Origin of the sequence: Heyndrickxia acidicola, assembly GCF_001636425.1 — a bacterium.
In the GTDB taxonomy this organism is placed as follows: Bacteria; Bacillota; Bacilli; order Bacillales; family Bacillaceae_C; genus Bacillus_AE; species Bacillus_AE acidicola.
Genome location: NZ_KV440953.1, coordinates 1,241,263 through 1,298,609, shown reverse-complemented (window position 1 = coordinate 1,298,609; position 57,347 = coordinate 1,241,263). Strand labels below are relative to the sequence as shown.

The 57,347-nt window shown below is 38.9% G+C and carries 59 protein-coding genes, 2 pseudogenes and 1 riboswitch; of the genes and pseudogenes, 49 read left to right on the top strand and 12 right to left on the bottom strand.

Features of this window, described 5'->3' with window-relative positions:
- Positions 1–19: 19 nt before the first annotated feature.
- Complete coding sequence (locus A5N88_RS06065) at positions 20–547, bottom strand: cysteine hydrolase family protein (RefSeq protein ID WP_066264133.1); 528 nt, start codon at positions 545–547, stop codon at positions 20–22.
- Positions 548–787: 240 nt separating this feature from the next.
- Positions 788–1,201 carry a cupredoxin domain-containing protein gene (locus A5N88_RS06060; protein ID WP_066264132.1) on the bottom strand — a complete coding sequence of 138 codons (414 nt, stop codon included), beginning with the start codon at positions 1,199–1,201 and terminating at the stop codon, positions 788–790.
- A 325-nt stretch (positions 1,202–1,526) separates the two neighbouring features.
- On the opposite strand from A5N88_RS06060, the gene A5N88_RS06055 reads away from it, so the two are divergent.
- The 4 genes from A5N88_RS06055 (at position 1,527) to A5N88_RS06040 (ending at position 5,530) form a co-directional block, all read left to right on the top strand.
- The gene (locus tag A5N88_RS06055; protein WP_066264131.1) at positions 1,527–2,411 is read left to right on the top strand and encodes an SDR family oxidoreductase; all 885 of its coding nucleotides are present in this window, start codon (positions 1,527–1,529) and stop codon (positions 2,409–2,411) included.
- A gap of 421 nt (positions 2,412–2,832) precedes the next feature.
- Entirely contained in the window at positions 2,833–3,597 is a 765-nt protein-coding gene (locus A5N88_RS06050; RefSeq protein ID WP_066270299.1) for a putative protein N(5)-glutamine methyltransferase, read from the top strand.
- A gap of 165 nt (positions 3,598–3,762) precedes the next feature.
- Positions 3,763–4,635: an aldo/keto reductase gene (locus A5N88_RS06045; RefSeq protein WP_066264129.1), complete on the top strand. Its 873-nt coding sequence runs from the start codon at positions 3,763–3,765 to the stop codon at positions 4,633–4,635.
- Between the two features lie 457 nt (positions 4,636–5,092).
- Positions 5,093–5,530 carry a S1 domain-containing RNA-binding protein gene (locus A5N88_RS06040; RefSeq protein WP_066264128.1) on the top strand — a complete coding sequence of 146 codons (438 nt, stop codon included), beginning with the start codon at positions 5,093–5,095 and terminating at the stop codon, positions 5,528–5,530.
- Positions 5,531–5,703: 173 nt separating this feature from the next.
- On the opposite strand, the gene A5N88_RS06035 is transcribed toward A5N88_RS06040, so the two are convergent.
- Positions 5,704–6,156 (bottom strand): Rrf2 family transcriptional regulator, encoded by a 453-nt coding sequence (locus A5N88_RS06035; RefSeq protein ID WP_066264126.1) that lies wholly within the window; start codon positions 6,154–6,156, stop codon positions 5,704–5,706.
- Between the two features lie 241 nt (positions 6,157–6,397).
- Between A5N88_RS06035 and A5N88_RS06030 the strand changes: the two genes are divergently transcribed.
- A complete protein-coding gene (locus tag A5N88_RS06030; RefSeq protein ID WP_066264125.1) occupies positions 6,398–7,039 on the top strand; it encodes an NAD(P)-dependent oxidoreductase in 642 nt (213 codons plus the stop codon).
- Between the two features lie 189 nt (positions 7,040–7,228).
- On the opposite strand, the gene A5N88_RS06025 is transcribed toward A5N88_RS06030, so the two are convergent.
- Positions 7,229–7,687: a hypothetical protein gene (locus A5N88_RS06025; RefSeq protein WP_066264123.1), complete on the bottom strand. Its 459-nt coding sequence runs from the start codon at positions 7,685–7,687 to the stop codon at positions 7,229–7,231.
- Between the two features lie 688 nt (positions 7,688–8,375).
- Between A5N88_RS06025 and A5N88_RS06020 the strand changes: the two genes are divergently transcribed.
- Positions 8,376–9,212: a GNAT family N-acetyltransferase gene (locus A5N88_RS06020; RefSeq protein ID WP_066270298.1), complete on the top strand. Its 837-nt coding sequence runs from the start codon at positions 8,376–8,378 to the stop codon at positions 9,210–9,212.
- Positions 9,213–9,242: 30 nt separating this feature from the next.
- Here A5N88_RS06020 and A5N88_RS06015 read toward each other — a convergent pair whose 3' ends face one another.
- Positions 9,243–9,731: a DinB family protein gene (locus A5N88_RS06015; RefSeq protein WP_066264121.1), complete on the bottom strand. Its 489-nt coding sequence runs from the start codon at positions 9,729–9,731 to the stop codon at positions 9,243–9,245.
- A 514-nt stretch (positions 9,732–10,245) separates the two neighbouring features.
- On the opposite strand from A5N88_RS06015, the gene A5N88_RS25780 reads away from it, so the two are divergent.
- The 16 genes and pseudogenes from A5N88_RS25780 to A5N88_RS05935 all read left to right on the top strand — a co-directional run bounded on the left by A5N88_RS25780 (position 10,246) and on the right by A5N88_RS05935 (position 22,875).
- On the top strand, positions 10,246–10,491 hold the full coding sequence (locus A5N88_RS25780) for an HIT family protein (protein ID WP_232317541.1): 246 nt from the start codon (positions 10,246–10,248) through the stop codon (positions 10,489–10,491).
- Between the two features lie 515 nt (positions 10,492–11,006).
- The gene (corA, locus tag A5N88_RS06005; RefSeq protein WP_066264119.1) at positions 11,007–11,936 is read left to right on the top strand and encodes a magnesium/cobalt transporter CorA; all 930 of its coding nucleotides are present in this window, start codon (positions 11,007–11,009) and stop codon (positions 11,934–11,936) included.
- A gap of 283 nt (positions 11,937–12,219) precedes the next feature.
- Complete coding sequence (locus A5N88_RS06000) at positions 12,220–12,672, top strand: GNAT family N-acetyltransferase (RefSeq protein ID WP_066264117.1); 453 nt, start codon at positions 12,220–12,222, stop codon at positions 12,670–12,672.
- Positions 12,673–13,212: 540 nt separating this feature from the next.
- Positions 13,213–13,878: a DUF1129 family protein gene (locus A5N88_RS05995; protein WP_083953059.1), complete on the top strand. Its 666-nt coding sequence runs from the start codon at positions 13,213–13,215 to the stop codon at positions 13,876–13,878.
- A 160-nt stretch (positions 13,879–14,038) separates the two neighbouring features.
- Positions 14,039–14,587: a GNAT family N-acetyltransferase gene (locus A5N88_RS05990; RefSeq protein WP_066264116.1), complete on the top strand. Its 549-nt coding sequence runs from the start codon at positions 14,039–14,041 to the stop codon at positions 14,585–14,587.
- A gap of 134 nt (positions 14,588–14,721) precedes the next feature.
- Positions 14,722–15,060 (top strand): hypothetical protein, encoded by a 339-nt coding sequence (locus A5N88_RS05985; protein WP_066264115.1) that lies wholly within the window; start codon positions 14,722–14,724, stop codon positions 15,058–15,060.
- 690 nt (positions 15,061–15,750) lie between these two features.
- A complete protein-coding gene (locus A5N88_RS05980) occupies positions 15,751–16,413 on the top strand; it encodes a type 1 glutamine amidotransferase domain-containing protein (RefSeq protein ID WP_066264114.1) in 663 nt (220 codons plus the stop codon).
- A 185-nt stretch (positions 16,414–16,598) separates the two neighbouring features.
- On the top strand, positions 16,599–17,579 hold the full coding sequence (locus A5N88_RS05975; RefSeq protein WP_066264112.1) for a zinc-binding dehydrogenase: 981 nt from the start codon (positions 16,599–16,601) through the stop codon (positions 17,577–17,579).
- Between the two features lie 63 nt (positions 17,580–17,642).
- A complete protein-coding gene (locus tag A5N88_RS05970; RefSeq protein WP_066264111.1) occupies positions 17,643–17,933 on the top strand; it encodes a putative quinol monooxygenase in 291 nt (96 codons plus the stop codon).
- 162 nt (positions 17,934–18,095) lie between these two features.
- Positions 18,096–18,974, top strand: coding sequence for a LysR family transcriptional regulator (locus tag A5N88_RS05965; protein ID WP_066264110.1), 879 nt, complete (start codon positions 18,096–18,098; stop codon positions 18,972–18,974).
- Between the two features lie 185 nt (positions 18,975–19,159).
- A pseudogene (locus tag A5N88_RS05960) lies at positions 19,160–19,697 on the top strand (aldo/keto reductase); the annotation flags it as partial.
- Positions 19,684–19,881 (top strand): hypothetical protein, encoded by a 198-nt coding sequence (locus tag A5N88_RS24760; RefSeq protein ID WP_066264109.1) that lies wholly within the window; start codon positions 19,684–19,686, stop codon positions 19,879–19,881. The pseudogene A5N88_RS05960 and the gene A5N88_RS24760, both read left to right, overlap by 14 nt.
- A gap of 75 nt (positions 19,882–19,956) precedes the next feature.
- Positions 19,957–20,313 carry a cupin domain-containing protein gene (locus A5N88_RS05950; protein WP_232317540.1) on the top strand — a complete coding sequence of 119 codons (357 nt, stop codon included), beginning with the start codon at positions 19,957–19,959 and terminating at the stop codon, positions 20,311–20,313.
- 175 nt (positions 20,314–20,488) lie between these two features.
- A riboswitch (guanidine-I (ykkC/yxkD leader) is annotated at positions 20,489–20,596 on the top strand.
- Positions 20,597–20,658: 62 nt separating this feature from the next.
- On the top strand, positions 20,659–21,474 hold the full coding sequence (locus tag A5N88_RS05945) for an MBL fold metallo-hydrolase (protein ID WP_066264106.1): 816 nt from the start codon (positions 20,659–20,661) through the stop codon (positions 21,472–21,474).
- A gap of 264 nt (positions 21,475–21,738) precedes the next feature.
- Positions 21,739–22,155 carry a VOC family protein gene (locus A5N88_RS05940; protein ID WP_066264105.1) on the top strand — a complete coding sequence of 139 codons (417 nt, stop codon included), beginning with the start codon at positions 21,739–21,741 and terminating at the stop codon, positions 22,153–22,155.
- Positions 22,156–22,671: 516 nt separating this feature from the next.
- Positions 22,672–22,875 carry a hypothetical protein gene (locus A5N88_RS05935; protein ID WP_157090611.1) on the top strand — a complete coding sequence of 68 codons (204 nt, stop codon included), beginning with the start codon at positions 22,672–22,674 and terminating at the stop codon, positions 22,873–22,875.
- Positions 22,876–23,343: 468 nt separating this feature from the next.
- Here A5N88_RS05935 and A5N88_RS05930 read toward each other — a convergent pair whose 3' ends face one another.
- The gene (locus A5N88_RS05930) at positions 23,344–23,910 is read right to left on the bottom strand and encodes a TetR/AcrR family transcriptional regulator (RefSeq protein ID WP_066264102.1); all 567 of its coding nucleotides are present in this window, start codon (positions 23,908–23,910) and stop codon (positions 23,344–23,346) included.
- Between the two features lie 165 nt (positions 23,911–24,075).
- Between A5N88_RS05930 and A5N88_RS05925 the strand changes: the two genes are divergently transcribed.
- From A5N88_RS05925 to A5N88_RS24175, 4 genes are all read left to right on the top strand, one after another.
- Positions 24,076–24,720 carry an NAD(P)-dependent oxidoreductase gene (locus tag A5N88_RS05925; protein WP_066264101.1) on the top strand — a complete coding sequence of 215 codons (645 nt, stop codon included), beginning with the start codon at positions 24,076–24,078 and terminating at the stop codon, positions 24,718–24,720.
- A gap of 12 nt (positions 24,721–24,732) precedes the next feature.
- Entirely contained in the window at positions 24,733–25,077 is a 345-nt protein-coding gene (locus A5N88_RS05920; RefSeq protein WP_066264100.1) for a DoxX family protein, read from the top strand.
- Between the two features lie 970 nt (positions 25,078–26,047).
- Positions 26,048–27,397: an MFS transporter gene (locus tag A5N88_RS05915; protein WP_066264098.1), complete on the top strand. Its 1,350-nt coding sequence runs from the start codon at positions 26,048–26,050 to the stop codon at positions 27,395–27,397.
- Positions 27,398–27,935: 538 nt separating this feature from the next.
- Positions 27,936–28,100 (top strand): aspartyl-phosphate phosphatase Spo0E family protein, encoded by a 165-nt coding sequence (locus tag A5N88_RS24175; RefSeq protein WP_232317539.1) that lies wholly within the window; start codon positions 27,936–27,938, stop codon positions 28,098–28,100.
- A gap of 365 nt (positions 28,101–28,465) precedes the next feature.
- On the opposite strand, the gene A5N88_RS05910 is transcribed toward A5N88_RS24175, so the two are convergent.
- A complete protein-coding gene (locus A5N88_RS05910; RefSeq protein WP_066264097.1) occupies positions 28,466–29,371 on the bottom strand; it encodes a CPBP family intramembrane glutamic endopeptidase in 906 nt (301 codons plus the stop codon).
- A 128-nt stretch (positions 29,372–29,499) separates the two neighbouring features.
- On the opposite strand from A5N88_RS05910, the gene A5N88_RS05905 reads away from it, so the two are divergent.
- From A5N88_RS05905 to A5N88_RS05890, 4 genes are all read left to right on the top strand, one after another.
- Positions 29,500–30,393, top strand: a complete 894-nt coding sequence (locus A5N88_RS05905; RefSeq protein ID WP_066264096.1) for an MBL fold metallo-hydrolase — start codon at positions 29,500–29,502, stop codon at positions 30,391–30,393.
- Between the two features lie 86 nt (positions 30,394–30,479).
- Positions 30,480–32,360, top strand: coding sequence for a multicopper oxidase family protein (locus A5N88_RS05900; RefSeq protein ID WP_066264095.1), 1,881 nt, complete (start codon positions 30,480–30,482; stop codon positions 32,358–32,360).
- 403 nt (positions 32,361–32,763) lie between these two features.
- Positions 32,764–33,324 (top strand): AAA family ATPase, encoded by a 561-nt coding sequence (locus tag A5N88_RS05895; protein WP_066264093.1) that lies wholly within the window; start codon positions 32,764–32,766, stop codon positions 33,322–33,324.
- Positions 33,325–33,397: 73 nt separating this feature from the next.
- Positions 33,398–33,787, top strand: coding sequence for a hypothetical protein (locus A5N88_RS05890; RefSeq protein WP_066264092.1), 390 nt, complete (start codon positions 33,398–33,400; stop codon positions 33,785–33,787).
- A gap of 243 nt (positions 33,788–34,030) precedes the next feature.
- Here A5N88_RS05890 and A5N88_RS05885 read toward each other — a convergent pair whose 3' ends face one another.
- Positions 34,031–34,279: a hypothetical protein gene (locus A5N88_RS05885; RefSeq protein ID WP_083953057.1), complete on the bottom strand. Its 249-nt coding sequence runs from the start codon at positions 34,277–34,279 to the stop codon at positions 34,031–34,033.
- A 319-nt stretch (positions 34,280–34,598) separates the two neighbouring features.
- On the opposite strand from A5N88_RS05885, the pseudogene A5N88_RS05880 reads away from it, so the two are divergent.
- The 6 genes and pseudogenes from A5N88_RS05880 to chbG all read left to right on the top strand — a co-directional run.
- Positions 34,599–34,994 (top strand): annotated as a pseudogene (locus tag A5N88_RS05880) (PTS transporter subunit EIIC); the annotation flags it as partial.
- A gap of 417 nt (positions 34,995–35,411) precedes the next feature.
- The gene (locus A5N88_RS05875) at positions 35,412–35,717 is read left to right on the top strand and encodes a PTS sugar transporter subunit IIB (RefSeq protein ID WP_066264087.1); all 306 of its coding nucleotides are present in this window, start codon (positions 35,412–35,414) and stop codon (positions 35,715–35,717) included.
- A gap of 43 nt (positions 35,718–35,760) precedes the next feature.
- Positions 35,761–37,068: a PTS cellobiose transporter subunit IIC gene (celB, locus tag A5N88_RS05870; protein WP_066264086.1), complete on the top strand. Its 1,308-nt coding sequence runs from the start codon at positions 35,761–35,763 to the stop codon at positions 37,066–37,068.
- A gap of 89 nt (positions 37,069–37,157) precedes the next feature.
- Positions 37,158–37,499, top strand: coding sequence for a PTS sugar transporter subunit IIA (locus tag A5N88_RS05865; RefSeq protein ID WP_066264084.1), 342 nt, complete (start codon positions 37,158–37,160; stop codon positions 37,497–37,499).
- Positions 37,496–38,845, top strand: coding sequence for a 6-phospho-beta-glucosidase (locus tag A5N88_RS05860; protein WP_066264083.1), 1,350 nt, complete (start codon positions 37,496–37,498; stop codon positions 38,843–38,845). The genes A5N88_RS05865 and A5N88_RS05860 overlap by 4 nt, the downstream gene beginning before the upstream one ends.
- A 13-nt stretch (positions 38,846–38,858) precedes the next feature.
- Positions 38,859–39,590 (top strand): chitin disaccharide deacetylase, encoded by a 732-nt coding sequence (gene chbG, locus A5N88_RS05855; RefSeq protein ID WP_066264082.1) that lies wholly within the window; start codon positions 38,859–38,861, stop codon positions 39,588–39,590.
- Between the two features lie 369 nt (positions 39,591–39,959).
- On the opposite strand, the gene A5N88_RS05850 is transcribed toward chbG, so the two are convergent.
- Together A5N88_RS05850 and A5N88_RS05845 are read right to left on the bottom strand one after the other, a co-directional pair.
- Positions 39,960–40,598 (bottom strand): SdpI family protein, encoded by a 639-nt coding sequence (locus A5N88_RS05850; RefSeq protein ID WP_232317538.1) that lies wholly within the window; start codon positions 40,596–40,598, stop codon positions 39,960–39,962.
- Positions 40,582–40,866 carry an autorepressor SdpR family transcription factor gene (locus tag A5N88_RS05845; RefSeq protein WP_412733857.1) on the bottom strand — a complete coding sequence of 95 codons (285 nt, stop codon included), beginning with the start codon at positions 40,864–40,866 and terminating at the stop codon, positions 40,582–40,584. The genes A5N88_RS05850 and A5N88_RS05845 overlap by 17 nt, the downstream gene beginning before the upstream one ends.
- A gap of 333 nt (positions 40,867–41,199) precedes the next feature.
- Here A5N88_RS05845 and A5N88_RS05840 point away from each other — a divergent pair, with 333 nt between their 5' ends.
- From A5N88_RS05840 to A5N88_RS05815, 6 genes are all read left to right on the top strand, one after another.
- Positions 41,200–42,306 (top strand): helix-turn-helix domain-containing protein, encoded by a 1,107-nt coding sequence (locus tag A5N88_RS05840; protein WP_066270292.1) that lies wholly within the window; start codon positions 41,200–41,202, stop codon positions 42,304–42,306.
- 63 nt (positions 42,307–42,369) lie between these two features.
- On the top strand, positions 42,370–43,302 hold the full coding sequence (locus A5N88_RS05835; protein WP_066264080.1) for an alpha/beta hydrolase family protein: 933 nt from the start codon (positions 42,370–42,372) through the stop codon (positions 43,300–43,302).
- A 77-nt stretch (positions 43,303–43,379) separates the two neighbouring features.
- Positions 43,380–43,580, top strand: a complete 201-nt coding sequence (locus A5N88_RS05830; protein WP_066264078.1) for a hypothetical protein — start codon at positions 43,380–43,382, stop codon at positions 43,578–43,580.
- A gap of 822 nt (positions 43,581–44,402) precedes the next feature.
- Positions 44,403–47,003: a phosphoenolpyruvate synthase gene (gene ppsA / locus A5N88_RS05825; protein ID WP_066264076.1), complete on the top strand. Its 2,601-nt coding sequence runs from the start codon at positions 44,403–44,405 to the stop codon at positions 47,001–47,003.
- A gap of 380 nt (positions 47,004–47,383) precedes the next feature.
- Positions 47,384–47,635 (top strand): DUF1292 domain-containing protein, encoded by a 252-nt coding sequence (locus A5N88_RS05820; RefSeq protein ID WP_066264074.1) that lies wholly within the window; start codon positions 47,384–47,386, stop codon positions 47,633–47,635.
- A 35-nt stretch (positions 47,636–47,670) separates the two neighbouring features.
- Complete coding sequence (locus A5N88_RS05815) at positions 47,671–47,850, top strand: hypothetical protein (protein ID WP_066264073.1); 180 nt, start codon at positions 47,671–47,673, stop codon at positions 47,848–47,850.
- Positions 47,851–47,898: 48 nt separating this feature from the next.
- On the opposite strand, the gene A5N88_RS05810 is transcribed toward A5N88_RS05815, so the two are convergent.
- Positions 47,899–48,252: a hypothetical protein gene (locus tag A5N88_RS05810; RefSeq protein WP_412733859.1), complete on the bottom strand. Its 354-nt coding sequence runs from the start codon at positions 48,250–48,252 to the stop codon at positions 47,899–47,901.
- A 246-nt stretch (positions 48,253–48,498) separates the two neighbouring features.
- Between A5N88_RS05810 and psiE the strand changes: the two genes are divergently transcribed.
- The 3 genes from psiE (at position 48,499) to A5N88_RS05795 (ending at position 52,549) form a co-directional block, all read left to right on the top strand.
- Complete coding sequence (gene psiE / locus A5N88_RS05805; protein WP_066264070.1) at positions 48,499–48,927, top strand: phosphate-starvation-inducible protein PsiE; 429 nt, start codon at positions 48,499–48,501, stop codon at positions 48,925–48,927.
- A gap of 485 nt (positions 48,928–49,412) precedes the next feature.
- Entirely contained in the window at positions 49,413–50,414 is a 1,002-nt protein-coding gene (locus A5N88_RS05800) for an LLM class flavin-dependent oxidoreductase (RefSeq protein ID WP_066264068.1), read from the top strand.
- A gap of 536 nt (positions 50,415–50,950) precedes the next feature.
- On the top strand, positions 50,951–52,549 hold the full coding sequence (locus A5N88_RS05795; protein ID WP_066264067.1) for an FMN-binding glutamate synthase family protein: 1,599 nt from the start codon (positions 50,951–50,953) through the stop codon (positions 52,547–52,549).
- Positions 52,550–53,224: 675 nt separating this feature from the next.
- Here the strand turns inward: A5N88_RS05795 and A5N88_RS05790 are convergent.
- Positions 53,225–53,497: a hypothetical protein gene (locus tag A5N88_RS05790; RefSeq protein ID WP_066264066.1), complete on the bottom strand. Its 273-nt coding sequence runs from the start codon at positions 53,495–53,497 to the stop codon at positions 53,225–53,227.
- Positions 53,498–53,882: 385 nt separating this feature from the next.
- On the opposite strand from A5N88_RS05790, the gene A5N88_RS26075 reads away from it, so the two are divergent.
- From A5N88_RS26075 to A5N88_RS05775, 4 genes are all read left to right on the top strand, one after another.
- Entirely contained in the window at positions 53,883–54,005 is a 123-nt protein-coding gene (locus tag A5N88_RS26075) for a hypothetical protein (protein WP_260525544.1), read from the top strand.
- A 1,095-nt stretch (positions 54,006–55,100) separates the two neighbouring features.
- A complete protein-coding gene (locus tag A5N88_RS25775; RefSeq protein WP_232317537.1) occupies positions 55,101–55,463 on the top strand; it encodes a hypothetical protein in 363 nt (120 codons plus the stop codon).
- A gap of 122 nt (positions 55,464–55,585) precedes the next feature.
- Positions 55,586–55,843, top strand: a complete 258-nt coding sequence (locus tag A5N88_RS25420; protein WP_198160373.1) for a hypothetical protein — start codon at positions 55,586–55,588, stop codon at positions 55,841–55,843.
- Between the two features lie 367 nt (positions 55,844–56,210).
- Entirely contained in the window at positions 56,211–57,149 is a 939-nt protein-coding gene (locus A5N88_RS05775) for a DUF2971 domain-containing protein (RefSeq protein ID WP_066264065.1), read from the top strand.
- Positions 57,150–57,347: the final 198 nt, after the last annotated feature.

Here is a 57,347-nt window from a genome sequence, read left to right as displayed (position 1 = left end):
CCGTTCTCTGTAAAAATATTTATAATGAAATTTCGCCATCCATAACAGTTAAAAATCGGTTATTCCAAATGGCCTGATGATGATGAATAATATCCTTTGCAGGTAAAACAGCCCCATCTAAAGTACTATGGGTCTTATTAAATAGCAGATTCTTTTGAAAGCCTAAGCTGAAGGCGGCTCTAATGGTTGTGTCAAGACAAAACTCTGTCTGTGCTCCAGCAAAAATAAGCTGCTCAATATCATGAGATTTTAAGTAGTCTAAAAGTTCGGTTTGATAAAAGGCATCCCATTTGGACTTTTTGATTATTTTATCACTATTGGAAACAAGCAGATTTTTATGGAGCTGCCAATCTTCTTTCCCTTCAAAGAGAGCACTCTCTTCGTTTGGATCCGTATGTTGGATGAAGAGGACGGGAATATTTTTTAAATGAGCTTGCTTAATGAGGTCGTTTATGTTCGTCACTAAAAGCTCATGATGAAATAAAAAGTATTGGGGATGGTTGAAGAAAATTTCTTGCATATCTACTATAACTAAAGCCTGCCGCATACGATCACTCTTCCTATAGGTTTCTTTTATACTATACCAAATGGTAAATAAATCGTTCAAGGTGATGATAGGAAATATTTAGGCATTGTTAACACTGTCAATACAGGGAATATTTTGATAAATTAACTATATAATATAATGGTAAATATCGATTGGACATAGAAAAAGATAGGTGAGCTAGCGAGTTGCTCGTTCACCTATCTTTTTTAGTGATCTTTTTATAAAAATAGCTTTAAATGACTATTCTACAATTAATTTTCCCGTCATTTTTGAATGCCCTGAACCGCACATAACGGAACAATGATATTCATACGTACCGGCTTTATTGGCTGTGAATTCAGCGCTTCCATTGCCGTTGATGGTGACGTTGTATGCTGGAATTGTAAATCCATGGCCGCCATCATCACTGTGAAGAGTAATCTTCACGTTATCCCCTTTTTTTACACGAATGACCTTTTTATCATATTCAAAATCTTTTGCTTCAATTTTAACATCTTCTGTTTTACCCGGTGGAGATACATGAGTTGCCTTTGTACCTGTTTTGGCAGTGCTGTCTTGTTTTGCTGAATTCTGCTTGGTACTGCTTCCGCAGCCGCCAAGGATGGCGAATACTAAGAGTAACATTGCGCCGAAAATAACTATTTTCTTTTTCATCATCATATTCACCTCAAAACATATTTTTATATTGAACTTTTAAAATATATCACAGAGCTAAGGTTGTGTAAAATAAGCAAAAAGCCCCTTCGTTTAATTAAAGATACTCCCTCATCTGCGTGAGTTGGTTTGAATATGAATAAATTAAATGGGAATGGCTAGTAAAGATAGAAACATCTCTATCCAGTTAATAAAGGAATGTATGTTTATAGCAAAAAAGAATAGGGAAATCAAAAAAGAGCAATTATCTAGCAATTTTTATAGAAATACAAAAAAGAATTGCAGGTATAAGATGCAGATAATATTGACTTAAGGAGAGATGATGATGACAAAGCCTGAAAATCCACTTAAGCAGTACTATAATGAAGATTATCCCAAACAATACCAAGAGCCGCCGGGAGTTCAAGTGGAAATGAATGTAAAGCCTGATTGCGGTGAAAAAAGCTACAAGGGAACTGGAAAGTTAAAAGGCAGAAAGGCGCTTGTAACTGGAGGAGATTCAGGTATTGGCCGTGCAGCAGCTATTGCCTATGCGAGAGAAGGGGCAGACGTTGCCCTCAATTATTTGCCACAGGAGCAGGCAGATGCAGAAGAAGTGAAAAAGCTGATTGAAGCAGAAGGCAGAAAAGCCATACTGATTCCGGGGGATTTAAGTGATGAATCCTTCTGTAAGGAGCTAGTGGAAAAAGCGTATTCCGAGTTGGATGGTTTAGATGTCCTGGCATTGGTGGCAGGGAAACAGCAGGCGGTAGAAAAGATTGAAGATCTGTCAACAGAGCAGCTGCGCAAAACCTTTGAAATCAATGTATTTTCATTATTCTGGGTGGTAAAAGCAGCATTGCCTTATTTACCGGAAGGAGCGTCCATCATAACGACTACTTCCGTACAAGGGTACAATCCAAGTTCTAATTTGTTGGATTATGCTTCAACAAAATTTGCCATTACCGGCTTTACACGTGGTCTTGCAAAGCAAGTTGCTTCCAAAGGTATCCGCGTCAACTCTGTTGCACCTGGGCCAATTTGGACACCATTGCAAATTTCCGGAGGACAGCCTAGTGAGGCGATACCGACATTCGGACAAAATACACCATTAAAACGCAGCGGGCAGCCAGTCGAATTAGCTAGTGTATACGTATTTTTAGCCTCTGCGGATTCGAGCTATGTCACTGCTCAGGTATATGGAGTGACAGGTGGAATCGAATTAGCTTAAGCTGTTGTTGAACACTCATCAGAATCTTTCTTTTTAATCAGCTTTGATGTCAGCCGCATTAAAGCTGATTTTTTATTCTTGTTTTAATTTTTAGTCTCTGATAACTCCGAGTTGATTAAATCTTGTAATAGAAATTTAGAATGAAATGGTATCTAAAAGTGAAACACGGAGAGATATTCAAAATGAAGAGTCAACAACATTTAAAAAAAGATGACAAAGGAGGAATAGGATAAAAAGCAGAGAATGAATTCTGTATTAAGTGTAAAAGTGTATATGAAAGGGGAAGAAAAAGATAAATACGAAAAAGAGGTCTGAGAACTTAGAGAATTACTCCGATAGTATAGGAAAAAGAAAGAAAATTAAAGAATTGGAAGGGGCAGAAAACTTAGGTGACCGGCGTGCTTTAGATGAAAAAAAGGAAATGTTTGAAGCAACCGTTAACGTGCTCAGAACTGCAGGCTGTGTATTTGCTGAAGAGGAGGCAGGACTGCTCCTATCTGAGGCGGATTCGTTGGAGCGTCTTACTGAGATGATCGAAAAGAGGAAGGCAGGCTTGCCAATTGAACATATTATTGGCTGGACAGAATTCTGCGGTTACCGAATCGAAGTTAACCCGGGAGTTTTTGTACCACGCCGACGGACAGAATTCCTTGCACTCCAGGCGGTAAAGATTGCAAGTCCTGGAGATGTGTTGGTTGACATGTGCTGCGGAACAGGAGCAGTGGCTGCAGTATTAGCCAAGAAACTGGAAGCGATTGATATCTATGCAGTCGACATTGATCCAAGGGCGGTATCCAATGCTATGATCAACCTCACTGCGGGCCATGTTTTAGAGGGAGATCTTTTCGAGTCTTTGCCCGCCGAACTGCTTGGCAGGGTGAATGTTATAGCAGCGAATGCCCCTTATGTTCCCACCGAGAGAATGGCGGTGCTTCCTGCTGAGGCGCGCTTGCATGAGCCTTTAATTGCACTGGATGGCGGCCAAGAGGGACTGGATATCCAGCGCAGGGTAGTCAAAGAAGCGTTACCTTGGCTGGCAGAGGGCGGCCACTTATTAATGGAGACGAGTATGAAGCAGGCTAAAAAAACTGAAGAAATCTTTTCCTTATTCGGCTTGGCTCCAAAGAAGATTCTCTCAAAGGAATTGGATGTTACTGTTGTGATCGGACAAAAGACAGGAGGATGAAAAGTTTTATTAGAAAGAAATGGGAGATGGTTGTTTTCCATTTTTTAATAAGGGTATGTACAAAAAGGAAATATTTTTCTGACTTCAAGTCAGAAAATTTTTAATTAACAGGCTGCTTCTTTATAATAATCATGTAAGACATACGTTCAAGGAGGAGATCTTAAAATGGCAGTTGAACATGTTACAAGCGATGCATCCGGAACTTTTAAAATTGGGGGAGATTTGGAGGTTAAACGCCTTGGATATGGCGTTATGCAATTAACAGGAAAAGGTGTGTGGGGAGATCCCCGCGACCCGGAGGAAGCGGTTCGTGTACTTCAAAAAGCTGCTGAGCTTGGCGTTAATTTTATTGATACAGCGGATTCCTACGGCCCTTTTGTTGCAAACCATCTGATAAAAAAAGCTCTCTATCCCTATGCAGAGGATTTAGTCATTGCTACAAAGGTGGGGCTTACTCGCTGTGGACCTAACGATTGGCGTCCAGTTGGAAGGCCGGAATATTTACGTCAGCAGGTTGAATTAAACCTTCGTGATCTTGGACTTGAACAAATTGACCTGCTCCAATTACACCGAATTGACCCAAAAGTTCCTCTTGAAGATCAAGTGGGCGAACTGGCTGCGATGAAAAAAGAAGGGAAAATCCGACATATCGGTCTAAGTCAAATCAGTGTCGAAGAATTGGAAGCAGCATCTAAAATAACAGATATTGTTACTGTACAAAATTTATATAATTTAGCAAATCGTGAATCTGAAGCCGTACTGGAATATTGTGAAGCCAACCAGATTGGGTTTATTCCATGGTTCCCGCTGGCGACAGGAAAACTCGCGAAAGAAGGAAGTCCTCTCGATCAGCTCGCTAAAAAGCATGATGCTAAACCGGCTCAGCTGGCTCTCGCATGGCTGCTGAAACGCTCACCGGTCATTCTTCCTATTCCGGGTACCTCCTCCGTAGACCATGTAGTAGAAAATATCGCAGCTGCTGGGATTACGCTATCTGATGAAGAATTTGAGACACTTAGCAACGCTGTATCTGAATAGATCCAAAAAAGGAGCGGCAAACAATTTTGCCGCTCCTTTTTTGGATCTATTTTTATTTTTTATAAGATGGTTTAAATATCCATTGCAAACTATATTAAAAAAATATTTATAGCAGGAAGATGATGCGTAAAAGCAGGATATTAGAAATACTGAACTTTTTCAGCTTTACTTATAATAGCTATACGTCATGTGGTATAATGAAGTAAGCGTTATTTTTGATTCGCTATGGGTATACACTGATGACAAATACCCACATGTTTAAGTATAATGTTATAAAAGCAAAGGTGAGTAAATCATTATGACTTAAAGTTTACCAGTATACTGGGACTCTTGAATATATATTCATGTTTTATCATAGAAATATGACATAATACCTTTACTTTAAGTAAGAAAGTAACATAAAATGTTGTTGAGAAGCCACAACGCATGTTAATTATTGAGGAGGAAAACTATTTTTATGTCAATTCAAGTAGGGAACAAGGTTCAAGGGAAAGTAACAGGCATCACCAATTTCGGAGCTTTCGTAGAGCTTCCGGAAGGAAAAACAGGTCTTGTCCATATCAGTGAAGTAGCGAACAGCTATGTAAAGGATATAAATGAACATCTTAAAGTTGGCGATGAAGTAGAAGTAAAAATACTTAGTGAAAAAGATGGAAAGATTGCATTATCCATCAAAAAAGCCATCGAAAGACCAGAAGGTGAAGCTTCTTCCTTCACAAAACGTCCGCCACAACGCCAAGGACGCTTTGACAATCGTTCGAAAGGAAACTTTAAGCCTACTGAGAGCTTTGAAGATAAAATGGCCCGTTTCTTGAAAGTCAGCGAAGAAAACTTATCATCCCTAAAACGCAATACTGAAACAAAACGCGGCGGAAGAGGCGGAAGACGCGGCTAAGAAATTCCTGGAAACCAGGTACAGCCTTTAAAAAACCCGAACAATGTTCGGGTTTTTTTGTTAGGTTCTCTTCTTATACTTTAATTATAAATATAAACCAAATGGACAGAAAGAAAGTTTAATAAAATCAGGTGCTTGCCATATTTATCCTTCTTTTCTGTTTGTTGGGAAATTTAGTCTGTATTCGATGTTTTAATATTCTGTTGCTCTTTCATTTTGATATCCTTCACGACATCCTCGAGTGTGATTACACCTAAAGCCTTTTCTAAGGCAGTTTCAGCTATAGAAAAAAAAGGTGTTATAGCGCTTTGAATGTTTCGGCCAACTGGACAGTCCAGATTCGTATTGTCATGAATGCCAAATAACTCCTTATCCTGTATATCAACTGCCCTATAAACATCCAACAGAGTAATATCTGACAGGTCTTTTGCTAAAGCGGCCCCGGCCACACCAGGACGTACGTTTACTAATCCTGCATGCTTAAGCATCCCCGTAATTTTTCTAATAAGTGCTGGATTAGTATTAACACTTCCAGCAATATATTCTGAAGTATTAACGCCTTCTTTGTTTATTTCCAAAAGTGAGAGTATATGGATTCCCACTGCAAAACGGGTGCTGATTGACAATGAACTCCACCTTCTTTATCTTACTGTAATCCTATTATATCGGATTCAACCTGTAATACAAGTCATTACATCTCTGAACGATATTAAAGCAATTAGCCAAAAATCGGGTTTAAAAGTTACCTGGCTATTCAGTAATAGCTTTTAAAAATATATTGACATGCAAATCAATTGTAATTAAAATAATTACATGTAATTATTATTGTTACAAATAAGTTGATTGTAATACTGGAGGAGAACCTTTATGAAAATAGGAATTATTGGATCAAGCGGAAAGGCAGGAAGCCAGCTGTTAAAAGAAGCAGCAGAGCGGGGACATGCTGTTACAGCAATTGTAAGGAATGCTTCCAAAATACAGAATAAAAGCATTGAAGCTCTTGAAAAAAACATTTTTGACTTGAAAGCAAAGGATTTGCAACCATTTGATGTTGTAATTAATGCATTTAATGCTGCCCCTGGACAAGAAGTTCAGCACGTGGAAGCTGGGAGAGTATTAATTGAGGCTCTTAAAGAGGTTGAAAAAACAAGATTAATTGTCGTTGGGGGAGCAGGAAGCTTATTTGCGGACGAAACAAAATCAGTTAGAGTATTTGATACACCTGATTTTCCTGAAGCTTATCTGCAAACCGCTAAGAATATGGGGCAAAACCTTTATGATTTGCAAGCGGCAAATGATCTTCAATGGACTTATATTAGTCCTGCGGCATTCTTTGATCCTGCAGGTAAACGAACAGGTTCTTATCAAAAGGGACATGACATACTGCTAAAGAATTCGAATGGTGAAAGCTATATTAGCTATGCTGATTATGCGATTGCTGTTTTGGATGAAATTGAACATCCACAGCATATCAATCAACGATTCACTGTTGTAGGTGAAAAAGAATAAGAGGCAAGTGACAAACGCGGTTAGTTTGTGTTTAAAGGGTTCCGATATAAATGGCTTGTAAACTGACATCAGATTTACAAGCCATTTTTACTTTATTTAAGTTTCAATTGACATTGAAGCTGTCTTAAACTAAAGCACTCTTTGAATTAATGGTAACTCATTAGATGTTCTAAAAGATTTTTAGTTAATTTATTTTCCCATCATATCAAATCGAGTGGAATGAACATCTTTGGCTAAAATGGTCCAAAATTTTTCACTCCAAAGCATTCGATTGTCAGAACTATTAATAACGGTCAAACCACAACCAGAAGGATCAGCTAAGACATCCAATGATTGTCCGTTACCGTTAAACATTAATTGATACCGAGTGCCAGAATCACTTGGGCAAGATATGGGACCATTTGGAAAAGGTTTTGAATTCATTAAAATACTGTAGAGTTCCTTTGCGTCGCTTTGATTGGTCACTTTGTAATTATTCAAATGTGGTGCGTGATTGGAAGCATGAAGAGTAGTCACATAAAGTATAGATATGTTTGTTAAGCTTTTTTTGTTATGAATAGACATATTGTTATGAGGAGACAAAAGCAAGAACAAACAAGCAAATATCCCACAAATTAATACAACAGAAGCCAATATATATAATTTCATCAAAATCCTCCCCAATTTTATTTTAGCTATTACTTGAGCAAACAATGGGAAACCTTTTGTTCCATAAAAGCACCCGTTCTTAAAGTATACTGAAACGTTAGGTAAATAAATCATATGTATTTTAATAAAGTTATTGATTGAAATAGCAGTTGAATTAATACGTTAATTGGGAACGATTTTTAAGCGAATAACGATCATTCTCCTTTATATTATTATGTCATTTTGGGTATCGATTCTCTATAAAAAACGCTAAAAAGCCTTATATATAAAGAAAACTGGCAGAGTCAATTTGTATGCCAGTTCTTGTGTTGATTTAACGTTGTGCACCTCAAAACGGAACACTTAATGTTGTTGCTAATGGCTTTTTTCTTTTGCTTGAAGGATTTACCAAGGGTTTTATGGAAGTTTAAAAATTAACCCACTTAAAGATTTATATCAATTTTTCCCGTATTGCTTGAAGGCAATACACTAAACTCCTGCGAGAAAGAGAGTGTATGCAGAGACAATCAATATGCAAGGTTATCAAACCAAAAAACACAAATGATGAATGTGGGTTATAGATAGAGTGGATGGCGTAGAGCAAAAAGGATGTCTATTAACCAGTAAGCTTTATTTTTCCTTGGATATAGTGAAAGTTAACCCAAAAAATGCCCGAATGCTTAGCTTATCAAAATATGGAAGTGAACGAATGCCAACTGTTGTGAATAGATCGTTAGCAGAAAAATTAGAAAACGCAGAAATAGATTGTTTGATATCGAGGTTAGCTGGAATAAAAGAAATAAAGGGAAATCCAATGGGAGTGGAATTTCAGAAATTTGAGAGTGCCACCGCATTTACAGTGAAAAATATTCCAGGTCCTGCCTTCAATACTGTTAAAGGATTAAAGAAAGGAAATGAGAGGGAAGTCGAAAGAATAATTAATTTTTACAGGAAAAAAAAGATTCCGGCAAGATTCGAACTTTCTCCTTCAGGTACTTCTCCTGATTTATTTGCCAATCTTAGCAAAAAAGGTTTTTACCACCATGATTTTCATACTGTTCTATTTCGATCACTTTCTAGCAATATCCAAATAATAAAAACATCCATATCACCAGGCATTACGATACGGGAATTAAAAAGGCATGAATTTGGACTGTTTGCGGATATCTATACCAATGGTTTTCAAATGCCTTCTTTTTTAAAACAGAGTGTTGCTGAAAATAATGAAGTGCTCTATGACAACAAAGATTGGACCTTCTATCTTGCTATTATTGAAAACGAACCTGCAGGAATAGGTGTTCTATTTATGAAGAATGGGATAGCCACTCTTGCTGCAGCGGCTACATTACCTGAATTTAGAAATAGGGGTGTTCAAAGCGCGTTAATCAGCCATCGTATTAATCAGGCTTATATTCATGGCTGTTATTTAATTACTGGACAAGCGAAATTTGGTTCTGTTAGCCAAAATAATATGGAAAGAGAAGGGCTGAAGGTCGCGGTCGCCTACACCAAATCAATTTGGATAAAAAGGGATGATGTTGCGTAATCCTCATCGCGGTGATGATACAAGCAGAGTTTATTTCGAGAGGAACTCAATTATTTGCTGTTTATGATGATGATCATGCTCAATAAACTCTTGAATGATGTAAATGAGAGAATAAGGCTCTCCTGTATTTGGACAATGGGTGACACCATTAGAAGGTACAGTCTTAGTCAGCTCACCCTCGGGCATATGCATAAGGGTATCGACCAGAGCCTCTCTTGAAGACACAGCTTCCTGAATTAATTCTTGCTGACTAATTCCTGAATCCGCATACATAGATGCTTTATGATTAAAGGAGTCAAAGTCAGGAAATGTCATTTCATCCCCTTTTTTAAGGGAAGGGATAATTTTTTGAAGTAAATAACGATCCCAATTTGTGATGTGGGCAATGATTGCACTCACAGACCATTTTCCTTTGGATATGGGTGCACACCAAACGTCTGTCTCTGCATAATGTAAAGATTTGACCCATATCCCATAATCACTAAATCTATTAAGAATATGAATGTTTTCCTCTTTCATTTTACCATCCTCCCGTTTGTGATGATTTTCATTCATATTCCTACTATACCATCAATTGCCAAGGGGAACAAGTGTTTGTTTTTGTGATCTGAAAATATAGCTATCTAAAAAATATTGAAGGAAACAAATTTTTGCTCTGTTAAAGAACAATGTTAATTTTATTCCTATGTTTATGGGAGAGATTCCTGCTTAGAAAAGCATGTTTGGGGAATCTCGACAAAAGCAAGCGTCAGGGGGCACTTGCATAAGCCCTCGGAAAGTGATTGCCTGGAGTGAAAATCAACAGGCAAGATTAACAGAGTCTAATGATAAAAGGAGTGTGATGAAGATTGGAAAGTGAATGTTTAGGGTGCAAGCTTGCAAATAAAAAGGAGACTGTAAATATTGTTTTCGAAAATGAAGATATAATCTGTCTTTTAGATAGAGATCCTTTTAATGAGGGGCATACGTGAATCTAACCTAACAACATTTCAAGGATCTTATAGAACTTGATACGGATACGGCAGCTAAGATTATGAACGTATCTATTCTTATTTCAAAAACACTGCAAGTATTGTTTAAACCCGCTGGGATTACCATTGCTCAAAATGGAGGGGAGTTTAATGTTCTAGGCCATTATCATTTGCATGTGATTCCAAGCTATCGAAATCAATCCTTTGCTGATTTTTATCTGCCTGTTGATCCTTTTCCAGCTAATGATTACAAGGCATTAAAGGATACTAAAAGGAAGATGCAAGCCGTTGTAATTAAGCTGATTTGACCTGTCTAAAAAGTGCTATTTCTGAAAAAGAGCCGCATTTATAATTGCTATGCGCTGCAAATTCTAAAAAAATAATGCAAAAAGATAAGATGCGTAATGCCGTCATTCTGTGACAATAGCAGAAAAGAACAGATTGTTTTTTGGGGATAATTTGAGATAATCATAATCAGACAAGGGAAAGGGAGAATAGCTTATGGGGATTATCATCACATTATTATTATTTTTGGTTATGGTGTTTCTAAGAGCTTATGCCATTAAATTAAGGAGACAGCCACAGGAAAGCTCATTTGTTGTTTGTCCTACGTGCAGCAAAAAGGTTAAAAGGGGAAATTCTGCACCATACTGTAATTCTTGCAAAAAAATCTTTTAATGGTGCATCTTTCTTCTGTTAGGATGAGTGAAGTGCCTAATTAAAGGGTTATTGTTTCATTTGAAGCATAACGGATACAAGACAGTGTTGACAAACTGGATGTAAGAAGGTTGTAATTCAAATGTAAAAAACACCGGAGGTACATATGTTAATTTTCAATAAGGCCGAACAGAAAATGACAACAAGCAAATTAAGGAAACCGACGGAGGACGAGGTAGCATGGATTCGTCTGCTTTCACCAAGCGAGGAAGAAATCAACCATGTTTTGAAAGACATGTTTAACTGCCATCACCTTTTGGTTGAAGACTGCTTAAAGATGAATCAGCGTCCCAAAATGGACTGGTATAAAAACAATATATTCATTTCTTTTTTTACGGTTGACGAACAATTTAAGGCAAGGGAAATTGCATTGGTAGTAGGAGAGAACTACGTCATCTCTATTTATGAAGAAAACCTGCCTATCCTAAACAAGCTGTATGAAGAATTGCAGCAGGTAGAAGGAAAGATGAATCATCCTGGCCATATTCTTTATTACATCATGGATCGCTGCGTTGATGAATATGTACAAATCGTGGATCATGTTGAAGATAAGGTGGAAGAATGGGAAGAAGCCATCCATCAGGACCCTTATGCGAAAATTGCACACGAGATTTTTCATCTAAAAAGGAAAACCCATGAATTACGGCGGATATTTGTAGAAGAAAGAACAGTGCTGGGATCCATCAGCCATCAAAAATTTCCTTATACAAGTAAAGAAGCGGATGTCTACTTTGTTGACATTTATGACCATATATCAAGGGTTGTGGATTCCATTGATACGTTCCGGGATTCGTTGGTCGGATTACTTGATATGCAAATATCCATGAAGGCTGACCGGATGAACGAAATTATGAAGACACTGACCGTTTTTAGTACTGTATTTTTGCCTCTATCCTTTATCGTGGGTTTATATGGCATGAACCTGAAAAATATACCGGAGTACAGCTGGAATTACGGCTACCTATATGTATGGATACTGATGATTCTTGTAACAGGCGGAATGCTGGTATATTTCAAACGGAAAAAGTGGATGTAGCCTGAATGAACCCGATGAACAATAAAAAAACAAACAAGAAAAGTCCTATTCTCAGATGAATGGGGCTTTTCTTGTTTGATGAATTTAACAGAATTTAAATTTAGAACTAAGCTTTAAGCAGGGCGGCAAGATCCAGTTCCATTTCATTCTGCTGAAATTTAAAATTAAACGGCAGATTTAAGGCCATTTTGTTAAAATGGACTAGAAATATCTGTATATTCTGGGTTTAATGAGAGTTATTTACAAAAAGAATGAATGTAAGGCTGGTAAAGGAGGTTTAAGAATGAATATTAGAAAGCTTAAAGTGGGTGAAAAACCCCCTATGAATTTATTGTTATTAGCGGATCCTTCCCGTTTACTTGTTGAAGAGTATATAGAAAGGGGAGAATGCTTTGTAGCAGAATGTGATGAACAATATATTGGTGTCTATGTTCTGCTGCCTACAAGACCAGGTACGGTTGAGTTAGTAAACATTGCAGTGTGTGAATCACAACAAGGACGGGGTATTGGAAAACAACTGGTAATGAGTGCGATCCATACAGCCAAAGCAAGAGATTTCAAGACCATAGAAGTAGGTACAGGTAATTCAAGCCTTGGACAATTGGCGCTTTATCAAAAATGTGGTTTTAGAATAATAGGTATTGAAATGGATTTCTTTCTAAGGCATTATTCAGAGGAAATCTTTGAAAGTGGTATTCAGTGCAGGGATATGATTCGATTATCTCAAGATTTGTAGGTTTTCATTTTTACTCGGATTACGCTTCAATTAACAAGAGATTCTTCACCATTTGTATTGAACTAAGATATTGCTAATGCCCTGATCATCCTGCGGGTTGATTTGCGCTGCAGGCACTCGCTTTCCGCGGCCGGCCGGGAGCCTCCTCGTCGCTGTGCTCCTGCGGGGTCTCCCTAAGCCTGCTTTTCCCGCAGGAGTCTCGTGCCTTTCGCTTCAATCAACTTGGGATTGAAGTCAATATTAGGTTTAAGAGAGACATAGAAAGTGCCCCGATCATCCTGCAGGTTGAGCTACTCCCGGACACTTGCTTTATCTGCGGAAGTCTTGATTATCCGTACCAATTAAAATTGTTTTCATATCAATTTAGTATTATAGTTATCTACTATATGGTAATATTTGTGTAATTCATACTTTGTATTACAGGTTATTGAGGCTTAAAAAATGATTTGTCAGAGGAAGGATTATGAAGAATGTTTCATTCATGATTTGCAATAAACAGATTTTACCGAAAAAGGCTGGATAAGAGGAGAAAAAACGCAAGTGAAAATAAAAGAAATGATTCAGATGAATCTTGATAAAAGAAGATATTTAACTAAAGAAAATGATGACGTTTATAAAGAGGTGGTAGTTTATATACGCTGTTCAAAAGTCTCTCAGCGCAGAGCGGAAGAATTGCTGCTGAATATTTTACAGCAGCTGATAGAAGTGCAAAAAGACGGTAAAACAGCATATGACGTTTTTGGGGAAGACCCGCAAGCTTATTGCGATGAATTAATTTCTTCTCTGCCTCGCCCATCTGTAGTAGAAAAAGTGGTTAATTTAGGTTTTATTGTCAGTTTATTGCTCGCTATAGAATTTGGAGTGAATACTCTGTTTGCACTAGTCTCTTCCATTGTTAAAAAATCATTTCAGATAGTTCCTTTTGACTTAATTGAAACAGTTTTTACGCTAAGTTTTCTACCTGCAGCAGTATATTTAATCTTATCTTTTGTAAAGGGGCAGTCTTTTGGTAAGCAGATTGACTGGACCAAACGATTAGTGTTTGTTTTACTAGTCACTTTGCCAGGTTTGCTTGCCTTTATCTTACACCTTTTTACAAAAGAATCTTATTCTCTCACCTACAGTCTACCATTGTGGCAGGGCGCTTTGTTGACTTTATTTTTCTTCATTACCTATAAAGTATTATTTAATGCTTCTACTCACTAAGTGTAATGCTAACCTGCGCCTAATAAATGTTTTAACAAAGAAATGCATTGTGAATATTTAGTTGAATGAAGTCTTATTCAGTGTTTTGTGATGAATAAGTAAGTCTATAAAAAAAGCCTAAGGAATAATAGATATTCATAAGTGTAATAGGAGGAGAAGTATGTTTTCTTTTAAAGTAGATGAAAAGATTGAAATTCAATTGTTTCAACAAGAACATAAGAATGAATTGTTTTCTCTAATAGATAAGAATAGAGAACACTTGCGAAAATGGCTTTTATGGGTTGATAAAAGACAATCTCCAGAGGGCTTAGAGCCCGTTATCTCTGCATGGTTAACCAATTATGCAAACAATAATGGGTTTGACGGAGGGATTCGATACAATGGGACATTAGTCGGGATGATAGGACTTCATTATATAGACTGGAAGAATCGAGCTACAAGTATAGGATATTTATTAGCAGAAAATGCTCAAGGGAAAGGGATCATGACCAAAACAGTGCGGGCATTAGCAAACTATCTCTTTGAAAAATTGAATTTAAATCGAATTGAAATTCAAGCTGCAGTAAATAATGTTAAAAGCTTGGCGATTCCCAGAAGGCTTGGATTTACAGAAGAGGGGATTAAACGTGAAGGCCAGTGGTTATATGATCATTACGAAGATTTAATCTTATTTAGCATGTTAAAGAGTGACTGGAAACAATTAAAATAGTACTTTCAGCTGTGGGATGCTCCATTTTAGCTTTCTCTATTTAAGGTTAGCCCCAAGTTGATTGAAGCGGATATCCGGATTTCTGAGGGAAATAGGAATGGACCATATTTTTGCTGATTAAAATAGGGGGACATATGAAGAGAAAATTAATGACCCCAATTACCATTATACTTATTTCATTTATGGCGTGGTGGGCTAAATATTTGTTATTTGTTCCCCATTTTCATACTGGACCAAATAACACGTTAATTTCTAAGAATACAAAATTAGTATTGGTTGTTATTACTCCCGAAGCAGAAAAATTAGGTATTCACATCCCGCGTTTTATTCCTTTTTGGAAAACAATAGGTGTAGTGGATAAAGAAATGAAAGGTACGCTGTGGGAGTTTCAGGATAAAGGAAAAACATATGTCGAATATAATACTGATGGAGAAATGGACGTTGGAAGCGTTTATCAATATTCAGGCAGGTAACGATTGCCGATATATCTGTTTAGAGATTATAGCCAATACATAATTCACACAAAGAGGCTTTTGATTACATTCAAAAGCGTATTTTATTGGTGCAAATGTTTCTGATATCTAGTGTTTCTTAGCTGACTCAGCATTATATTCATCAACGGGAGAAATTCACTTTAAAAGTCAAGTCAATGATTTGTTTTTTCAACAGGAGGTAATCCTAATTCAATAAAAAGCTGACAGATATTGAAATGTTAAAAGAATGAAAATGCGGGTATACATTAAGTAAGATATCTTGCTCTCTATAATATAAACTGATTTCGTAATCTTTTTTGCTAAAGCTGTTTACCCATAGATTGTTGTTTTACGTTCAAAGGATTATTCCTTGTGTTTTCTGTCTTCGTGGAATCTTTTTGTATGCTATTCACAAGTTTTAATACTGAGCATATATTTAAAATGATATTTTTGTGTCCAAAAGCAACAAGGTTTACGAAAGAGCCTTTGCTAAAGACATAAAAAAGAATAACGTGGGAATACAATATCCTTGGAATGGATAAGAGCAATATGAAAGATAGTCTGATTATCTATAAATATTTTTATAACAAAGCTATAATTTCATTATTTGTATTATAGATAGAAGGGGTCTAAGATAGAAACTGTAAGTAAGATGAAAGAAACTAAAACAGACTTTAGGAGGATGTATTTATGTCGAAACATATATTAATGGTTGTGACAACAGCCGACAAAATGAATGAGGACCATGAAACAGGGCTTTGGCTTTCTGAGTTTGGCGAAGCCTATGTTGAATTTGATAAATTGGGTTATGACATTACCGTTGCAAGTCCTCTAGGCGGAAAAGCGCCGGTAGATGAAAGAAGTCTACAAGGGGATGACCCTCAGGAAGTACTGGACACAGCTAAGTATTTGGAAAACACAGTGAAGCTTGATGAAATAAACGATGTTTCTAAATTTGATGCTATTTTCCTTCCTGGCGGACATGGAACGATGTTCGATATGCCGGAAAATGATAAGCTTCAAGCGATCATTCGGGACTTGTATGAGTCTGGTAAGGTGGTAGCGGCTGTATGCCATGGCCCTGCTGGCTTGGTGGGTGTGAAATTGTCTGACGGAACTCCTTTAGTAAAAGGAAAAACAGTTACATCTTTCACAGACGCAGAAGAAAAAGAAACGACATTAGACCAATATATGCCTTTCCTGTTAGAATCACGACTTCGCGAGTTAGGTGCAAATTTCGAAGCAGCATCCAACTGGTCTGACCATCTGGAGGTAGATGGCAATTTGATTACAGGACAAAACCCGCAATCTACTATCAGTGTTGCAAAAGCAGTCACTAAGCAATTAGCGTAAATAATATTTCAATGAAAGCCTGTATAACAAAATGTGTACAGGCTTCTCTTTTTGAACTTATTTTTAATCGATCAGGTAAAGCTTAAAGGTAAAGATATGATGACGGACCAAATCAGAATGTCCCGATTGAAAGAAAAGCACCAATCGATGCTTAAACAGCACTTAAAAAATGAAAGGAGAACAGAATGAAAGCGTTATTATTAAAAGGAAAAAATGAATGGAGAACAATGAAAGTAGAGGAAATCGACAGGCCGCGCCCACAAAAAGGAGAGGTTGTGGGCGAGGTTCATGCAGTTGGTCTGAATCCGGTAGATTATAAAACAGCTACAGGGGGCAATCCTAATTGGGAATACCCTCATATTTTGGGTTTGGATGTAGCTGGTACAATTTATGAGACAGGAGAAGGAGTGACGGATTGGAGAAAAGGCGATAGAGTCGTTTACCATTGTGATTTTAACAAAAAGGGCGGCTTTGCAGAGTACGCCGTTACAACGGCCCATACGATATCCCGTATTCCGGACAGCGTATCATTTGAAGAAGCGGCCGCTTTGCCGACAGCAGGATATACCGCCTATCAGGCATTATTCCGTAAGCTCCCGCTTTCATCCATTGATACAATCCTCATTCATGGCGGAGCAGGAGGCGTGGGCGGCTTTGCGGTTCAATTGGCAAAGCTGGCAGGCAAAAAAGTGATCTCAACGGCTTCTGCTAAAAACCACGATTATGTTCTTTCTCTTGGGGCGGATCTTGTAATCGATTATCAACATGAGGATGTAAAAGAGCGAGTCATGGAATGGACGGATGGACACGGTGTAGATGCTGTTTTAGATACAGTCAGCAGAGACAGCGCTACAGCTTCTTTGGATATGATCGCTTATAACGGCCATATTGCCCATATTGCAGGTGCGCCTGATTATTCGCGGATTAAGCCCTTCACGAAAGTCATTTCTTATCATGAAGTTGCTTTAAATGCGATTCATCACAATCATGATCGTATAGCAGAAAAAGACCTGGCAAGGATAGGGGACGAATTTTTGGCTTTGGTGGCAGAGAAAAAAATCTTGCCGCTGCTGGAAAGAGTCATTTCTTTGGAAGAAGTACCAAATGCCCTGGAAGAACTGTCAAAACGACATGTGAAAGGCAAAATGGTAGCGAAACTAAAGTAAGGGGTGTACATTTATTCTTACAAGGCTTTCTTTTAAAAAATCGTAACAGGAGAGTGAAAAGCCATGGCCGTCATCATTACAGCCATTTTAAAAGCAAAACCAGGAAAAGAACCGCTGCTGAGAGAGGAATTAAAAAAGGTGCTTCCTGCATCCCGTGAAGAAGAAGGCTGCGTAAAATATACGCTCCATGAATCATTGGATGATAAAGGAACATTTATGTTTTATGAAATCTGGAAAGACGAAACAGCGCTTCAACATCATATGGAGGCTCCGCATTATAAAGAGTATAGGAAAAATGTTGCAGATTTGCTTGAAACAAGAGAAGTTTACCGCTTGGAGGAAGTTGTGGAATAGTTCTGCTATCAGCACCGTTCGAATTACAGGACGGTGCTCAATCCTTATTCATACAGTCTTATGATAGGAATTTGCGGCTTCTTTACAATAGAAAGCCGTCTACATTTCAAATGCCTCCCTCAATGGCTCAAAGTTATAGTGCTAGAAAGGAATAGAATCAAAATGATAGATTTTGAATGGTATCGGAGCTTTATCAGTATCTATAAGCATCGATCCGTGTCTGCAGCAGCCCAGGCACGCATATTAACACAGCCTGCCATGAGTCAGCATCTCGCTGCTTTGGAGGCAGAGGTTGGAGAGCCGTTGTTTATTCGGGCTCCCCGCAAAATGATTCCGACGGATAAAGGGAAGGAGCTCTATACCAAGCTTGTTCCTTTAATTGAGAATCTGGAAAGTATGTCAATGGAAATCAGGCATATGTCTGTAATAAAATCAGAACCGATTGTCCGGTTGGGATCGGCTGTAGAGTATTTTACACAAAATGCCTTAGGGAATTTAAAGGAGCTGGAGATACGGCTTTCCGTTCAATTTGGTACAACGGCTCAATTGCTGGAAGAACTCCAAAGGGACCATATTGACCTATTCATTGCTACTCAAAAGCTCCAAATTCCAGGTATTGAATATACCAAAATAGATGTTGAGACGTTTGTCGTAACTGCTCCGCCTGATTATTCAACGGATGCATTAGAAAATAATGAGATCGAACAATGGCTGAGCGGACAAAAATGGCTGAGCTATGGCTTGGAGCTGCCCATCATCCGGCGTTATTGGAGGGCGAATTTCGGCGATCGCCCTTTTATTGAACCGTTTCACGTCATTCCGGATTTAAGAGCAATCCTGTCGGCAATTGAACATGGGATGGGAGTGAGCATTCTGCCTCTTTATTTAATCCAGGAATCTGTAAAGCAAAAGAAAACAAACCTTTTATTTCCTCACCTTTCCGTTAAAAATACGCTCTATGCTGCCTATAAGGTGGAAAAAAGAGATAATCCTGCCATTCAACAAATCATAGAGAACCTGAAAAAGGGGTTAACAGATTGACAGTGTGGGGGAGTGCTTTGAACCGTGATAAGTAAGTCGGGTGCAAAAGTTACTGAACAATTTTTATAGATTTGCTTATTAATGAACAAATCGTAATTATTTAACAATTGTGATAATAGAAATTATTCTTATACTAATAATGTAAGATTTAAAACGTTTCATTTTTGGAAGGTGGGGACTTGCGAATGGAATATACAAAGCTTGGGAATACAGGGTTAGATGTATCGAGACTTTGCCTTGGTTGTAGGGTTTGGTGTAGCAGAACGTTGGTTTCACCCGTGGGTAATGGATTAGGAGAACAGTCGGCCTGTTATTAAAAAAGCCCTTGAATTAGGTATCAATTTTTTTGATACAGCGAACATTTATTCAATGGGAACCAGTGAGGAAATTCTTGGACGAGCGTTTAAGGATTTTGCTAATCGCGATGAAATTGTCATTGCCACGAAGGTGCATCAACGAATGCATGAAGGTCCAAATGGAGACGGTCTTTCTAGAAAGGCTATAATGAGCGAAATCGATAAAAGTCTTAAGAGATTAGGGACCGATTACGTAGACCTTTATATCATCCATCGCTGGGATTACAATACTCCTATTGAAGAGACGATGGAAGCTTTGCATGATATTGTGAGGGCTGGAAAGGCAAGATATATAGGTGCTTCCGCCATGTACGCATGGCAGTTTTTAAAGGCGCTGCATGTGGCGGAGAAACATGGATGGACAAGGTAGAGTTTGGAAATTCGATGTTTTAGTGAATAATGCTGGAGTTATGCCGCATTCGTTTCTTTACAAGAAAAAAATTGATGATTGGAACAAGATGAACTTCTTCTTAAAAGCTATCGGAAAACTGGACGATGGGGGACTATGGATAAAGTATGTAACAAACTGTGATTCAACAACTTCAAACTAGACACAATTCAAAACTAAAAGAAAGCAGGAATTTAACTATGGAAAATAACAATTAAGCAATAGCACTATCTTTCCATTGGGACAAAAAGTAGAAGCGAATTTTATCGGGGATGCATTCTTACACATGGTATTTACTGATCCAAAGCCACTAAATACATCAATTGGAAATGTAACCTTTGCTCCGGGAGCTCGCAATAATTGGCACTCACATAAAGTTGGGCAAGTATTATTGGTTACTGGCGGTGAGGGCTTGTATCAAGAAGGAGGAAAACCAGCTCAATTGCTAAAAACGGGTGATGTGGTTAATATACCACCGAATGTGAAGCATTGGCATGGTGCGACAAAAGAAAGCTGGTTTGTTCACTTAGCTATGACACCAGTAGAAACGGAATGGTTAGAACCTGTCGAGGATGAGTGGTATAGCAGCTTATAAAGAGAATATATAGAAATAAAGCCGATTATGTGTTGGGTTTGGCTTTTTTCTATAATTCTGTTTTGTATTATACTTAAGCGTGCGCTGTATTTTAATGAGAATAGTAATTCAGTTCCATATTTTATATGAGTTGACTGTATTTTGTCTTGTAAGTATAATTAATCCAAATAATAATTTAAAAGTTTTCTAGGGTTCCGCAATTATACTTTCTAATTGGTCAGGTCCGAGAGAAAACATACGGTGAACTTTACTGTATACACGGAGGGATAAAAGCCCGGGAGATATCAATAAGATATTTTCCTGGCTTTTTTTATTTTTAGGGGAAAATAAAGCAGGAGGATAGTTATGCTACAATTTAATAAAAATAATGTAACGGTTTATCAAAGTTCCTTATGGAAAACTACTAGTACTGTGTTTGAAACGGATAATTTTATACTAATCATAGATCCTGCATGGCTGCCACATGAAATAAATGAAATTAAATCATATGTAGAACAAATTCGGAATGGAAGGGAACTATATTTGCTATTTACGCATGGTGATTTTGACCATATTATTGGATATGGAGCATTCCCAGATGCAAAAGTAATAGGAAGTTTGGGGATGGCAGACCATCCAAATAAGCAGTATAAACTCGATTTAATTAATAACTTTGATCGTGAGTATTACATAGATAGACCATATCCTATTGAATTTCCAACTATTGATATAGTTATCAAAGAAGATGGGCAACAACTTGAAATAGGTAATACTTTCATTACCTTTTACCTTTCACCCGGTCATACTCATGATGGATTATTTGCAATAATTGAACCACAAGGGATATGGATTACTGGAGACTATTTATCTGATTTTGAATTGCCTTATCTGTTTGATAGTGCTAAAGCCTATTTAAACACTCTATTGAAGGCTGAAAAAATCTTGAAGAACCATTTTATTAGTGTGCTTGTACCGGGGCATGGCCACTTAACAGGAAATAGAGACGAAATGAATAGAAGAATAGAGTTAGCTCAGGAATATTTAAATCGATTAATTGAATCTGTAAAAAATGGCGATAGTCAAACAATCGAACAACTAGGGAAAGAAATGAGTTATCATTCAACCTTCACTAAAGAATGTCATAAGAAAAACATTGAAATCATCCAAAATGAATTTGTATAAGAGTAATGATAGTAGGAACATAGTAAATAATAAAAATGAAGTATTTCAGTTTATAGATAAATCTGAAGACTGGTGTTTGTATTGACACTTCAGCCAACGAATGCTTTGTTGAGGTTCAAGAAGGTCTGTTTTTGCAGATCTTCTTATTCTAACTACGTAGGATTTGAATAAAGATTTTACCTTTAAACAAGAAGGTAAGATCATATGAAGCTTGGAATATATAGGGTTGGTAATCACTGTATTTCTATTTCAGGGGGGTTAGGTATGACGAGAGAATTATGGTTGAACATGACAGTGCGTGAACCAGAGCGGTCAAAAGAGTTTTATACGCAGCTCGGTTTTCAGTTGAATGAGAAGTATACGAGTCAAGACGGCTCATTCAGCTTGATCGTCGGCGACAATCAGGTTGTTCTGATGCTCTTCCCGGAATCCGTGTTCCGCGGTTTTGCTGGTAATACGGTTGCGAATTCGTGGCAGAGTACTGAAGTGTTATTCTCTCTGGGGGCGAACTCCAGGGATGAAGTTGATGAGCTCGCAATGAAAGCTGAACTTGCCGGCGGTACTGTATTCAGTAAGCCGGGCGAACGGGATGGCTGGATGTACGGCTGTGGCTTTACCGATCCGGACGGTCATCGGTGGAATGCATTGTATATGGATATGAGCAAAATGCCGCAAGGCTGAAGGCCCGATTCGCCATTTCGTGACGAATGTTTAAACAACAAGTGAAATAAAGGTACTAAATGAACGGTTACGTTCATTTCAAAAGGGACTAAAACGTTCTTGCAGTAAGTTGGTCATTTTGCAGTATAAAAAAGGTTAGAAAATAGTAACGGGTTCGGTTTTGGAGTACAAAAATCAAATTCACACTAAGTTTCACCTGCTAAATAACAATTAAATTCACACACCAAAACGCGCAGCAGTTGGTTGACTGTGCGTTTTTTATGTTACGCATTCATTTGTCACAAATTTTTTTTAATATCTGATAAGGCAGCAATAAAAGAGGTTTTGAGACATAAGAAAGGTTTTATTGACAGTGTAGTTATACACGACGACATTATCCAATACATAACGGACTAATTAAACTGGATTCCAAGGATTAATCCTTCATCTAGTAAAAATCTCAATAGAAGAGGGCTTAACTATCACGGTGAAGCGCTTTTTGAACAGCAGTCTTTTGAGTTAATAAGAGCCATTTTTATGTCGTGGAGAAACTTATTTATGAATGGACCAAAAGTATTAAAGCTTAGAGGTAATTTTGTCCATGAGGGAAATTATGAGGATGGAGAATACGAAAGGTTAATTATTAATCGAGACGATTTATTAAAGCAATTTGAAAAAATCATTTCAATGGCAGAACAATTGTCCGAAGATAATTTATATCTGTATCATATAGGAATTTAATAAAACGCCCCCTCTTTGCGAAATGAATTATTGTTAATTTTGTTGTACGAACGGGGCAGGTTAGCATAGTAAGGTGGACGCTATTTTAAGGCAGTTGACCCATTTTGCGAAATAAAAAAACGAGCTGCTCTGCATAGCAACTCATTAAGGACGTTTTTTTCTTTTCACAATTATTACCGAACTCCAAACAACTATTGCACCGAGAAAAGCTGTGATTACGGGGACAAAAATATTGTTAGCCATTGTAAATCCCCTTCCAATTTCCAACTTTTATCATTATACCACATATGCAGAATATTGAATATATAAAAGTGGTATTCATTCTTTACTGCACAATCAGTCTATATTGCGTATCAACCCTTTCTTCCACGAAAGGGGCAGGTCAGTTCAACAAGCATTTATTACCTTGTTAATAAAATTGTAAAATCGGGTGTTACAGGAATAAAAAAAGAAGGTCTAAGCCTTCCTTTAATGAACTGCCATCCCATTTAAAAAATAGGGCATGGCTATTTTTATATATTCCTCGGCTGGTAACGAACTATTATGCTGCCAATCAACACAAGCTCCGTAAATACCCCAACTCAATAGAACTGCACCAATTTTTAATACTTCCTTTTCCCTTTGAGGATTTCGTTTGATGAGAAGGGAAAAAAATACACTTTCCAATTCTTTTTTAATTTTGTGTTCTATCATCGTACTAAATGATTCATAACTTTTTTTACATTGTGTACTTAAATCCCTTTGGAATTTGGTAACAGCTAGGAAGATTTTTATAATTGTTGCTTCGCTTAAATAATCATGACAACTCAGCATCTCTTTAATATTTTTCAATATGTTTTCTGAAAGAACGGCATCCAGCAAGTCGTATTTATCTACAAAATGAGCGTAAAATGTGGCACGATTAACAGTTGCTTTATCTGTAATGTCTTTTATGGTAATGTCTTTAAAATCCTTGAGCTGTGCCACTGTGATAAAAGAATCTACTAACAGTCTCCTTGTTCGTAAAATACGTGGGTCTATTTTTGAAATACCCATTCTAATCCCTCTCTTTTAAAAGTAAACAACTATTTACACCATTTGTTGTGTAAGCGACAAAACGCTAAAACTGATGATTGAGAATGTAGTTATCTTTATTTAAAATTAATTATACAACAAGTGTTGTCTAAGCGAAACTTGTTATGAAAGAGAGGTAATCATCCATTGAATATTTCATTATTTGGTGCAAATGGGGCAATCGGTCAGCTCGTTTTAAAACATGCTTTGCAAAATGATGATTTTGTGACATCGTTTGTCCGCCGAGAAAATTCAATTTCCATTACACATGAAAAGCTAAAGGTTGCCATTGGCAATTTAACTAATGAAGCCAAAGTTGAAGAAGCTATCCGTGATGCTGATGTTATTATCAGCACACTAGGTCCAGCATTAGATACGTCAAGAAAAGTTAAGAGCTTACCTATAGCAGATGGACATAAGATTATCCTTACTATGATGGAAAAGCTAGGTAAAAAACGTTTTATCACTTTAGTGACACCAACGGTAAAAGCTAAGGAGGATAAGAATCAATTTGCTACAGTAGTTCCTGGCGCTATGGCTAAATGGTTATTTCCGACGGGCTATCAAGAAATGAAAACAATTGAGCAACTTGTAACTCATTCCAACTTAGAATGGACTCTTGTTCGTATTATTAATCCGAATGTAAAACATGTTGGGCAGGAATACTCCATTTCACTAGGCGACACCAAAGCTAAAATGGGTGTCTCAAGAGAGAATGTAGCTCAATTTATATATGACATTGTAAAAAATAATAAATACATAAAACAAATGCCGATTGTGTTTAATAAATAAGGGGGAGATAGAATGACAATTTTAGGATGGATTTTACAAGGTTTATTAGCAGCAATGTTTTTAATGGCTGGATTTGGTAAAGTGACAGGCTCAAAAATGCACCGTGAAGCATTTGTTCACTGGCGTTTACCTCAGTGGTTTCGTGTTGTTACAGGGTTAGTGGAATTAATTGGTGCAGCGTTATTAATCATTGGTTATTGGCAAAAAGATTTCGCGATTGCAGGGGCATTAATACTTGGCGTGACAGCCATAGGAGGATTAATTACACATTTACGTGTAAAAGATGGATTTAAAGAAACATTTATGATTGTACTGCTTGGGATAATCGCTTTTATATTACTTTTTATTCTAATTTAATTGTGTACGCATGGAATCATAAGTTATTGTTAAAATTCCTTCTTCCACGAACGGGTGCGTTTGTGGAAGAAGGAATATTCGGAACCGAAAAGACTGATTAAGCTTAATCGGTCTTTTCTCGTTTCTATTGCATATAAATTATGTCGTTTATCGTTATATGTTTTTTTAGCGATATCGAGTCACTGAACAGACGTTTTCGAATCCTTTCCTGCACACCCAATTCGCATACGTTTTAACATACCAATTCGCAGGAGTATGCTGTCTATCAGACTTTTGCGAATTGGTATGCGAATTACACCTCTTATTGCAATGATATTTTACTGTTTGTACTCCAAAACCGAACCCGTTAAGAAAATAGCAGATACCTCTGCTTTCCTAGCCTTCTTTTTTTGTTTTAAGATGGAATAAATACACTTATATAATAATCTTTTTATTCAAAAGTGAACTTACAATAAAATATTTTATATTGGTCTAGACTGCCATTATTCATTGACAGGGTGGAGGGAATCCATTATGATTATCTCTCAGGTTCGAGATTTTTGTTAAACGAATAGATAAGGATGGGAAATATTCTTTGACTTTGAACGGCCGTTTACTCGAAGAAAGGGTTCGGTAAAGCTCTTTGTTCTTTTTGTTTCATTAATCATTGGTGGATAAGTCTCCTGTAGGAAAGCTAGTTTAAGGTGGCTAAGTAAGCGCTAAGCCAGAGATTTTGGCAACACAACAGGTAATATTACCAGTGACATTTGAAAACAATGCGCAAATATCAATCAACAGGGTATATAGTTATAAATGGAACTTTTAAATAGTGAATTGTTCACAAGGCAAAAGCTGCCTTGTTTTGTTTTGCAATAATCCGATCTACGAATGGTCACAATGGCCTAATAAAGTCGGGAATCCAAACCATTGCCTAAATCTACATCGTAAAAACAAAAAAGTATAGTTATAGATAAAAAGGGGGGGGTTGTACATGACAAGCAGAACGACGGTCATGGTCAGTATTGTCCTTGCTATGCTGGTTGCATCCATTGATTCGACGATTATGAATACAACCATGCCGATCATCGCCAAGGAGCTCGGCAGATTTGACTTGTATGCCTGGTCTTTCGCATCATATATGATTGCCAGCACCATTCTTTCGCCGGTGGCAGGACGATTATCGGACTTATTTGGAAGGAAAAAAGTATTTGCGTTTGGAATTCTCTTATTTTTAGTAGGCTCCCTGTTATGCGGTATTTCCGCAAGCATGATTCAACTGGTGGTATTCCGTGCGGTCCAGGGGATCGGAGCCGGATTTATGATGCCTTTCCCTGCCATTATTGCGGGTGATTTGTTTCCAGTGGAGAAAAGGGGAAAGATCCAAGCTCTGTTTACAGCCATGTGGGGACTATCCGCTGTACTTGCCCCATTGCTTGGATCGTTCTTTGTTGAATATATGACATGGAGATGGATTTTCTTTGTCAATCTGCCTGTCTGCTTGATTTCTTTTCTGACATTGCTTCCTTATAAAGAGCACTACCAGCCGAAGAAGGCAAAGGTCGATTATTTAGGAGCTGTATTGTTCGCTGTAGGCGTTACGTTCCTTTTATTGGATACCGTAATAAAACAGAACAGATTACTCTACTTAGCGCTTGGTATTGTATTGCTCGTATTATTTTATGTTTACGAGAGAAAGCAATCATCACCGCTTGTACCATTGTCCATGCTAAAGCATAAAATGATTTCAAGAATTAACCTGAACGCCTTTATCGGAACGGTATCTCTTTTTGGTACCTCCAGTTTTATTCCGCTGTTTTTGCAGAAAGTCGGCCATCTTTCCTTGTTTATGAGCGGTGTGGCCCTCTTGGGAACGGCGATCGGATGGATGGCGGCAGCGGTTCCTGCAGGAAAATGGATTTTGAAATACGGCTATAGAATCCTGCTGATAATCGGAAACCTGCTTCTATTTATCTCCGGTTTGCTATTAACCTTCTTAAATCAGCAGCTGGGATTTGGATTTGTTTTTGCAGTCATGATTGTACAGGGTCTGGCGTTCGGATTGCTGACAACAGTTGGTATGATCGGGGTTCAGCAGCTGGTGGGCGGTCACGAAAGAGGCATTTCTACATCTTTCTTTATGTTCTGCCGTAACATGGGGACAGCCATAGGCGTCACCATTATGGGAGCCCTGCTTACGAATGGAGCCACCTTTATGGCGGGCATCCATCATCTTTTCCTTTTCGGGTTTGGCGGAAGTATAGTAGCATTACTGACATCCTTCCTGATAAAAAAAGAGAACTCTCTGCAGTCAAATAACGAGTCTGGTTCCAAAGCAGTTTAATCTATAAAAAAAGGATGTACGAGGGTGCATCCTTTTTTGGTGTACATTTACAAGTAATGGGGAAAACAGGAGCAATTTAATAATGGATTCGTTTTGGAGTAGAAAAACTCAATAGCATATCAATTCGCACCTTAATTAGAAATTAAAATCTTATGAATTCACATTTGAAAACGCACAGTAATTGGTTAGTTGATGCGTTTTGCGTTTACTGTCTTTATGGAATCGTTTAATTGATTATTTCGAAGGTTTTATGGGATTTTATGTTTAGCTAAGGAATTACCTGTTCCATCATTCATATTAAATTTGATAGTACCACCTTGCTTGAGGTGTACTACTTGAAGATTGGGCATCGATATTCCTGATTTTTCATTTTGAGTAATAGCAGCCCATACCTTTTCTACTGAATGTTTAAGTGGGCGGTTGTAACGAGCGAGAAGAAAATCTATAAATTATGTCGGTATTTGGTGAACAAAACAACTTCATTGAATTCGCTTACACTTGTTAAAATCAGTTTATTGTTGTAAACAAGGAGCGAACTGTGGTGAATAATGATTTATTTGAACAAATTGAAATGCTAAGAAGAAAAATGATTTCGGTTGGAATGTCTAATGGATTTACCTCTAAAGAAACCATTATACTTAGTGAAAAACTGGATTATTTAATAAATTTACAATTGAGATTACAGGGGAAAATGTCCGCATAATTAGTTTTTACTGGACGAGCTATTATAGATGTATTTTGTATTAAGGACACTTTTTTAATTTTGCTAACAGCTTCATACAATACAAACAAGTATCATTGTTTGGTCTTTTTCTAATTCCTTTTGCTATAAAATTCGCAGACGTTTTAACATATCGATTCGCAGGTGTCTGCTAGTCAGCAGACTGTGGTGAACTGGTATGGGAATAATAGTGTGATTTATAGTGTTAAAATATCTAAATTGTAGTTTTATCAACAAAAATAATGATACCAATTCATATGCGAATTAATATCCCTTTTATCTTGTTATTTGATATTTTCTACCTAAAATTGAACCCGTTAACAATTTTGCCCGCTGTTTTTCGTTTTTTACATGTGCTTATCAAACGCTGGGTTGATCGTATTCTTTTTTCCAAGAAAAAGCTTTGTAATAAAGAAGCCCATCACAATCACCAATGTTGTCCAAACGCTTGCCTCAATCCCAAAGGAACCTCCTGTCAAGAGGTTATCGGCTTCTTTAATGTGAAAGAAGCCGTTTCCTGGTGTACCACTGACATCGAAGCCTAGGATATTCCCCTGAAAAAAATTCCAAAGAAAATGGTAACCCATCGACATCCACAGTGACTTTGTCTGTATGAACATATAAGCAAACAGGAGTCCAATCAAGCAAATGTTAATGATGCCCATGATGTGAACATGTGGATTTTCTGTATGAGCAAGACTAAACAGTAAACATGACCCCAGATAGATCAGGGGAGTAGAGCGGGTTTGCTTTAATACCGAAATGACATATCCTCTAAAGAAAAGCTCCTCATTGGCAGCAACAAAAATAAATCCAATAAAGGACAAAAGAATGCCTTGTATGAGCGAAGGGGTTATTTTTGCCGGAACTAATACTGCCTGTTTTGTCATTACCATGAAAAAAGCACAAAGCAGAATGGAGATCATTCCTAAAAACAAGCCAAACAAAAGATTTTTCCCCTGTTTTGAAAGCGGTGTTAAACCAAGATCACGCCAATTCCGTTTTTCTTTTTTTAAGCAGACGGCTAATGTTACAATGACGCCAAGCAGCTGAGCAAGCATCATAAAGAAATCAACGCCGGGATCTGCCATGAAGCGATCAATGTTATCAAGTACGTGAATATTCGTAAACGCGTAGATGATGACAACGGGAATGGACAGAAGGGATGTGAATAGATTCATCAACGCAAAAGCCAGTAACAGCTTCCAGCCGCTCCTTACTTTTCCGTCTTTGTTTTTAAACCATTTTTTCATGGGTATTCTCCTAACTGGTATAATATAGCATAATAGGAAAAGGATACGTTCCTGGGAACGATTTGTAAATATAAAAATAGAAAATGACCAAAAAAGGAAAAAGACTAAAGCAGAAGCAGGTGAAAAGAATGTTAAAAAAACTGACGAACCGCGTGTATTATATGGACCATGTTCAAGAAACAGACCGCCCGGCACTGGGGTTAATCTGTGGTGATTCTTATAGTTTAATAGTGGATGCCGGCAACTCGCCTGCCCATGCCAAAGAATTTTTGCAAAAAGCATCAGAGCTGGATATACAGCCAATCAAGTATGTTACTATCACGCATTGGCATTGGGATCATACATTCGGAATGGATGCAATGGGAGGATTGGCGATAAGCCACCGAGGAACAAAAAAGAAGCTTGGGTATATGAAGGAGCTTAAATGGGACGATGCTTCATTGGACAGCCGCGTAGAAAAAGGGGAAGAGACGCCGTTTTGCCGCGATATGATCAAAGCGGAAATGCCGACACGGCATGGCTTGAAGCTGATGACTCCGGATATCATCTTTGATGACAAAATTGAAATAGATTTAGGAGGCATAACATGTGTGGTCCAGCATGTAGGAGGAGGGCATGCAGAGGATTCCTCCATCATTTATGTCCCGGAGGAGAAGGTCCTGTTTCTTGGTGATTGCTTATGTGAGGATTATCATAGCGGGCCGCCAAGCTATGACCACAATGAATTCAAGAAACTGATTGATAAAATTAAACATTACGATGCAGATCACTATGTAACGTCCCATCATGTGCCGGAAACCCATGAAGAATTCTGGGGATATTTTCAGGATTTAGCAGAGATCGGGGACATCGTGAGAGAAGAATTATCCTTTGAAAAAGCCCTGGAAAAATTACGAGTGATTCGGCAAAGTGAACCCGACGAAGATCAAAAGGGTTCGATTTTAAGCTTTGTAAACGGCAATGAAAAAAGAGCGAATAAGAAGGCAGTCACGGGTGAAACAGCTGCTTCTTTGCAAGAATAGCTGTCGTCTCAGAGACTCCATTCGTTTTTTAAGGGCATATGACGGCGCCAAACCTGAATAAACTGGTAAAAAAGGAGTTTCTGAGCATGGTCTTAAATCCTAAGCAGATAGGAAAATTTAAAAGTCCTCTGCCCATCCCGCCTGTATTCATGCCAAAACTGGCGAAGGACCAAAGTGGAAGAGTACGGCATGAATATGAAGTGGATGTCAGTGCTTTCGAGCAGCAAATTCTTCCGGAGGGCTTTCCAAAAACACAAGTATTCGGCTATGGAGGCATTGTAAAAGACGAAGCAGGGGGAAAATATGCCCGGCATGCTCCCGGCCCAACCTTTGAAGCGGTTAGAGGAATTCCTGTAAAGGTAAAGTGGGTCAATCGACTGGATGGGCCTCATTTTCTTCCTGTTGATGGAACGATTCACTGGGCAAATCCCAATCAAAAATCCTTTCCTCCAGCTGCTTATCCCGTTCCATTCAATCCTGTAACGCGAAAAGGGATTGCGGAATTACAAGCGCCGATTCCCATCGTTACCCATCTTCACGGCGGCGAAAATCCTCCTCCGTATGACGGCCATCCAGATGCCTGGTTTACGAAAAACAAAGAGAAAACGGGCCCTGCTTTTAAAACAGACGAATATGAATATCTGAATACCCAGCCAGACGCAACCCTTTGGTACCATGACCATACACTTGGCATCACCCGGCTAAATGTCTATGCAGGATTGGCAGGGCTATATATAGTAAGAGATTCAAAGCTCTCTTTAAACCAGCAGCTGCCTGATGGTGATTTAGATGTTCCTTTGGTCATTCAGGACCGCACCTTTGATGACAAGGGGCAGCTTTTGGAGATGAAGAATAGCGGGGAGAGCCCGGAAGTCCATCCTTACTGGGCGCCTGAAAACTTCGGCAACACCATTATGGTGAACGGGAAAGTCTGGCCTTTTCTGGAGGTGAAACGGCGGCAATACCGTTTTCGGCTTCTGAATGGCTCGAATGCCCGTTTTTATCGAATGAAAATTCCATATCAGGGCACTTTCTTACCCTTTACTGTCATTGCCCGTGACGAGGGATTTTTGCCAAAGCCTGTTGAAAAGACTGAATTATTATTGGCCCCAGGTCAGCGAGCGGATGTTCTGCTGGACTTTTCACGGCTTCCGTCCGGAACCACACTTATCTTGAAAAACGATGCGCCTGCACCCTTTAGTCCGGATCAGCCTTCACTCGATCCTTTCGAACCCGTTGCGGACATTATGCAATGGAAGGTTGTTGCTTCCATTCCACGCTTTCCAAATCCATTGCCAGCGAAATTAAACACGATCCCGTCTTTGAAGCCCAACGCTCCGAAGCGCACACTTACATTAAATGAAGAATTGACCAACAGTAATCATTCACTTTCACTTTTGCTGGATGGCCAGACATGGAGCGCCCCCATTTCTGAAAAGCCAATGATTGGCTCCACTGAGGATTGGGAACTGGTGAATGTTACAGGGGATACCCACCCTATACATATCCATCTGGTTCCCTTTCAAATCGTCAGCCGTCAGCCTTTTGATAAAGATCGCTATCTGGCCGATTGGCTGAAGTTAAATGGGAAAATGCCGTTGGACCATCCAACAAAGGGGCTCTCTGTAAAAAACTATCTAATTGGAAAACTAAAACTGTCAGAGCCTGCAGAACAGGGCTGGCATGATATTGTTGCTGCCAACCCTGGGGAAGTGACAACAATACGTGTCCGCTTTGCCCCAATTGATACACCGGTAAATAAAGTAAAGCTGGGAGAAAATAAATACCCCTTTAATCCGGGCCAATTTCCGGCCTATGTATGGCACTGCCACATTCTGGACCATGAAGATAACGAAATGATGAGACCCTATGAGGTGGAAGTACAGCATGCAGAAGGAGGACGCCAATATTTAAAGGGAAAAAAGACAGCAGGTCAGCTTTTGCAGCTTTTATTCCGGAAGAAATAATACGGCCTGCTACTAATCTTCAAAAAAAGTGCAGATTAAAGTGTATCGAAACGCTATTTTGTGAAAACCCTCTAATTTTGGAAAGCAGCAATAAAATAAACTGTTTGAAAATTGGCAAATTTTTGCTAGTTTAAAAGTAGATATTGTCAAAAATAGGGGGTTTTTGGATGGGGCAGCATCATGGCGTAACAAACGGGGCTGGGACAGGATTAATCTTTTTTTGCCGGGTACAGGCTGGGCAGGAGATTTCGGTATCCATATTGAAGATTCTTTAGAACATAAATTTACATATGGTAGATATTCTGGGCATTGCAGGAGTGAAGGGTTAACAGGTAAACGAATACATCTCAGCCTTTTTAGCGTGAATCCCCGTTTACATACAATATTTCAAAGGAGGAGCATGATGGCAAAATGTGTATTAATTTTTGGACCGCAGGCATCCGGCAAGATGACTGTTGGACAGGAATTGGCAAAGATAACGGAATTAAAGCTGTTTCATAATCATATGACCATCGATTTATTGGAGCCTTTTTTTGGATTCACTCCGGAAATGTGGAGGCTGGCTAACTTATTCAGGTTTGAAATATTTGAAGCCGCAGCAAAAAGTAACATGGAAGGGTTAATTTTTACCTTTGTATGGGCTTTTAGCCAGCAAAAGGATTGGGAGTATGTAGACAGGATATGTGAAATTTTTGAGTCCAATGGAGGAAGCGTTTATCTGATTGAACTGGAGACCGAGCTCGAGGTTAGGCTTGAGCGCAATAAAAGCCCTAACCGCCTTGCACACAAGCCGACCAAAAGGAATGTTGAATACTCCGAGGCTGAATTAAAAAGCTCCATGAAAAAGCATAGATTGAACTCATGGGAGGGGGAGATCCAAAGAAAGAATTATGTAAAGCTGAATAATACCCATATCAGCGCAGAAGAGGCAGCTGCCTGGATAAAAGATCAGTTTTTGCTGTAAGGATGTGTTCGTTGGAACGTCTTATAAATCTAGTAGAACATAAAAGCAAGCATTACAAATGAGGTTATCGACAATGGAACGAATGAAGCTGTACCAAAATATAAAAATCCGGATTCTTGATGTTTTCCTGAACGGTTTGTCCACCTCAATATACATTCCATTCATGGGCATCTACTTTGCTTCCCGGTTTGGAGAGAAGCTAACCGGTATTCTCATGATCTTTACCGTCATAATTGGATTTTGCGCCGGATTATATGCAGGATATATTTCAGATTTAATTGGCAGGAAAAAAATACTGCAAAGGGCAGGGCTTGCGAGGCTTCTTGGTGTGCTGTTGCTGCTTTCGACCAGTACATCTTGGATTCACTCGACAATCATGTCTTTTATAGCCATCCTGATTATCACGGCCAGCAGCGGGATGGCAGCCTGCCGCAGAAGATCCACCATCAAAACTGTACCCTGATCCTCGATTAAAATTCCGGCCCATTGGATCTTTTGAATTCTCATCCCTGCACACTTCCTTATTAGTTTATATAAAAACTGACTATATAGTTTCTTTTATTAAAACATATATTTCCATTTTATTCAATTGCAAACGAAAGAGAAGAGCAGTGGTTTGTCCGATTTTCTTTTATGTTTTTAAGGAAAACTGTGGAAAAAAAGAGAGGGGCTTTTATTCCTAAAAGCGCCCTCCTTCTGAGTCCAACTATCGTTTAAATTTATTCGATACCCCTTTGACGACCTTTGAGGTTGTATCGACCGTTTTCCCAACCATGCCATTTCCGAAGCTGGAAGTGTTTTTCAGGATGCTGGAGGATGTATCTGCCACTTTGCCGATTAAGCCGCCTTCACCCACTACGTTCTTCACGACATTATTAGCAGTATCCACCGTTTTGTGAACCAAGTCATTGGCCTGGTTCGAAGCATGCTTAAAGATATTATCATAGTCACTCATCATATTTCCCTCCTTCCTTTGTACTTCATATTATGTTGGATGAGTAGCTTGTGCTATTGGGTCTTTGGAGGATAAGAAGGAATTGTTGTCTTCCTAAGTGATCTCTTAGCCGCGTTTTTCCATTTTTCAACCAGAAAAAGCGAAAGAAGCGGACAACCTCGCATACGAATATAAAGCAAATCACAATAGGGATAATACTGGAAAAAAGAGGGGTGTGTCTTTTGATTGATCACCTGCACGAAATTGGAGCAACTTCAGCAGCGAGTCTTCACAATGTTGTTGCCGCCGTTCTTTCCCAGCCGCTCAGCATCCTCTTGCAGGGACGATTGTAGGCGTATTTTTGATCAGCTTATTTTGGATTGGGGGCCTTCATGGCGACAATATTGTCGGAATGGTAATGAGCCCGATTTGGTTAAAGGCAACTGGCGAAAATGCCGCTGCATTTGCGCAGCACCAGCCAATTCCCAATATCTTTACCAATGAATTCTATGGAAGCTTTGTCACCATTGGGGGAACAGGCGGGACGATTTCCTTTGTGATTTTGATGATTTTCTGGGCAAAAAGCAAACAGCTCAAACAACTCGGTAAGCTGGCGTTGCCTTCCTGTTTATTCATGATCAATGACCCCGTCATTTTGGGTACGACGATTGTCCTGAAACCACTTCTAATCATTCCGTTTTTCCTTGCTCCGATTGTGAATGTAATAGGTACCTAAATTGGTATGGAAACTGGGCTTATAGCCAAAACAATCGCTGCTGTGCCATGGACCACACCACCCATTATTTCCGGATTTTTTGCGACAGGCGACCATATTTCCGGCGCTGTCATGCTCTCGTCAGTATGGTCCTGGACTTCTTCATTTACCTTCCATTCTTCCGGATGTGGGATAAATTGAAGACGAAGGAAGAAAAGGAAATGGATTCAGCAGTTTAGTGTCGGCATTCATCCTCGTTATTTTACGAAATGAACAGCACGAGATAATAGGAAAAAATCGGTAATATATTTCTGCAGTGATTCCCTTTTTCCCTATACATAAAGTGAAAAAGAAGAGAATACCTTAGTGGTAGATTAGCAGATTGGCATTATACATCCTAAAAATTGTAAGCGATTACACAAAAAGAGGGGGAATTGGATGAAACACATTTTGCTTTGCTGCGCTGCCGGCATGTCAACAAGCCTTTTGGTGACAAAAATGGAGACGGCCGCCAAAACACAGGGAGTGGAAGCAGAAATTTGGGCCGTAGGGGCTAGTGAAGTGGACCGCCATTTGGATAGGGCGGACGTGCTCTTAATCGGCCCGCAGGTACGCTATCTTTTGCCGCAATTAAAGAAAAAAGGAGAAACAAAAGGTATAAAAGTAGAAGCGATCAACACGGTTCATTATGGGATGTGCAATGGCCCTGAAGTGTTAAAGCACGCCCTGTCACTCATTCCGTAATTCGATTGGCCCCGTAATAACCAAAAACAGACGAGGTGATCGTATGAGCAATGTCAGCCAATTTGTTGAGAACAAAATACTGCCGGCTGCAGGAAGAGTTGCCGGTCAAAGACATTTACAGGCTCTTCGTGACGGGATTATCCTAACGATGCCGCTTTTGATTATCGGATCGCTGTTTCTTATTATCAGCAGCCTTCCCATTCCGGGGTATGCGGATTTTATGGCACGAACCTTTGGAGCAAGCTGGCAAACAAAGCTTCTCTATCCAGTGAATGCCAGCTTTAATATTATGGCCCTGATTGCCGCCTTCGGGATTGCCTACCGCCTAGCGGAAAAATACAATGTGGATGCCCTATCTGCAGGGGCGATTTCTGTTGCGGCCTTTGTTTTGGCCACGCCGTATTTTACGATGTTTACACCTCTGGGCGCCAAAACAGCCATTGAAGTAGACGGCGTTCTTTCCTTGTCCTACCTTGGCAGCAAAGGCTTGTTTGTTGCGATGATTCTCGCCATTCTTTCTACTGAAATCTACCGTTTTATTGTACAGAAGAACATTGTCATTAAACTGCCGGACGGTGTGCCGCCATCTGTCAGTAAAAGCTTTATCGCGCTCATTCCGGGGTTTGTCGTCATTGCGGTGGTTTGGATTCTCCGCCTGTTAGTGGAACAAACTTCGTTTGGAAGCCTACACAATGTAGTCGGCACTCTCCTGCAGGGACCGCTCTCTGCGTTTGGAGGATCCTTGATTGGAACGCTTGTGATCGTCCTGCTGCTTCAGCTTTTATGGACGGTTGGTTTGCACGGAGCCGCCATTGTCGGAAGCGTTATGGGACCGGTCTGGCTTGCGGCTACGGATGCGAACCGGATTGCATTTCAAAATCATGAAGCACTCCCGCATGTATTTACCCAGCCATTCTTTGATATTTTCATTTATATGGGCGGATCCGGTGCTACCATCACATTCGCGCTCATGATGGTCTTTTTCTCAAAAAGCCAGCAAGCCAAGCAGCTGGGAAGACTGGCCATTGCACCGGGAATTTTCAATATCAATGAACCGATTGTCTTCGGTGCACCAATCGTTATGAACCCGCTTCTCATGATTCCATTCATCCTGACGCCGCTTGTGACAACGATTGTTACCTATATTGCAATGCATACCGGTCTTGTGCCAAAAACGAATGGAACCCTTCCTCCGTGGACAACGCCGCCTATAATCGGAGGATTCCTTGCAACCGGAAGTATTGTCGGCTCCTTAATGCAGCTGATCAACCTGGCGATCGGTTTTGTCATCTATTTTCCATTCTTTAAAATCTGGGATAAACAAAACCTGAAGATGGAAAAGGGTGCATAGAATATGCTGTAAGCCTTGGATAACAGGGGCTTGCCTTCGGGCAGGCTCCATTCGTTACATAAACGTAAATATTTAGAGAAGGTGAAAAGATGACAAAAGAAGAATTGTATACCATATCCTTTCAGCTAATTCTGCACGGGGGAAATGCAAGGAGTCTTGCGATGGAAGCCATCTTTGAGGCAAAAGAAAAAAGCTTTGCGTCGGCTTTAGAAAAGCTTTCAGAAGCAGGTAGGGAACTGAATGAAGCTCATAAATATCAGACACAGCTGATTCAGGCTGAAGCCGGCGGGGAAGCATTGGACCTGCCGATTCTTCTTGTCCATGCGCAGGATCATTTGATGAACGCTTTGACAGTGAAGGATTTAGCTGCGGAAATCATCGACATCCGCCAGGAAATGGCCGCAAGCCGCAAAGGGGAGGAAACAGAATGACCGAAAAAAAGACCGTTAAAATTGCAACAATTGGAGGAGGCTCAAGCTATACTCCGGAGCTTGTAGAAGGATTTATTAAACGGTATCAGGAGCTGCCGCTTGGGGAGCTTTGGCTTGTGGATGTACCGGAAGGAAAAGAAAAGCTGGAAATCGTAGGGGATTTGGCCAAGCGGATGTTTGAAAAAGCAGGTCTTCCAGTAGAGGTTCACTTAACACTGAACCGCCGCGAAGCCCTGAAGGATGCCGACTTTGTTACAACACAATTCCGTGTCGGGCTGTTGGATGCCCGTGCAAAAGACGAACGAATCCCTTTGAAGCATGGCGTCCTCGGACAGGAAACGAACGGCCCTGGCGGTCTGTTTAAAGGACTGCGTACCATCCCGGTCATTTTGGACATCGTCAAGGATATGGAAGAGCTGTGCCCGGAAGCCTGGCTGGTGAATTTTACGAATCCTGCCGGAATGGTCACAGAAGCCGTGCTTCGGCACAGTGATTTCCGTCGTGTCGTTGGCCTTTGCAATGTGCCAATCGGAATGGAAATGGGAATCGCAAAGCTTCTCGATGTTGAGCATTCCCGTGTCCGGATTGATTTTGCCGGCTTGAATCATATGGTGTACGGGCTGGATGTTTATGTGGATGGTGTAAGCGTGAAAGACAGGGTAATCGAGCTGTTAAGCGACCCGGCCAATACATCTTTTGTGAAAAATGTTCAGGGACAGGGCTGGGAGCCAGAATTCATCCGATCCTTAAATGCCCTCACCTGCGCATACCACAACTACTATTACAAGATGCCGGAGATGGTCAAGAAAACGATCGAAACGGCTGAAAAAGAAGGAACCCGTGCCGAAGTCGTCAAACGTCTGGAGGATGAATTGTTTGAGCTCTACAAGGATCCGAACCTTGCCATTAAGCCTCCGCAGCTGGAAAAACGGGGCGGAGCCTACTATAGTGATGCAGCGGTTCGCCTGATTACTTCCATTTATACGGATAAAGGGGATATTCAGCCGGTCAATACGATGAACAAAGGAGCGATTGCGAGCATTCCGTATGAGTCAGCAGTTGAAGTCAGCTGTGTGATTACAAAGGATGGCCCAAGACCGATCACGATGGGCGACATTCCCGTGGCAGCCCGCGGACTTGTGCAGCAAATCAAATCATTTGAACGCATTGCCTGTGAAGCGGCAGTGGAGGGCAGCTATGACAAAGTCGTTTTAGCCTTGACCATTAACCCGCTAGTCGCCTCCGATAAGCTGGCGAAAAAGATTGTAGATGAAATGCTGGAAGCACACAAAGCGTATTTGCCGCAGTTTTTTAAAACCAAAAAAGTAGCCGCTGCCAAAGGGTAAAGGAGGAAGCTAATTGATTAAATTAATTGTAAATGCCGATGATTTTGGTTACACAAGAGGGATCAACCACGCCATAATCGACTGCCATCAAAACGGGATCGTCAACAGTGCCACCATGATGATGAATATGCCAGGAGTTCCTCATGCCGTTGTGCTCGCTAAAGAAAATCCCAAGCTGATGGTGGGCATCCATCTTGTCCTGACATGCGGAAAGCCGCTTTTGGATGATGTGCCATCCCTCGTGGATCAAGAAGGAAAATTTAAAAAGCTTTCCTATTTGCGCGAGCATGTAAGCGACGTTTCCTTGGAAGAACTGGAGCGGGAGTGGTCTGCCCAAATCGAAGCTTTCCTAGCAACAGGACTTACCCCAAGCCATTTTGACAGCCACCATCACACCCATACCATTCCAGAATTCCTCACCGTAGTACAGAGGCTTTCCCGGAAATACGGATTATCCTGCCGCCTCGCTTCTGATCAGGCAGTGGACGGTGTTCCGGCTTTTAGCGATGTCTTCCTGCATGATTTTTACGGTTCTACGGCAACCGAAGATTATTTTGACGACATCGCAAGCAAAGCTCCGGACAATTCAACCGTCGAAGTCATGTGCCACCCGGGTTATGTTGATCAGGCTTTGTTAACTGGATCCTCCTATGCAATCGAGAGAGTAAAGGAAACGGAGATCCTGACAACAGTGAAGCTCCCGGCTTCAGTACAGCTGGTGAAAGAGGGGATTGCGGTAGAGTAGGGTTTATGAAGTCGATGTTTACGGTATGCAGCTTTTAGCTATGCGGTTTTTTATTAACAGATTTGGTTATTTAATACAAAACGCTAATTCACAACGATTTTGCATGCCAATTAACACACTTTTTGAAAACGAATTAGCAATAAAAAAAGCAGTAGATTCCGTATTTAATCGTATGTACTGTTTTAGGGTGAATCGGTTTAAACGACACACAAATAGACAACAGTTTTGGAATCAAAATTCACCTGTAAAGTGATTTAAAGGTAGTCGAAGGGATAATAAACTTTATTAAAAAACCTGTGTCGAATTTTAATTCGATACAGGTTTTTAATAATTTATAAATTCTTTATATTAAAGAGTTTTTCTTGATTATTAATCTTTCGGTATTTCAATCTTGGCATAAAAATAAGAGGCCACCACTATAATACCTACCCATAAAATCACCGGAACCACAACTGCTATTATCATCATTAAGTTTAGTGGTAAAGTCCAGGCAAAAATGATGATAAGAAGTCCCATCGGAATTCCTAATTGTCCTCCAAGACGATGTGTACGGATCCAACTTTCCGTACTTGATAAAGTCCAAGGTGTTCTGAATCCTACCCACCAATTTGGCTGAAGGCGGGTGGATATGTTGGCTATGAGCATGAACATGATACCGTATGCACTCGGTGCAAATCGTATCGATAGGATGTGTAAGCTATGACCTAAGACAGTTGCATAGATGATTCCAATACATACGACAATCACGCCGCCAATATAACGATATGTTGACCAAAAAGAATCATAATTTTTTTTCTTTGGGTCAATTCTCCATAGGACATGCCATAAAAGAATGATAACAAGCATAATAGCTGGCTCATATAAAACGATTAGCCAACTTGGTCTCATATGGTTCGCTTTTCCTGCAACTTCAGCTGGAAGATGTGTATAAGCAATTATTCCGAGTATAATCGCCAAAACCCATGTAAGCCACCCCCACCAAGGCATTGCATTATTTTTCTTTTTCATAATGACCACCTCCAAAGTGTTCAAAAAGCCATACAAGCCATTCTTGAATAATAGTGGTATTAAGTTTGTAAATAATGAAATTTCCTTCTCGTTGGGCAATAATCAAGTTTGCATTTTTGAGGACATTCAGATGACGGCTAATAGTTGGTTGAGCAGATGAAAAATGTTCAGATATTTCACCTGCTGTTTTGGGTCCTTCTTTTAGTAACTCGATAATCTTCCTGCGTGTTTGGTCAGACATCGCTTTAAAGATGCTCTCGTTCATCATATTCACCTTCCTCAATTATTATTGTATAGCTAATTAGCTATATAGTGAATTATTTTTCGGGAAATTTCTAAACTAAATTCTTATTAAAACGCTCTGCACAAAAACAACGTTCTCCACAAATGTTTTTCTTATCTTTCCTTAAAGTTGTAAAGGTGCTGTGTGAGCGCTACCCCAGTAAGCCAAACACAAAGAATGTTCACAAATGCTGAAACGAATTTAGGTGTAGTAAAGACATTGTTAAGTAACGGTTGATTTTTTCAACTGAAATAAAGCATAACTCCATTGGAATTGTCGGTAAAATACATTTTAATAACAGTAGGGGGAATGAAAATGATGAGAGAAATAAATATTGCAAAAGTTATTACATCAAAAAGAAGAGAAAAAGGCATCACACAGGACAAACTTGCTGAGTATATCGGTGTATCGAAGGCTTCCGTATCCAAATGGGAGACGGCTCAAAGCTATCCAGATATCACCCTACTTCCACAATTGGCATCTTTTTTTAATATAAGTATTGATGAACTCATTGGGTATCTCCCGCAAATGACAAAAGAGGATATAAAGAAAACATATCACCGGCTAGCGGAGGATTTTAGTAGTAAGCCTTTTGATGAAGTATACGGCCAATGCCGTGCAATTATAAAGAAATATTTTTCTTGTTTTCCCCTCTTACTGCAAATGGCCAAATTATTGGTCAATCATTTTATGCTTGCTGCAGAAAAGGAAAAACAGGAAGCAGTGATACAGGAATCCATTGATTTATGTATCAGGATTAAGAAGGAAAGTGATGATATTTGGATTGCAAAGCAGGCAAATTCAATGGAAGCGGTATGTCACATCATCTTAAATCAGCCCTTGGAAGCTTTGGAACTGCTTGACGAAACAATGAAGCCGCCGATCAGTGATAACTTTTTACTCTCCAGAGCCTATCAAATGACGGGAAATATAGAGAAGGCAAAAGAAGCTTTACAGGTCAGCCTTTATCAACATCTACGCGGTCTACTTGGGCCTGCACAGTCATATTTGGTGTTAGTTGCCAATTGGCCTGAAAAGTTTGAGCAGGCTCTTGAACGTTTTATCGAAATCTCTAAAGTCTTTGAAGTAGAAAAACTGGACCCTAATTCGATGGCGCTGCTTTATTTTGCCGCAGCACAAGGGTATATGATGCAAAAAAAACCTGAAAAGGCATTGGAGATGCTCGAAAACTACACTTTCATTTGTACGAACTTCCTTTTACCATACGAATTGAAAGGGGATTCTTTTTTTGACAGTATTGAAAACTGGCTGAAGGATTATGATGTTGAAGCTCCCAGAGACGAAAAGATAATAAAAGAAAGTATCGTGCAAACGGTTGTGGAAAACCCTGCATTTTTCCCATTGAATTATGAACCAAAATACAAAAGGATTGTTGAAAAACTAAAGGCTCAAATTGAAAGATGAACGGGTAGAGATAAATTAACGAAAACCACTTACCTTTAGGTTGTCAATAAGGAGGTAATCACAATGGCTGATGAAAAACTGGTCTTAGGTGCCGAAACAAAGTACCCCTTAAATGGAATATTGACCATTCCTGATGAAACAGTAGGATTGTTTCCAGCAGTTGTATTGGTTCAAGGCTCTGGTCCAAGCAACATGGATGAAAAAATCGGAAACATATATCCTTTTAAGGATCTTGCAAATGGTTTGTCGGAACAAGGTATTGCAGTGCTCCGATATGATAAGAGAACATTCGTATATGGCAAGGAAATGAGAAATGATCCTGCATTATCAGTGAAAGAAGAAACCATTGAAGATGCAATCCTCGCAGCTGATATTTTGCGGGAAGATTCACGAATTGATTCAAGCAAAATATTTGTTATTGGCCATAGTTTAGGCGGGATGTTAGCTCCGCGTGTTGATGCACAAGGCGGTAATTTTGCTGGAATCATTATTATGGGTGGGTCCCCACGCAAATTTGAAGATATTCTAATGGATCAAAACAACGAAGTTTTACATTCACTGAATAAGTTTTTGAAATGGATTGCTATAAAACAAATAGCAGGATTTTCATCAAAGTTGAACAACATTTATAACCTTAGTGATGAAGAAGCAAAATCAACTCTAGTTTTTGGAAAACATGTTAGAGCCTACTACTTGAAGGAAATGGGCGAACATCCATCAGTCAATTATCTCATGGAATTGCATAAGCCCATATTGATACTTCATGGAGAGAAAGATTTTCATGTGTCGGTAGAAAAAGATTTTATTGGTTACAAAAAAATATTAGGAGATAGGCCAAATGTAACGTATAAACTGTATCCAAATCTGAATCATGCGTTCATGCCTTCTGTTTATGGAGAGATACGAAAAGCCAAAAAAGAGTATAAGGTTGTACAACATGTTGATCAACAAGTGGTAAAGGATATTTCCGATTGGATTCATTCAGTATTGAGATAGTCATCAGGAGGTAAATGACAATAGCTAGTTTTATTTGCGAACTAACGTTTATAAATTAACTAGGGAGTAGATAGCTGATGGGAATATTATCAAGTATTTTTCCTATTATTGCACTTTTTGTTGATTTAGTAATCATGATTGGTTGTTTAAAAAGAATTTCTGCCCAAATCTATTTTAACTTTTTAAACAGGACGATATGGGTGTTCATCGTTGTTTTTGGCAGCATTTTTGGACAACTGATGTATTTCCTTTTGGAACTAAAATCAAACGATAGATAAAACTCGTTAATACCTTAAAGCAGTTTAGAGATGGCTTTCTTACGAGAAAGAATGGAGTTGCTAAAGAAATAATGTTCAAAAAGGAATCATGACTCTCAAAATAAGTTATGAAGACCTTACCTAAACAAACAGGTGCAAGAGCTAAGATCGGGCTGTCATTGTTGGCAGCTCTTTTTGTATTTCGTTAACGGGTCAGTTTACTTCAAGAAGAAACATGGGATTAGGCAATAAACACCAAAAAGGTGTGGATTGAAAGGATCTTACGTTACAGTTTAACTGGAAATTCACTTTTTGTAATAGGAATCTGAGCATCTTGTCTTTTTGGGCAGATTTTAGGTACTTACTCCTAATCAAATAAAATGAATACTACCCTGGTGTGAATGCTGCACATAATTCATTGGTTTATTACTGAAGCAAAATGCAAAGATGACCGAGAACCAGGCGTGAAGAAGATTGTCCTTTTTACACAGTTTGCATCGATGTAAACATTGATTACCCGTGAATGGGTAAATGAAAACCGATGTCCTCCGGTAATCGGCAGGAAAAGATTGACTTATTTCACAACTGGCCGTAAATAAGTTTTACCACTTCCTTACGATGGAGAGGATGGAGTTATGTGAAGGTTAATAGTAGAGGATAAAAAAGGAATAGGAACTGCCTTTGTGGTGTAAAAACGGGGGATTAGTTTATTAGGAAAAAGTGAACCTACTCCTTCCCACTATAATTATATCATATAAAAAATGAGCGAAATAGCCTTTTTCTTCTCATTTACTCCTGCTAAAATGCAAGAGATATTTAATCAGATGGTCGGAGGGATATATAATGGGTGCATTGGTTCTCGGTTTACAGGAAACAGAAAAAACACAGCTTATGCTCGTTGGCGGAAAAGGGTTGAATTTAGGGGAATTATCAAAAATTCAAGGAATAAAAGTACCAGAAGGATTTTGTGTTACAACAGAGGGATTTAAAAAAGCATTTGACCATAACCAAACGTTTCAAGCATTGCTGGAGCATTTAACAATGCTGAAAGTGGAGGATCGTGATCAAATTGGTGAAATCAGCAAGAAGATCCAACAAATCATTAGGGAAGCAGACATTCCTTTGGATGTTGTGAATGCAATTGCCGATTATCTCTCTCAGTGTGGTCATGAACATGCTTATGCAGTTCGTTCAAGTGCGACTGCTGAAGATTTACCCTATGCCTCATTTGCTGGTCAACAAGACACCTATTTAAATATTATCGGAAAAGAAGCAATCTTACGGTATATCAAAAAATGCTGGGCTTCACTATTTACGGAAAGAGCGGTTATTTACAGAATACAAAATCGGGTTAACCACAGACAAGTTTATATATCCGTTATTGTTCAGAGGATGGTTTTCCCACAGGCATCAGGGGTTTTATTTACCGCTGACCCCATTACCTCTAACAGAAATTTACTTTCCATCAATGCCAGTTTTGGGCTTGGAGAAGCACTTGTCTCTGGCCTGGTATCAGCCGATTGTTATAAAGTACGTGCTGAAGAAATTGTCGACAAAATGATCGCAGCCAAAAAATTAGCGATCTATGCACGAAAAGAAGGCGGAACAGAGACACAGAAGATCAACCCAGAGAAGCAAAAAACGCAAGCCCTTACTGAACAGCAAATCGTACAGCTTGCACGCCTCGGAAGACAGATCGAAGCCTATTTTGGCTGCCCGCAAGATATTGAATGGTGTTTAGCGGATGATACATTTCATTTCGTCCAGAGTCGTCCAATCACAACGCTTTTCCCCATACCAGAAGCGAACGATCAGGAAAATCACGTCTATGTGTCTGTCGGCCATCAACAAATGATGACTGATGCCATGAAACCACTGGGATTGTCTTTTTTCCTTTTAACGACTCCTGCACCCATGCGCAAAGCGGGTGGAAGGCTGTTTGTTGATGTCACACCTCAACTGGCTTCAGCTGACAGAAGAGACGCTTTATTACATGCCATGGGCCAGCACGATCCGCTCATGAAAGACGCACTTATAAACATCATTGAGCGTGGAGATTTTATAACATCATTACCAAATGATCATCAAGCACCGAGTCCCGCTAGAGGCAATACAGATATGCTTGAACAAATCGAAAACAATCCATCCATCGTTTCTGATTTGATAAAACGCAGTCAAACATCGATTGAAACGTTAAAACAAACCATCCAAGCGAAATCAGGAAACGATTTAATTGAGTTCATACTGGAAGATATTCAGGAATTAAGGAAAATTTTATTTGACCCGCAAAGTTCTGCTACCTTTATGGCAGCAATAAATGCATCAGCATGGATCAGTGAAAAGATGAACGAGTGGCTAGGTGAAAAAAACGCTGCAGACACGCTTTCTCAGTCTGTACCAAACAATATTACGTCGGAAATGGGTCTGGCACTAATGGATGTCGCAGATGTGATTCGTCCTTATCCAGAAGTAATGGAGTATTTACAACAAGTAAAAGATGATACCTTTTTGGCTGGACTGGTAAATGTTAATGGCGGACAGGAAGCAAAAGACGCTATCAATGGCTTTCTCAGCAAATACGGAATGCGATGTGCCGGAGAAATCGATATGACAAGAACACGATGGAGTGAAAAACCCATTACACTTGTCCCCATGATTCTCAATAACATCAAAAACTTTGAGCCGAATGAAAGCAAGCGGAAATTTGAGCAAGGTCGGCTGGAGGCTCTGAATAAAGAACAAGAGTTAGTGGATCGATTAAAGCAATTACCGGATGGTGAACAAAGAGCCAAAGAAACAAAACGAATGATCAGCCGAATCCGGAATTTCATGGGGTATCGCGAATATCCAAAATACGGCATGGTGAATCGCTACTTTATTTATAAACAGGCTTTACTGAAAGAAGCCGAAAAACTGGTGCAAGCAAGCGTACTCCATGAAAAAGAAGATATATACTATCTCACTTTTGAAGAGCTTGGCGAAGCCGTACGCACAAATAAACTGGATTACCAGATTATCAGCAAACGAAAAGACGAGTATACATTATATGAAAAACTAACTCCTCCACGTGTGATCACGTCTGATGGCGAAATCATGATTGGTGAGTACAAACGAGAAAATCTCCCAGCTGGAGCGATTGCTGGTCTGCCTGTTTCTTCTGGCGTTGTCGAGGGAAGAGCACGTGTCATCCTAAACATAGAAGATGCTGATTTAGAGGATGGAGATATCTTAGTTACCACCTTTACGGACCCTAGCTGGACACCATTGTTTGTTTCCATAAAAGGCTTAGTCACCGAGGTAGGCGGACTGATGACCCATGGAGCAGTTATTGCACGAGAATATGGCTTACCAGCTGTTGTTGGCGTGGAACATGCGACGAAACGAATAAAAGACAGGCAGCAAATCCGTGTGCATGGGACAGAAGGTTATATTGAAATATTGTAATAATCAAGGAGAAAAAGAACAGCATTTCCCAACACCGTATAGGAAGAGGAATGGGAAATGGAGATTACAACGGAAAAAATGGTTACCATTTTAAGATTGTCGTTTTAGTCTTGTTAGTATTAAGTGTTATTGCATTGTTTTACATCGGTAATGAATTATCTTCACTAAATGGATATTTAGACGATATTGATACGGGAGTAAGAAACCTCGTCAATAAATAGTAACCAAAAAGATTCAACAGGATATGGGTTGTAAACAGGGAAGAGGCTGGGACATAACCAGCCTCTTTTTTTTAGCAAAATCATCAAGATCACTTCAAACATATCTCTCGCCAAAATGGGCATAGTATACTCATTCCCATGAATGAGGTGACTGTTTAAATGAAGGACGACATAAAGGATTTCATCATGATTGAGGACGAAGAAGGAAATCAAAGAGAATTTGCAGTGGAAGCCTTATTTACTATGAACGACAAATCGTTTGCCCTTGTATCAGCAGATAACAAAACCTTTTTGATGATTGAAGGGGAAGAGGGCGACCAATATTTAACCGGAATTGAAGATTCCAAGGAAAGCAAGGCTATTTTTGATGAGTATCACAATTCCCTACAGGATAATCCCATTATTGACTAATAAAAAAAATTATTCTTAAACAGGAGATGAAATCAATGACAAACAGCCATGATGATGATCATGAAGGTAAGTCGATTGTTGATGAAAAAAGTAATCCGAGCAATCAGGAGCTGGAAAACAGTTCAACCGGCTATGGGCTTGAAACGGTTACGATTAAACCGGAAAAATCCTCGAAAAAAAGCGACCATCCTAATCCCGGCTGCGGAGGGCTGTAGACAAAGGGTATCCCCACTCATTCAAAAGGGCAGGGGATCTCTCTTGGATTACTGTTTATACTCCGCATGATACGAATTTTCCCCTGAATGAACGGACAGCAGCGTGTCGGCATATCCCACCAAACGGTTGACAAGCTCATCGCAAATTCCGTAGACCAGTCCATGCACTTCTTTTTGGTGGAGGGCGGGATCATCTAAAATAATGGTGGTATTGATAAAAATATGCTTCGTATCAAATAGGTTATAATGCACGATCACTTTGCCTGCAGCCCCTCCTGTCACAGGATCTTTAAAGCCAGGCAAAAACACATACCACTCCTCAGCAGAGGGAGAGCGGAAGTTTTTAGTGAACGTCATTCCTCCGATCACTTCCTGTAATTGTTTCTTCTGCAAATCATCCATAAGATCAATGATGTTCTTTTCCAAAAGCTTTTCCTTCTTTCCACGCGATGAATTGCCTAAAAGGTAAGATGGACAGTATTTAGGTTTTCCATATCTGAGAAAATAATCCAAAAGAGTAGAACCTTCCAAGGAACTTCAGCAGCAAAGTGGTTTTTAATTTTAAAAAGAGGGAAGTATCATTAAGTTAGGAGAATGAACAAACGAACTCTTTCATAACCCCGCTATTTTCAAGACCAGGAGGCAGCTATGAAACAACAAGAAGGAAAAAGAAGAAAAAAGCCAAATTTTAAGATTCCTTTTATTCTGCAAATTGCATTAAATACCGCATTAATCTTATTGGCCATTGTCTTATGTATTTCATTAGCGAAAGAAGTATATTTTTTTATCCATGCATCCCTCTATACGGGAATTCTAATGGATGATAAAATTCTTGACCGAACCCTGGTGTTTTTCCTGTACTTTGAATTTTTGTCGATGATTATAAAATATTTTCAAGAGAATTATCATTTTCCACTGAGATATTTTCTATACATAGGCATTACCGCCATGATTCGCTTAATCATTGTCCACCACGTGGACGCGCTTAATACATTTATGTTCGCAGGCGCCATTTTAGTGCTTGTTATCAGCTATAGTATTCTAAGTTATATCTCATTGAAAAAAGATCGGCATTAACTTGAATCTATTTTTAGAGAAACTCTGCCTATGGCAGGGTTTTTATTGCAATCGACTGAAAAAGAGTGTGAAGAAACAGTATGTATACGAACAAACAGCCTATATGTATTCCTGAAACACTATGTTCCAAATTTTCAATATAAGTAAAATACCAATTATAGCTGCTAAGCTATTCTAGAAATGGGCAATTTCCAATGTGGCATTCTTTAGTGAATTGATATTATTTACTGCTGTAAGGAAATGTTCATTTTACAAGAGGAACTTTTGGAGCCAGTCGCAGATTTTCACTGAATGTATTTTCACATAGTTGCTCAAATTGTTCGTGATGATTTTGACTAAACAGAAAATAGAGTGCCTTATCACTTGTTAAAGGTCATCCTTATTTATAAAAATAAATTCCTTCACCTCAAGCCAGTTTAGTTTGTTTCTGATTGGATAATTGATACGATAGTAATAGATTTTAATGAAGAAAGGAACCAATTGAAATGAGTACTATACAGATACCTGTGTCTGTGTTAAATCTTGCGCCCATCCGTCAAGGACAGACACCCAAAGACGCCATTGATTCAATGGTTGATTTAGCACAAGCAACAGAGGAAATGGGATTTAAACGGTATTGGATTGCAGAGCATCATAACACCCCTACACTTGTCAGTTCCGCTACTTCCATCCTCATCAAGCATACATTGGAGCACACGAAAACCATCCGTGTAGGATCCGGCGGTGTCATGCTGCCGAATCATTCGGCATTAGTCGTTGCTGAGCAATTTGGAACCATGGCCACCATATATCCAAACCGTTTGGACTTAGGCCTTGGCAGAGCACCCGGAACCGATATGAAAACAGCAAATGCATTAAGACGTTCACAAAATGATTCTGTCTACACCTTTCCTCAGGACGTCCAAGCCTTGCTTACCTATTTTGGACCAGAGGAACATCAAGGCTATGTCAAAGCCCATCCAGGTGTTGGAACAAATGTACCGATCTATATTTTAGGCTCATCGACAGACTCAGCTTATTTAGCCGCAAAATTAGGGCTCCCATATGTGTTTGCCTCTCATTTTGCACCAAGACATATGGAAGAAGCCATCTCCATTTACCGAGATCGCTTCCAGCCATCTGAATACCTGAATCAGCCGTATATGATGGTATGCTTAAATGTGATTGCAGCGGAAACAGATGATGAAGCGAAAAGAGAATCCACAACCATGCAGCAATTTTTCCTAAATGTGGTCCGTGGTTCACAAACCCCTATGCAGCCGCCAGTGGACAGTATGGATCCTTTATGGAGTCCTTACGAGCGAGAAGTTGCTGCCTCCATGACCAGCATGTCGTTTACTGGAAGCAAAGATACGGTTAAAAAACAGCTAACAAGCTTTCAAGAGAAGTATAATGTGGATGAAATCATGGCTGTTTCCTATATTTATGATGCGGATAAGCAAAAGCGGTCTTATCAAATCTTTAAGGATATTGTCGATGGAAAATAAAAAATTCTGCTAAAGAATCTTATAGTTTGCATAAAGGGTGCAAAAAATTTAATGAACGCATTTTATTAGATAAATAGTAAGACATATCGCCATGGGATATTAATTTCGTTATAGCTTAAAAAAATACTTAAAGTTATACGAAAAAGGAGAATCAGCATGCTTTATTTGCACACACTCATCCCGTGTACCGTAAAATGAAATTACCTCAACAACAGACTGGACGAACCAGGCATGAAAAAGTCCTTATAGGTGTTCGTTTCATTCTAAAATATTTCTATTAAACGATTAGGCTGCTGTTGCAGCCTTTTTTTTGTTCACAAACGATTCCTCATAAAAAAGAAGACTTGTCTATTAAACTGGACTGACCATCATGTGGCATAAAGTGTGTCAGCCCATAATATTTTGAATAATGGATAGAGGTAAGAACGATCTAAAAGCGGAGTACTCCAAACATATAATCTTCAGTTAAGAATAGTAAATTTCTTCATGGCTTAGGCCATACCGAAACCAGACTAATTATTTTAGAAGGTGACGACATGAGTTGGATGCAAATGTTAATTATCGCGATCTTTTTCTTAATGCTCGCGTTATTTCTTGTTCCACTTGGATTTTATATGTGGATTTCTTTTCATGATGCCCGTCAAAAAGAGCATGCAGTATTAAGAAATTACCCTGTACTGGGCCGAATTCGATACATTGTAGAGAAAATCGGGCCGGAGTTAAGGCAATATTTATTTCTTAACAATGAAGAAGGAAAGCCCTTTTCAAGAAATCAGTATGAGGGGGTTGTGAAGTCTGGTAAATATAAACAAAGAATCACTGCTTTTGGCTCTGAACGTAATTTTGAAGATACCGGATTTTATATTAAAAATGCGATGTTTCCGAAACAAAGAGAGGAATTGAGAATAGATCAAAGCTCAAAAATTGAAACGCAGCTATATAAAATTGATAACGAAAAACTATTGAGCCGGAAGGAGCATTCTGAACAGGCTGTGGTTGACCCTTTCTATTTATCCGATCAGGATCAAATCGTAATCGGAAAAGAGACGTGCAGGAGTCCTTTTTATGTAAAAGGATTAGTGGGGCAATCGGCCATGAGCTACGGCGCTTTAGGGAAAAATGCCATTACGGCGTTATCCAAAGGGCTGGGGCTGGCCGGAGGTACATGGATGAATACCGGTGAAGGGGGGCTTTCTAAGCATCATCAAGCTGGAAATGTTGATATCATTGCACAAATCGGCCCGGGTTTATTTGGTTATCGTACAGCAGAGGGAGATTTTTCGTGGGAGCAATTCAAACAGAAAAGTGAAATGAAGCAGATAAAAGCTTTTGAATTAAAGCTTGCCCAAGGAGCTAAAATTCGTGGCGGCCATGTCGAGGCCGAAAAAGTAACTCCAGAGATTGCAGAAATTCGCAATGTGAAGCCATGGACGACCATTGATAGTCCGAACCGATTCCGCCAATTTCATGATGCGAAAGGTTTATTCGATTTCGTCGAACAAATGCGGGAGGTGGGCGGCAAGCCAGTTGGAATCAAAATGGTCGTGGGAAATCGTGAGGAAGTAGAAGCAATGGTTAAGGTGATGGCTGAAGCTGGAAAGATCCCTGACTTCATTACAGTCGATGGTGGTGAGGGGGGAACAGGGGCAACGTATCAAGAGCTGGCAGATGGCCCTGGATTACCCCTTTATACGGCCCTGCCTATTGTCCATGAGCTGTTGAAGAAATATCAGATACGAGATCGTGTGAAGCTCATTGCTTCAGGTAAATTAATTACGCCAGATAAGATGGTCTACGCCCTATGCTTAGGTGCTGACTTAATCAATACAGCCCGAGCCTTTATGATCTCAGTGGGGTGTATTATGGCACAAACCTGCCATTCCAATACATGCCCGGTTGGCGTCGCAACAACAGATCCGAATCGCGAAAAAGCTTTAGTAGTAGAAGAAAAAATGTATCGTGTCTGTAATTACGTGATCTCGACAAGGGAAGGCCTTTTCAACCTAGCGGGGGCTGCAGGCTTATCCTCTCCAACAGAGCTTAATGAATCCCATTTGATGTTTAGAGCCATCAATGGACAATTGTACAGTGGTAAAGAATATATGGAGGGCTTGTTGAGACCCCTTAACACCTAAAATGAAGAAGACGGTCTGCGCTACCCATTAAACTCAGGAGATGTAGTAAGACTTGTGACTGCAGAATAGAGTAGCCTTGGGGGATTCATTGAAACGTTCTGCAGAAAGATAGCACAAGATGTGAATAACGGCTGCATTTCTGTATAGAGTGCAAATGACGAATTTGGTGTACTTGTTAATGCCGACACTTTTGCCTTAAAAGGATTTACAAGCTCTAGAGCAGAAGGGTAAATAATATGGAAGTGATTCGAATTGAAGTGTTGCAAGCAGATGAAAATGCAGCCGTTCCGTAAAAAAATATTTTTACTCAAGAAATGCTTTCTGGAAATCTTAAAATGGGGATCGTGGTTAATCCTCCTGGTAAAAAAGTTCCCCTATCAGGCGTATCTAACCATCAGGAGTACGAGTATTCCATCGTAGTAAGAGGTTAAGTTTTAACTAAGACTAACAGGAAAAATCCTATCATGCTTCAAGCAGCGAGGAGAACTTTATCCCTGACGGTCAGGAGCACATAGTCTATATGACGGTCCAGAGGATTGCGAAGTTATTTGGGTTCTGATGGAATAGACAGACATTTTAGAGGCAGTTAATAATTTATTCTCTGCTATAAAAATAGGATTTAGGCAATCTATATTCAGTCTAAATCCTATTCCCTTATAATTATTAAAATCTATATCAATTTAATATTACTTCTGTAATCCTTTTAAGCTCAAAAGAATCTGGTGAAAACCGATTTGTCATAATCAATTGTTTTCTTTCAACATATAATTTCCATTTTTGAATCGCTTCAATAAAATCAGAAGCTTGTATAAAGAAGTCCTTACCCTCATGACTTATCATAAAAGCTTCTCCTTGTATAGCACACCGGTCACATAAAATCTCATCACTTTCTTCATTAACTAATATGTCCGAAGGATCAAATGCAACCCCACATCTTAAACATTTCACTTTTACCCCTCCTTTAATATTATCAGTATTTCGTCATGAAAGAATTATTTTCCTTTTTGTTCCTGAAATTTCCCTTTTATTTATTTGTGAAGTACTGTAATTTAAAAATCTCATTAAACTATTAAATGCACATAATATGATAGGTCTTATAACACTATTTTAAGAAATATATGTAAAATATCATAGTACCCTGGATTTACTGGTTTTGATCTTAAAGCACAACTCAAAATCGTGTTTCTTCGATAGTGTCGGTTCGACGACCACCGGTATCAATGTCAGTATGCCAAAGCTGTCAAATCAAGCTTCACGCTAAATGCGTGGAGCTTTTTTATTTATCTTCACAAACTACAGAATTTCATCTAGTAATGTGCGGAGGTAGTGTGAAATGAGCAAGAGAAGAAATTTATTAACCGAAGAAGAATTACGGATAGCCACAAAAACCTCATATGTAACCACCGATGAAGAAGCTTTCAATTTGTTCATTGAAGATTGTAAGCTCCGCAATTAACGCCCTCATACGATTATATATTATCGAGAGCAATTTCAAGCATTACAAACCACTATATTAGATAAAACAGAGAAAGACATTAAAAACATAATATTGGACATGCAGAACAGGGATAGAAAGTAACCACCATTAACAACAGATTGCGTGCCATACGGAGTTTTTTAAACTTTTTATACAATAACAAGCACATCAAAAAAACCCATAGCGAACATAAAGCTGTTGAAAAAACGTAGACAAGCAATTAATTCATAATCAGAGGAGCAGCTGCAACATTTATTTCAACTATGTGATAAAAAAACTTTTGTTGGCTTGAGGGACTTTACTATAATAATGCTGTTCGTAGAACTGGCATAAGGCTGAATGAATTCGTTGGCATTGAAGTATCTGACATAAAGGAACATTCCATTTTGATTCGGCAAACAAAAAACATATTTTGAAAGAATGGTTCTAATTAGCCAAAAGATGAAAGAACAATTGGAGATATATTTAAAAATACGAGGAAGAGCCGATACAGACAAATTATTTATAAATCAAGATGGACAAGCCCTGCAACGTAGAAGCATACAAAGCCGATTAGCACATTATGCAGAGATTCCAGGAATTGAAAGGAGTTCGTGTGAGCTGTCATACACTTAGACATACTCATGCACGCTTGTTTTTACAAAAGGTAGCTCAGCATTTCATCTACAATCAAATTTAGGGCATACATCAATGGAAATCACAAAAAGGTATGTTAATTTATTTGCTACAGATATTGTCGACAGTCATTAGAAATATTCTCCATTAAATAAGATTTTTTAAAATAACAGTTTAGAGAACGTTTGTTCTGTTATGCTATAAAAACAAACGCCACTTTCTCCCTGACCAAAGTTTGAAAGTGACGTAGCCCTACAAAACCATTAAGGCCTTGTACTGTCTATCATAGCATCCAGCGCCTTCAATTAGTAGAAGGAGATTGATTTTATTATGAATATCAAATCAGAAATAAATCAATTGCAGAAAAGCATACTCGAGCGTTTAAACGTGCGTACTGGGTCTACCTTATACATAATCATTCAAGAGATTTCTCGTTAAGCATACGCAAAAAGCTCGTTAATGGTGAGTCAGAAAAATTCTACCTTAGCCACAAAATGTAAAGTAACACCTTCAACCATTAGCAGAAATCTGAAGGAAATTAAAGATAAATGTGCAGATTTAATTAAGATTGAGCAGAACAGTAACCTCGAAGAAAGGTTTGCAGCACTTGTATTTACATTCATTCCACAAGAAGTGTCAAACGACTTGTCAAACGGTTATCAACCGGAAGAAATCAACATTGACAACAAACGCTTTGAAGTAGCTAAAGAAACTTCTAATCTAACTACTAAAAGTCATGTTTTGAGTAAAAATACTAATAAAGATTTAATACAAAATATTGTTAAACAAGAGGTTGAACAAGCAAGAAAAAATCATTCATGAAGAATATCTTTCTTTTAGCAAACGAGGCATAAATAAAAAGGTGTTCCTTAGGATAGTGAAAGAAATCCAGAATAGGAAGCATGTAAAGAACTTTCGCGCATATTTACGGCAGGCACTTAGAAATGTTATTAGGCATATCACATTCAGACATGGTGAAAATACATATGCGAATGAAAGCAGACAATGGTTTTACAATTATCTTAATGAATAATATGACCGTTGGTTCGTTGGATATTAATATTCAATTTAGTAGGTGGGTTATGGGGAGATGGAATAGAAATAATGCGGTACCAATCGTCATTTTTTGGCGTATTATCATTATGCAATTTTTATCTGTGGCTTTTTCCTACAGTAGAGAAAAATTGAAAAAAGAACACTAAATTAAAAAATTTAGACATTAGGTAGCCTAATGCAATGTGGACTTTATACATGATAAAATTCATATTTTATTTATCTTCTTAAACGGGGCAGTTTATGAGGGGATTTTTTTTAGGTAAAAGGAAATAGTGTGCTAAAATATTCGAAAAGGAAGAAAAAATAACCGAGTTGTTTGAGTACTGGAAGGTTACTGCTTGCAAAGGATATTAAACAAAACAAGTTCAACAAATTGCATAAGTAAGCTAGAATAGCACATTCGAATGTTTTATCCCAAGAGATATTCAATAGAGTTTCATAAAAACTGCTTATCGTGCTGAAATGCTGGAAAGATTTTTACGTTATGGTAACTAAGATGGGAGTTTATACAAAATGATATTGACAGACATAGTATTCGACATAATAAAAAAAATTATAGAAACACCTAGACTTATCACTTTATCTTCCAATGTGTTGGAATCCCTCTCCAATAATAATTGGTTAAAAAATAATTATTTGTATCACTATACCAATCTAGAAGGTTTTTTAGGAATTGTAAGCTCACAAAATCCTGGCTTTTGGGCAACTCATATTGCTTACATGAATGATTCGATGGAATATCGTCATGGTATAAAGTTATGTGAAAAGATTATTGAAGAATTCATTAAGGACTCAACTGTTGGAGTTACATTAGCTGGGAGGGATAATCTAAATACTCTTAAAGAATATTTAACTAATGATGATGATGAGGTTTTTGTTGTTTCTTTCTGCCAGAACAGTGACTTATTAAGTCAATGGCGCGGATATAGTAGAGGTCAGTACGGGATTTCAATTGGATTTGATTTCGGGCACAATCAAGTGTTTGATACATCAAATCCTATTAATAGTATTTTGACACCACGACCAGTAATATATGACCAGGAAAATCAAATTTTTCGACTTAAAGAATTGATTAAAGATAGTATTCCTTTTTTGAATAATATAGATTCAGATTCTCAAATAAAGCAATTATCAGAATCGTTAAAGTATTTTATTCCTGTACTGAAAAACTCCTCTTTTTCTGAAGAAGAAGAATGGAGAATTGTGGCGACCAATTTTAATGAAATTGATATAAAGGATATAAAGTATCCTTTAAAGTTCAGAGTTAGAAATAATATAATTGTACCCTATATTACACTTCCATTTGATGATTCAACAAAATTGCCTATAAAAAGGGTTGTCATCGGTCCTTCGGATACAAGTGAATTTACCGAAGAAAGCATTAGATACTATTTAAAAACTAACGGCTACAATGATACAGAGGTTGTGAGGTCAGCAATCCCCTATCGTTAAAATTATGAAAGTAAAATATAAAGAAGTTGATTAACTCGGTACAGGGTAGTGGGAGAAGAATTTCCGGTTTATGTAGGTAGTGGAGCTATTAACAAACGACTTACTGATCATATTGATTTTATGACTAAAGGGAATAGTACTTTGGAAAATACCACGCCTAAATATTTTTTGAATTACTACGATGGATAGATCAAGGAC

What these genes read in the sequence shown, in the direction of transcription:
- A5N88_RS06065 (WP_066264133.1), bottom strand. Translation starts at nt 547, where the DNA reads ATGCGGCAGGCTTTAGTTATAGTAGATATGCAAGAAATTTTCTTCAAC.
- A5N88_RS06060 (WP_066264132.1), bottom strand. Translation starts at nt 1,201, where the DNA reads ATGAAAAAGAAAATAGTTATTTTCGGCGCAATGTTACTCTTAGTATTC.
- A5N88_RS06055 (WP_066264131.1), top strand. Translation starts at nt 1,527, where the DNA reads ATGACAAAGCCTGAAAATCCACTTAAGCAGTACTATAATGAAGATTAT.
- A5N88_RS06050 (WP_066270299.1), top strand. Translation starts at nt 2,833, where the DNA reads ATGTTTGAAGCAACCGTTAACGTGCTCAGAACTGCAGGCTGTGTATTT.
- A5N88_RS06045 (WP_066264129.1), top strand. Translation starts at nt 3,763, where the DNA reads ATGGCAGTTGAACATGTTACAAGCGATGCATCCGGAACTTTTAAAATT.
- A5N88_RS06040 (WP_066264128.1), top strand. Translation starts at nt 5,093, where the DNA reads ATGTCAATTCAAGTAGGGAACAAGGTTCAAGGGAAAGTAACAGGCATC.
- A5N88_RS06030 (WP_066264125.1), top strand. Translation starts at nt 6,398, where the DNA reads ATGAAAATAGGAATTATTGGATCAAGCGGAAAGGCAGGAAGCCAGCTG.
- A5N88_RS06025 (WP_066264123.1), bottom strand. Translation starts at nt 7,687, where the DNA reads ATGAAATTATATATATTGGCTTCTGTTGTATTAATTTGTGGGATATTT.
- A5N88_RS06020 (WP_066270298.1), top strand. Translation starts at nt 8,376, where the DNA reads ATGCCAACTGTTGTGAATAGATCGTTAGCAGAAAAATTAGAAAACGCA.
- A5N88_RS06015 (WP_066264121.1), bottom strand. Translation starts at nt 9,731, where the DNA reads ATGAAAGAGGAAAACATTCATATTCTTAATAGATTTAGTGATTATGGG.
- A5N88_RS25780 (WP_232317541.1), top strand. Translation starts at nt 10,246, where the DNA reads ATGAACGTATCTATTCTTATTTCAAAAACACTGCAAGTATTGTTTAAA.
- corA (WP_066264119.1), top strand. Translation starts at nt 11,007, where the DNA reads ATGTTAATTTTCAATAAGGCCGAACAGAAAATGACAACAAGCAAATTA.
- A5N88_RS06000 (WP_066264117.1), top strand. Translation starts at nt 12,220, where the DNA reads ATGAATATTAGAAAGCTTAAAGTGGGTGAAAAACCCCCTATGAATTTA.
- A5N88_RS05990 (WP_066264116.1), top strand. Translation starts at nt 14,039, where the DNA reads ATGTTTTCTTTTAAAGTAGATGAAAAGATTGAAATTCAATTGTTTCAA.
- A5N88_RS05985 (WP_066264115.1), top strand. Translation starts at nt 14,722, where the DNA reads ATGAAGAGAAAATTAATGACCCCAATTACCATTATACTTATTTCATTT.
- A5N88_RS05980 (WP_066264114.1), top strand. Translation starts at nt 15,751, where the DNA reads ATGTCGAAACATATATTAATGGTTGTGACAACAGCCGACAAAATGAAT.
- A5N88_RS05975 (WP_066264112.1), top strand. Translation starts at nt 16,599, where the DNA reads ATGAAAGCGTTATTATTAAAAGGAAAAAATGAATGGAGAACAATGAAA.
- A5N88_RS05970 (WP_066264111.1), top strand. Translation starts at nt 17,643, where the DNA reads ATGGCCGTCATCATTACAGCCATTTTAAAAGCAAAACCAGGAAAAGAA.
- A5N88_RS05965 (WP_066264110.1), top strand. Translation starts at nt 18,096, where the DNA reads ATGATAGATTTTGAATGGTATCGGAGCTTTATCAGTATCTATAAGCAT.
- A5N88_RS24760 (WP_066264109.1), top strand. Translation starts at nt 19,684, where the DNA reads ATGGATGGACAAGGTAGAGTTTGGAAATTCGATGTTTTAGTGAATAAT.
- A5N88_RS05945 (WP_066264106.1), top strand. Translation starts at nt 20,659, where the DNA reads ATGCTACAATTTAATAAAAATAATGTAACGGTTTATCAAAGTTCCTTA.
- A5N88_RS05940 (WP_066264105.1), top strand. Translation starts at nt 21,739, where the DNA reads ATGACGAGAGAATTATGGTTGAACATGACAGTGCGTGAACCAGAGCGG.
- A5N88_RS05935 (WP_157090611.1), top strand. Translation starts at nt 22,672, where the DNA reads ATGTCGTGGAGAAACTTATTTATGAATGGACCAAAAGTATTAAAGCTT.
- A5N88_RS05930 (WP_066264102.1), bottom strand. Translation starts at nt 23,910, where the DNA reads ATGGGTATTTCAAAAATAGACCCACGTATTTTACGAACAAGGAGACTG.
- A5N88_RS05920 (WP_066264100.1), top strand. Translation starts at nt 24,733, where the DNA reads ATGACAATTTTAGGATGGATTTTACAAGGTTTATTAGCAGCAATGTTT.
- A5N88_RS05915 (WP_066264098.1), top strand. Translation starts at nt 26,048, where the DNA reads ATGACAAGCAGAACGACGGTCATGGTCAGTATTGTCCTTGCTATGCTG.
- A5N88_RS05910 (WP_066264097.1), bottom strand. Translation starts at nt 29,371, where the DNA reads ATGAAAAAATGGTTTAAAAACAAAGACGGAAAAGTAAGGAGCGGCTGG.
- A5N88_RS05905 (WP_066264096.1), top strand. Translation starts at nt 29,500, where the DNA reads ATGTTAAAAAAACTGACGAACCGCGTGTATTATATGGACCATGTTCAA.
- A5N88_RS05900 (WP_066264095.1), top strand. Translation starts at nt 30,480, where the DNA reads ATGGTCTTAAATCCTAAGCAGATAGGAAAATTTAAAAGTCCTCTGCCC.
- A5N88_RS05895 (WP_066264093.1), top strand. Translation starts at nt 32,764, where the DNA reads ATGGCAAAATGTGTATTAATTTTTGGACCGCAGGCATCCGGCAAGATG.
- A5N88_RS05890 (WP_066264092.1), top strand. Translation starts at nt 33,398, where the DNA reads ATGGAACGAATGAAGCTGTACCAAAATATAAAAATCCGGATTCTTGAT.
- A5N88_RS05885 (WP_083953057.1), bottom strand. Translation starts at nt 34,279, where the DNA reads ATGAGTGACTATGATAATATCTTTAAGCATGCTTCGAACCAGGCCAAT.
- A5N88_RS05875 (WP_066264087.1), top strand. Translation starts at nt 35,412, where the DNA reads ATGAAACACATTTTGCTTTGCTGCGCTGCCGGCATGTCAACAAGCCTT.
- celB (WP_066264086.1), top strand. Translation starts at nt 35,761, where the DNA reads ATGAGCAATGTCAGCCAATTTGTTGAGAACAAAATACTGCCGGCTGCA.
- A5N88_RS05865 (WP_066264084.1), top strand. Translation starts at nt 37,158, where the DNA reads ATGACAAAAGAAGAATTGTATACCATATCCTTTCAGCTAATTCTGCAC.
- A5N88_RS05860 (WP_066264083.1), top strand. Translation starts at nt 37,496, where the DNA reads ATGACCGAAAAAAAGACCGTTAAAATTGCAACAATTGGAGGAGGCTCA.
- A5N88_RS05850 (WP_232317538.1), bottom strand. Translation starts at nt 40,598, where the DNA reads ATGAAAAAGAAAAATAATGCAATGCCTTGGTGGGGGTGGCTTACATGG.
- A5N88_RS05845 (WP_412733857.1), bottom strand. Translation starts at nt 40,866, where the DNA reads ATGATGAACGAGAGCATCTTTAAAGCGATGTCTGACCAAACACGCAGG.
- A5N88_RS05840 (WP_066270292.1), top strand. Translation starts at nt 41,200, where the DNA reads ATGAGAGAAATAAATATTGCAAAAGTTATTACATCAAAAAGAAGAGAA.
- A5N88_RS05835 (WP_066264080.1), top strand. Translation starts at nt 42,370, where the DNA reads ATGGCTGATGAAAAACTGGTCTTAGGTGCCGAAACAAAGTACCCCTTA.
- A5N88_RS05830 (WP_066264078.1), top strand. Translation starts at nt 43,380, where the DNA reads ATGGGAATATTATCAAGTATTTTTCCTATTATTGCACTTTTTGTTGAT.
- ppsA (WP_066264076.1), top strand. Translation starts at nt 44,403, where the DNA reads ATGGGTGCATTGGTTCTCGGTTTACAGGAAACAGAAAAAACACAGCTT.
- A5N88_RS05820 (WP_066264074.1), top strand. Translation starts at nt 47,384, where the DNA reads ATGAAGGACGACATAAAGGATTTCATCATGATTGAGGACGAAGAAGGA.
- A5N88_RS05815 (WP_066264073.1), top strand. Translation starts at nt 47,671, where the DNA reads ATGACAAACAGCCATGATGATGATCATGAAGGTAAGTCGATTGTTGAT.
- A5N88_RS05810 (WP_412733859.1), bottom strand. Translation starts at nt 48,252, where the DNA reads ATGGATGATTTGCAGAAGAAACAATTACAGGAAGTGATCGGAGGAATG.
- psiE (WP_066264070.1), top strand. Translation starts at nt 48,499, where the DNA reads ATGAAACAACAAGAAGGAAAAAGAAGAAAAAAGCCAAATTTTAAGATT.
- A5N88_RS05800 (WP_066264068.1), top strand. Translation starts at nt 49,413, where the DNA reads ATGAGTACTATACAGATACCTGTGTCTGTGTTAAATCTTGCGCCCATC.
- A5N88_RS05795 (WP_066264067.1), top strand. Translation starts at nt 50,951, where the DNA reads ATGAGTTGGATGCAAATGTTAATTATCGCGATCTTTTTCTTAATGCTC.
- A5N88_RS26075 (WP_260525544.1), top strand. Translation starts at nt 53,883, where the DNA reads ATGAGCAAGAGAAGAAATTTATTAACCGAAGAAGAATTACGGATAGCC.
- A5N88_RS25775 (WP_232317537.1), top strand. Translation starts at nt 55,101, where the DNA reads ATGGTGAGTCAGAAAAATTCTACCTTAGCCACAAAATGTAAAGTAACA.
- A5N88_RS25420 (WP_198160373.1), top strand. Translation starts at nt 55,586, where the DNA reads ATGTTATTAGGCATATCACATTCAGACATGGTGAAAATACATATGCGA.
- A5N88_RS05775 (WP_066264065.1), top strand. Translation starts at nt 56,211, where the DNA reads ATGATATTGACAGACATAGTATTCGACATAATAAAAAAAATTATAGAA.